The organism is Pedobacter caeni, from assembly GCF_900129215.1.
Taxonomy (GTDB): domain Bacteria; phylum Bacteroidota; class Bacteroidia; order Sphingobacteriales; family Sphingobacteriaceae; genus Pedobacter; species Pedobacter caeni.
The window spans coordinates 57,672-115,342 of the sequence record NZ_FQUQ01000004.1; the positions used below are offsets into that span (position 1 = coordinate 57,672).

Annotated in this window: 50 protein-coding genes (1 of these 50 only partly in view); 18 read left to right on the forward strand and 32 right to left on the reverse strand. The window is 41.4% G+C overall.

Annotation, left to right across the window (positions count from 1 at the left end; all coding sequences use genetic code 11):
* Positions 1-437, reverse strand: partial view of a dicarboxylate/amino acid:cation symporter gene (locus BUC20_RS19615; protein WP_073232797.1) — the start only. The gene continues 949 nt to the left of window position 1, outside the view; 437 of the gene's 1,386 nt are visible here — the first part of the coding sequence; the start codon lies at positions 435-437; its stop codon lies beyond the left edge, outside the window.
* Between the two features lie 150 nt (positions 438-587).
* Here BUC20_RS19615 and BUC20_RS19620 point away from each other — a divergent pair, with 150 nt between their 5' ends.
* Both BUC20_RS19620 and BUC20_RS19625 read left to right on the forward strand, forming a co-directional pair.
* Complete coding sequence (locus tag BUC20_RS19620) at positions 588-1,085, forward strand: RNA polymerase sigma factor (RefSeq protein ID WP_073232798.1); 498 nt, start codon at positions 588-590, stop codon at positions 1,083-1,085.
* Complete coding sequence (locus BUC20_RS19625) at positions 1,072-1,671, forward strand: hypothetical protein (RefSeq protein WP_073232799.1); 600 nt, start codon at positions 1,072-1,074, stop codon at positions 1,669-1,671. Before BUC20_RS19620 ends, BUC20_RS19625 begins: the two co-directional genes overlap by 14 nt.
* A gap of 159 nt (positions 1,672-1,830) precedes the next feature.
* On the opposite strand, the gene BUC20_RS19630 is transcribed toward BUC20_RS19625, so the two are convergent.
* From BUC20_RS19630 to BUC20_RS19640, 3 genes are all read right to left on the reverse strand, one after another.
* Positions 1,831-2,280, reverse strand: a complete 450-nt coding sequence (locus tag BUC20_RS19630) for a nuclear transport factor 2 family protein (RefSeq protein ID WP_073232800.1) — start codon at positions 2,278-2,280, stop codon at positions 1,831-1,833.
* Between the two features lie 87 nt (positions 2,281-2,367).
* Positions 2,368-3,225: a helix-turn-helix domain-containing protein gene (locus BUC20_RS19635; RefSeq protein WP_073232801.1), complete on the reverse strand. Its 858-nt coding sequence runs from the start codon at positions 3,223-3,225 to the stop codon at positions 2,368-2,370.
* Positions 3,226-3,235: 10 nt separating this feature from the next.
* The gene (locus BUC20_RS19640) at positions 3,236-3,601 is read right to left on the reverse strand and encodes a VOC family protein (protein WP_073232802.1); all 366 of its coding nucleotides are present in this window, start codon (positions 3,599-3,601) and stop codon (positions 3,236-3,238) included.
* 178 nt (positions 3,602-3,779) lie between these two features.
* Here BUC20_RS19640 and BUC20_RS19645 point away from each other — a divergent pair, with 178 nt between their 5' ends.
* Positions 3,780-6,695, forward strand: a complete 2,916-nt coding sequence (locus BUC20_RS19645) for a sensor histidine kinase (RefSeq protein ID WP_234994560.1) — start codon at positions 3,780-3,782, stop codon at positions 6,693-6,695.
* A complete protein-coding gene (locus tag BUC20_RS19650; protein WP_073232804.1) occupies positions 6,688-7,320 on the forward strand; it encodes a response regulator in 633 nt (210 codons plus the stop codon). The genes BUC20_RS19645 and BUC20_RS19650 overlap by 8 nt, the downstream gene beginning before the upstream one ends.
* A gap of 34 nt (positions 7,321-7,354) precedes the next feature.
* On the opposite strand, the gene BUC20_RS19655 is transcribed toward BUC20_RS19650, so the two are convergent.
* From BUC20_RS19655 to BUC20_RS19675, 5 genes are all read right to left on the reverse strand, one after another.
* Positions 7,355-7,978 (reverse strand): hypothetical protein, encoded by a 624-nt coding sequence (locus BUC20_RS19655; RefSeq protein WP_234994561.1) that lies wholly within the window; start codon positions 7,976-7,978, stop codon positions 7,355-7,357.
* Positions 7,979-7,998: 20 nt separating this feature from the next.
* Positions 7,999-9,903, reverse strand: coding sequence for a beta-N-acetylhexosaminidase (locus BUC20_RS19660; protein ID WP_073232805.1), 1,905 nt, complete (start codon positions 9,901-9,903; stop codon positions 7,999-8,001).
* Positions 9,904-10,053: 150 nt separating this feature from the next.
* On the reverse strand, positions 10,054-10,578 hold the full coding sequence (locus BUC20_RS19665; protein WP_073232806.1) for an ORF6N domain-containing protein: 525 nt from the start codon (positions 10,576-10,578) through the stop codon (positions 10,054-10,056).
* 124 nt (positions 10,579-10,702) lie between these two features.
* Entirely contained in the window at positions 10,703-11,665 is a 963-nt protein-coding gene (gene trxB / locus BUC20_RS19670) for a thioredoxin-disulfide reductase (RefSeq protein ID WP_073232807.1), read from the reverse strand.
* 129 nt (positions 11,666-11,794) lie between these two features.
* A complete protein-coding gene (locus tag BUC20_RS19675; protein ID WP_073232808.1) occupies positions 11,795-13,423 on the reverse strand; it encodes an acyl-CoA carboxylase subunit beta in 1,629 nt (542 codons plus the stop codon).
* 132 nt (positions 13,424-13,555) lie between these two features.
* Between BUC20_RS19675 and BUC20_RS19680 the strand changes: the two genes are divergently transcribed.
* Together BUC20_RS19680 and BUC20_RS19685 are read left to right on the forward strand one after the other, a co-directional pair.
* On the forward strand, positions 13,556-14,467 hold the full coding sequence (locus BUC20_RS19680; RefSeq protein ID WP_073232809.1) for a helix-turn-helix domain-containing protein: 912 nt from the start codon (positions 13,556-13,558) through the stop codon (positions 14,465-14,467).
* Positions 14,468-14,546: 79 nt separating this feature from the next.
* Positions 14,547-15,452 (forward strand): DMT family transporter, encoded by a 906-nt coding sequence (locus BUC20_RS19685; RefSeq protein WP_073232810.1) that lies wholly within the window; start codon positions 14,547-14,549, stop codon positions 15,450-15,452.
* Here BUC20_RS19685 and BUC20_RS19690 read toward each other — a convergent pair.
* Positions 15,449-15,712: a hypothetical protein gene (locus BUC20_RS19690; RefSeq protein ID WP_073232811.1), complete on the reverse strand. Its 264-nt coding sequence runs from the start codon at positions 15,710-15,712 to the stop codon at positions 15,449-15,451. The two genes, BUC20_RS19685 and BUC20_RS19690, sit on opposite strands and share 4 nt — an antisense overlap.
* 380 nt (positions 15,713-16,092) lie before the next feature.
* Here BUC20_RS19690 and BUC20_RS19700 point away from each other — a divergent pair, with 380 nt between their 5' ends.
* Positions 16,093-17,415 carry a TIGR00341 family protein gene (locus BUC20_RS19700; protein WP_073232813.1) on the forward strand — a complete coding sequence of 441 codons (1,323 nt, stop codon included), beginning with the start codon at positions 16,093-16,095 and terminating at the stop codon, positions 17,413-17,415.
* On the opposite strand, the gene pdxR is transcribed toward BUC20_RS19700, so the two are convergent.
* Positions 17,395-18,888 (reverse strand): MocR-like pyridoxine biosynthesis transcription factor PdxR, encoded by a 1,494-nt coding sequence (pdxR, locus tag BUC20_RS19705; RefSeq protein ID WP_073232814.1) that lies wholly within the window; start codon positions 18,886-18,888, stop codon positions 17,395-17,397. The two genes, BUC20_RS19700 and pdxR, sit on opposite strands and share 21 nt — an antisense overlap.
* An 86-nt stretch (positions 18,889-18,974) precedes the next feature.
* Between pdxR and BUC20_RS19710 the strand changes: the two genes are divergently transcribed.
* The gene (locus BUC20_RS19710) at positions 18,975-20,153 is read left to right on the forward strand and encodes a multidrug effflux MFS transporter (RefSeq protein WP_073232815.1); all 1,179 of its coding nucleotides are present in this window, start codon (positions 18,975-18,977) and stop codon (positions 20,151-20,153) included.
* Here BUC20_RS19710 and BUC20_RS19715 read toward each other — a convergent pair.
* Positions 20,150-20,848 (reverse strand): Dph6-related ATP pyrophosphatase, encoded by a 699-nt coding sequence (locus BUC20_RS19715; protein ID WP_200800979.1) that lies wholly within the window; start codon positions 20,846-20,848, stop codon positions 20,150-20,152. The genes BUC20_RS19710 and BUC20_RS19715 overlap by 4 nt on opposite strands.
* An 86-nt stretch (positions 20,849-20,934) precedes the next feature.
* Between BUC20_RS19715 and BUC20_RS19720 the strand changes: the two genes are divergently transcribed.
* Positions 20,935-21,642: a hypothetical protein gene (locus BUC20_RS19720; RefSeq protein ID WP_234994562.1), complete on the forward strand. Its 708-nt coding sequence runs from the start codon at positions 20,935-20,937 to the stop codon at positions 21,640-21,642.
* 1 nt (position 21,643) lies between these two features.
* Here the strand turns inward: BUC20_RS19720 and BUC20_RS19725 are convergent, their stop codons facing one another.
* The 10 genes from BUC20_RS19725 to BUC20_RS19770 form a co-directional block, all read right to left on the reverse strand.
* The gene (locus tag BUC20_RS19725; protein ID WP_073232817.1) at positions 21,644-22,228 is read right to left on the reverse strand and encodes an LOG family protein; all 585 of its coding nucleotides are present in this window, start codon (positions 22,226-22,228) and stop codon (positions 21,644-21,646) included.
* A gap of 64 nt (positions 22,229-22,292) precedes the next feature.
* Positions 22,293-23,768, reverse strand: coding sequence for an IMP dehydrogenase (gene guaB / locus BUC20_RS19730; protein ID WP_073232818.1), 1,476 nt, complete (start codon positions 23,766-23,768; stop codon positions 22,293-22,295).
* 109 nt (positions 23,769-23,877) lie between these two features.
* Positions 23,878-24,354, reverse strand: a complete 477-nt coding sequence (locus tag BUC20_RS19735; RefSeq protein ID WP_073232819.1) for a DinB family protein — start codon at positions 24,352-24,354, stop codon at positions 23,878-23,880.
* 98 nt (positions 24,355-24,452) lie between these two features.
* Complete coding sequence (locus BUC20_RS19740; protein WP_084529094.1) at positions 24,453-25,739, reverse strand: hypothetical protein; 1,287 nt, start codon at positions 25,737-25,739, stop codon at positions 24,453-24,455.
* 17 nt (positions 25,740-25,756) lie between these two features.
* Complete coding sequence (locus BUC20_RS19745; RefSeq protein WP_073232820.1) at positions 25,757-26,833, reverse strand: hypothetical protein; 1,077 nt, start codon at positions 26,831-26,833, stop codon at positions 25,757-25,759.
* A gap of 69 nt (positions 26,834-26,902) precedes the next feature.
* Positions 26,903-28,201 carry a hypothetical protein gene (locus BUC20_RS19750; RefSeq protein ID WP_073232821.1) on the reverse strand — a complete coding sequence of 433 codons (1,299 nt, stop codon included), beginning with the start codon at positions 28,199-28,201 and terminating at the stop codon, positions 26,903-26,905.
* 336 nt (positions 28,202-28,537) lie between these two features.
* Entirely contained in the window at positions 28,538-31,777 is a 3,240-nt protein-coding gene (locus BUC20_RS19755) for a TonB-dependent receptor (protein WP_084529096.1), read from the reverse strand.
* Between the two features lie 146 nt (positions 31,778-31,923).
* Positions 31,924-32,958: a FecR family protein gene (locus BUC20_RS19760; RefSeq protein WP_159441133.1), complete on the reverse strand. Its 1,035-nt coding sequence runs from the start codon at positions 32,956-32,958 to the stop codon at positions 31,924-31,926.
* Positions 32,959-33,136: 178 nt separating this feature from the next.
* Positions 33,137-33,730, reverse strand: coding sequence for an RNA polymerase sigma-70 factor (locus tag BUC20_RS19765; RefSeq protein WP_073232824.1), 594 nt, complete (start codon positions 33,728-33,730; stop codon positions 33,137-33,139).
* Positions 33,731-33,841: 111 nt separating this feature from the next.
* Positions 33,842-35,248, reverse strand: a complete 1,407-nt coding sequence (locus tag BUC20_RS19770; protein WP_084529100.1) for a S41 family peptidase — start codon at positions 35,246-35,248, stop codon at positions 33,842-33,844.
* Between the two features lie 239 nt (positions 35,249-35,487).
* Between BUC20_RS19770 and BUC20_RS19775 the strand changes: the two genes are divergently transcribed.
* Positions 35,488-35,901 (forward strand): GNAT family N-acetyltransferase, encoded by a 414-nt coding sequence (locus BUC20_RS19775; protein ID WP_073232825.1) that lies wholly within the window; start codon positions 35,488-35,490, stop codon positions 35,899-35,901.
* A gap of 5 nt (positions 35,902-35,906) precedes the next feature.
* Here BUC20_RS19775 and BUC20_RS19780 read toward each other — a convergent pair whose 3' ends face one another.
* Positions 35,907-36,803: a GNAT family N-acetyltransferase gene (locus tag BUC20_RS19780; RefSeq protein ID WP_084529102.1), complete on the reverse strand. Its 897-nt coding sequence runs from the start codon at positions 36,801-36,803 to the stop codon at positions 35,907-35,909.
* A 366-nt stretch (positions 36,804-37,169) separates the two neighbouring features.
* Between BUC20_RS19780 and BUC20_RS19785 the strand changes: the two genes are divergently transcribed.
* Complete coding sequence (locus BUC20_RS19785) at positions 37,170-38,114, forward strand: ketopantoate reductase family protein (RefSeq protein ID WP_073232827.1); 945 nt, start codon at positions 37,170-37,172, stop codon at positions 38,112-38,114.
* Between the two features lie 75 nt (positions 38,115-38,189).
* Here BUC20_RS19785 and BUC20_RS19790 read toward each other — a convergent pair whose 3' ends face one another.
* Genes BUC20_RS19790 through BUC20_RS19800 form a run of 3 tightly spaced genes read right to left on the reverse strand, consistent with a single transcriptional unit; the run spans position 38,190 to position 42,191 of the window.
* Positions 38,190-39,785 (reverse strand): efflux MFS transporter permease, encoded by a 1,596-nt coding sequence (locus tag BUC20_RS19790; RefSeq protein ID WP_073232828.1) that lies wholly within the window; start codon positions 39,783-39,785, stop codon positions 38,190-38,192.
* Positions 39,778-40,845, reverse strand: a complete 1,068-nt coding sequence (locus BUC20_RS19795; protein WP_073232829.1) for an HlyD family secretion protein — start codon at positions 40,843-40,845, stop codon at positions 39,778-39,780. The genes BUC20_RS19790 and BUC20_RS19795 overlap by 8 nt, the downstream gene beginning before the upstream one ends.
* A gap of 2 nt (positions 40,846-40,847) precedes the next feature.
* Positions 40,848-42,191: a TolC family protein gene (locus tag BUC20_RS19800; protein ID WP_073232830.1), complete on the reverse strand. Its 1,344-nt coding sequence runs from the start codon at positions 42,189-42,191 to the stop codon at positions 40,848-40,850.
* An 85-nt stretch (positions 42,192-42,276) separates the two neighbouring features.
* On the opposite strand from BUC20_RS19800, the gene BUC20_RS19805 reads away from it, so the two are divergent.
* Positions 42,277-43,092, forward strand: a complete 816-nt coding sequence (locus BUC20_RS19805; protein ID WP_073232831.1) for an AraC family transcriptional regulator — start codon at positions 42,277-42,279, stop codon at positions 43,090-43,092.
* On the opposite strand, the gene BUC20_RS19810 is transcribed toward BUC20_RS19805, so the two are convergent.
* Entirely contained in the window at positions 43,089-43,562 is a 474-nt protein-coding gene (locus BUC20_RS19810) for a GNAT family N-acetyltransferase (RefSeq protein WP_084529104.1), read from the reverse strand. The two genes, BUC20_RS19805 and BUC20_RS19810, sit on opposite strands and share 4 nt — an antisense overlap.
* A 232-nt stretch (positions 43,563-43,794) precedes the next feature.
* On the opposite strand from BUC20_RS19810, the gene BUC20_RS19815 reads away from it, so the two are divergent.
* Positions 43,795-45,798 (forward strand): DUF3857 domain-containing protein, encoded by a 2,004-nt coding sequence (locus BUC20_RS19815; protein WP_073232832.1) that lies wholly within the window; start codon positions 43,795-43,797, stop codon positions 45,796-45,798.
* A complete protein-coding gene (locus BUC20_RS19820; protein WP_073232833.1) occupies positions 45,798-47,696 on the forward strand; it encodes a DUF3857 domain-containing protein in 1,899 nt (632 codons plus the stop codon). The genes BUC20_RS19815 and BUC20_RS19820 overlap by 1 nt, the downstream gene beginning before the upstream one ends.
* 15 nt (positions 47,697-47,711) lie before the next feature.
* On the opposite strand, the gene BUC20_RS19825 is transcribed toward BUC20_RS19820, so the two are convergent.
* Together BUC20_RS19825 and BUC20_RS19830 are read right to left on the reverse strand one after the other, a co-directional pair.
* Complete coding sequence (locus tag BUC20_RS19825; protein WP_073232834.1) at positions 47,712-48,986, reverse strand: M16 family metallopeptidase; 1,275 nt, start codon at positions 48,984-48,986, stop codon at positions 47,712-47,714.
* Positions 48,979-50,223: a M16 family metallopeptidase gene (locus BUC20_RS19830; RefSeq protein WP_073232835.1), complete on the reverse strand. Its 1,245-nt coding sequence runs from the start codon at positions 50,221-50,223 to the stop codon at positions 48,979-48,981. Before BUC20_RS19830 ends, BUC20_RS19825 begins: the two co-directional genes overlap by 8 nt.
* Positions 50,224-50,321: 98 nt before the next feature.
* Here BUC20_RS19830 and BUC20_RS19835 point away from each other — a divergent pair, with 98 nt between their 5' ends.
* Entirely contained in the window at positions 50,322-51,446 is a 1,125-nt protein-coding gene (locus BUC20_RS19835) for a CofH family radical SAM protein (RefSeq protein WP_073232836.1), read from the forward strand.
* Positions 51,447-51,495: 49 nt separating this feature from the next.
* Here BUC20_RS19835 and BUC20_RS19840 read toward each other — a convergent pair whose 3' ends face one another.
* Genes BUC20_RS19840 through BUC20_RS34310 form a run of 3 tightly spaced genes read right to left on the reverse strand, consistent with a single transcriptional unit; the run spans position 51,496 to position 53,214 of the window.
* Positions 51,496-52,341, reverse strand: coding sequence for a ferritin-like domain-containing protein (locus tag BUC20_RS19840; protein WP_073232837.1), 846 nt, complete (start codon positions 52,339-52,341; stop codon positions 51,496-51,498).
* 11 nt (positions 52,342-52,352) lie between these two features.
* Positions 52,353-53,069, reverse strand: coding sequence for a ferritin-like domain-containing protein (locus BUC20_RS19845; protein WP_073232838.1), 717 nt, complete (start codon positions 53,067-53,069; stop codon positions 52,353-52,355).
* 22 nt (positions 53,070-53,091) lie between these two features.
* The gene (locus tag BUC20_RS34310) at positions 53,092-53,214 is read right to left on the reverse strand and encodes a hypothetical protein (protein WP_262497430.1); all 123 of its coding nucleotides are present in this window, start codon (positions 53,212-53,214) and stop codon (positions 53,092-53,094) included.
* Between the two features lie 123 nt (positions 53,215-53,337).
* Here BUC20_RS34310 and BUC20_RS19855 point away from each other — a divergent pair, with 123 nt between their 5' ends.
* From BUC20_RS19855 to BUC20_RS34315, 3 genes are all read left to right on the forward strand, one after another.
* Positions 53,338-54,117, forward strand: coding sequence for a LytR/AlgR family response regulator transcription factor (locus BUC20_RS19855; protein WP_073232840.1), 780 nt, complete (start codon positions 53,338-53,340; stop codon positions 54,115-54,117).
* Positions 54,107-57,067, forward strand: a complete 2,961-nt coding sequence (locus tag BUC20_RS19860) for a ligand-binding sensor domain-containing protein (RefSeq protein WP_084529214.1) — start codon at positions 54,107-54,109, stop codon at positions 57,065-57,067. Before BUC20_RS19855 ends, BUC20_RS19860 begins: the two co-directional genes overlap by 11 nt.
* A gap of 467 nt (positions 57,068-57,534) precedes the next feature.
* Positions 57,535-57,663 (forward strand): hypothetical protein, encoded by a 129-nt coding sequence (locus tag BUC20_RS34315; protein ID WP_262497431.1) that lies wholly within the window; start codon positions 57,535-57,537, stop codon positions 57,661-57,663.
* The last annotated feature ends 8 nt before the right edge of the window (positions 57,664-57,671 follow it).

Below are 57,671 nucleotides of genomic sequence, written 5' to 3' on the forward strand. Positions count from 1 at the left end.
ACCAGTGACAACAGGGAGGCACTCATGAACCATAACATGGTTTTTCCGCCAATCCTTCCCACCGCTTTGATGTCGCCCACTTTCGCTACACCAACGACCAGGGTAGAAAATACAAGGGGTGCAACAATCATTTTAATCAACCGCAGAAAGATGTCACTTAATAAGGTAAGCGGTTCTAATTTCTTCTCTCTCACTTTTTCTGCCTCTGCACGCGCTTTCTGAGCAGCAACTTTCTGAATGTTTAACTCCGCATACTGAACAACAGTGGTGTCTTTCAGATTGAGTAATTTGACTTCTATGCCTTTTACCCTGGCCTCTGCTTTGGTGATCTCGCCATTGTAATCTTTAAATGAGTTTACGTTTAAATAATACCCGAGAGCGACTCCCAATATTAAGGCAAGAAAGATGAAGAATGTTAACCTGTTGTTCTTTGACATTGTAAGCTTTTAAAGTAATTGTACAGCCTGTAAAACTACAACAATTAAATTATTCTCTAAATATTATTGAGAAAGCAACTAACTTTATACATTGCATTTTGTAACAAACAGCCCTTACCTATATCTAAACCAATAATAAAAAGACGCATATTGAAAGAGAAAGACCTGTTATTTAAACAAATCTTTGATACTAACTCCAAGAAAATATTCCACTTATGCTACGGTTATACGGGAGATGAAGACGCTGCGAATGACTTGCTTCAGGAAACCTTTTTAAAGGTTTGGCAAAACCTGGACAAGTTCAGGAACAAGTCTTTGATTTCTACCTGGATTTACCGTATAGCTGTAAACACCTGTCTGACTTACTTAAGATCAGAGAAGAGACAGGCTAAGGACGAACTGACCGACAACATTATAGAGACCCGACCTGAAGAGTTTTCAGAAAAGAACGAACAGGTGGCCCTATTATATAAGTCGATCTCTCAATTGGAAGAAAACGACCGTTTGATCATCACCATGGTTCTGGACGAACTCCCCTACCATGAGATCGCGGAAATATCAGGGATAAGCGAAGGAAACCTAAGGGTAAAAATCCACCGCATTAAATTAAAACTTACAGAATTATACAATCAGCATGCAAGAATTTGATCATATACAATCGCTTTGGCAATCACATTCTGTGGAGGTAAAGATCTCTTCGGATGAAATGTTGGCACAGGCAAAAAAAGAAGTAAATTCCATCAGGAACAGATCGATACTTAATATTGCGGGTATGGCGGTCTCCTTTCTTGCCGTTGGTAGCCTCTGGTTTTTCATTGACTTCCATTCCTGGACTACTTATGCCGGAATTCTGATTGTTCTGCTGGCTATTGCCGCACTAACCATCATCTTAATTCATGGACACCGGTTGATCTCGAAAAATGATTTCACTACCCATCCCAACGAATTTCTGGTGAGGCTGAAACAATACCAGCTGGCCAGGTTTAGCCTTTACAATAAGATGTACTGGATCTATGCCATTACCCTGACACTGGGCGCCGGGCTATACCTGATAGAAGTGGTTACCTATATGGCCTTATGGGCGCAGGTCCTCATGGTAGCTTTTACCTTATTATGGATGATCTTTTGCTCTACCCTTGTCCGCAAAGCGGTCATCAAGAAAGACAGGGAAAGGATCGCTTTGCTCATCGAAAAGTTCGAAAGACTTGGCAGTCAGTTCAAAACACAATCTTAACCCCCAAAATATCAGGCCATAAAAAAAGTCATCTTCCCTAAAGGAGATGACTTTTTACTATTAACTAACCCAAATTATAATTCATCCGAACTTATATGTGGATCATCCTGCTACAAATATACCTTCAAAAAGGGGGCTGCAATAGGCGAAAATCACCAATTACAGGTTTTCATTAAACTTATTTACTTTTGTGACTTCCCAAATTCCCTGCTCATTCTTTTCGATCGTCAGGAAATTACGTTGTAAAAAAGTAGGAAATTTAAAATCAACACGAACCATCACCACATTGCCGCTGGATGACAATATTTCGTAGTCCGATTCGCAGTTAAGGTCCGTTTCGCCCTGCTGTTTATAAAAGCTCAATAAGGCAGATTTGGTTTGTTTCTCTACTTTTCTTCCATTACAAAAACTAACAACTGCATCCTCACTCATCACCTGATCAAACAGTTTTACATCAGTATGTACATAGGAATCAATAAAAGCAGAAACAACATCCTTTGGTTTACTATTTACCGTCTTCTTTGGAGAGCGGTCGTCGGGAGATTTACCGAAGGAAAAAGTGCAGCCGATACATAGTATCGTCAGGCACATTATCAGCTTTTTTTTCATGGTATTTTTTTTATTAAAATTCGGTTAAACAACTGAATATCAATATGCTAAAACCACTTTTAAGCCATGACTAATGTAAAGAAAAGGCTACCTGTACCGACCCGGGGTAACCTGAAAAGAATTCCTGAACAAGCGGATAAATGAACTTGGACATTCGAAGCCCACGATGTCTACGATTTCGTTGATCGGGTAATCGGTATTGCGCAGGAAATATTTTGCCTGCTGCAACCTGATGCTCGTTAGAAACTGATGTGGTGATTGCTGATAAGCCTGTTTAAAGGTACGAAGGAAATGATTGACCGACAGACATGCAATCCTGGCGATATCGTCCAGACAGATGTTCTTATTGTAATTGCTGATGATGTAATCTCTGGCAATGGACAATCTCCTCAGGATTTCTGATTTGGTGGTATGACTAAGAAACTTCAGGGAAGCTTCTCTGCTGGTGACTTCTGAATGGTAAATCTCATAATAATTGATCAGACAATGCTCCAGGTAACTGCTCAGCATCAGGGAGTCAGTATTGCCATGATCAATATGTTTTTTAAGGTGTAACAGGTTAAACTTTAAGTTTCCCTGAAGTGGGTAAATCGCCTCTACAAATACCGGGGCTTCTTTTTTATGGTTTTCCGGATCGTCCAGCAGCAGGCTGTCTTTCGCTCTTCTTGAATAGTCAAAATCGCTGACAAATTCAGGATCGAACAAGATAGACATAGAGCGGACTTTTACCGGAGAATTGATCCTTTTGGTATAAGTGGTCTGCTGATTAAAGAAAATGAAATTCTCAGAGAATAAGGTCAGGTCCCGGTTGGCAGCAGTGTAATCTGCAGATCCGCTAAAGATCATATCAATGGCGTATCTACCGGAAATTTCCGGATGAAAAGAATCATAGGCAGATTCAATTATGACTTCATTTTTATTGACCGGTGTTCTCTGATAATTCATCTCTCGTTAACTAGGTATCGGTATAATCTCTTTTTTCCAATAATATAAATTTATTGCCGCAGGGATCGGGAAAGGCAATTGTCACCCCCTCCGGGCTATACATAGGCGCTGTTAAACCCATTACGTTTTCTACACTTAAACGATGATGGTCCCTTAGGCAATCGTCAGTATACAAAAGCACAGGTACCTTTTCCAGCTCTTCGTTTTGCAGCAACATCAAAAAATCACCATCAAACATTTGCAATACTGCAGCACGGTCTCTCCCAGGAATATCCAGATGCTCATGTAACTTCAAACCCAGCTTAGTCAGGAAGAAATCCAGCGACTCCTGCAGGTCAGTTACATAGACTACTTTATATTTTTGTTCCAGATCCATGATAAAAAAGGAGTTCTTTTGTAAATTATTAAACAAATTTACCACTGCTTAATCACTGTCTGTTCCCCCCTCAGGGGGTATATTTCGAATTTGACAAAAGATCACCCCTAAAGGGGTATTTTTTAATTGTCGTGGTATAAATATATTTACATGGTTTAACCCCAGAACTCCCACCAAATTGCATTACAAAAAGGTTATTTTCATTGGATTGTCCCTGCTGTTTCACAGTTTGTACAGTTTTTCGCAGCGCTATAACTTCCGTCAGTATGACATTGAAGATGGCCTCACACAATCACAGGTTACCGGGATTACCCAGGATAGCAAGCGCAGGTTATGGGTCACGACGCTTGGTGGACTGAGCTGTTTTAATGGTAAGCAGTTTTGCAGCTATACCAAGACCAATGGTTTAAACAACAATTACACCCTAGCACTCAGTCTGAATAAAAACGATGAAATATGGGTAGGAACCGCCTGGGGGATTTCCAAATTCAACGGAAAAAAGTTCAACAACTATAAAAAAACCAAAGAATGGGTTGGGAAATTAGTGACCGGCCACGATGGAACAGTATACGGACTTTCGGCTACTAAACTTTTCAAGACCAGTGAAAAAGGAACTACTTTTCTAAAAATCACTGATGATGAAAACGAGCATGTCACTGCACTGAAAGTCGATGAAGCCGGAATAGTCTCTGCCGCAATACTTAAAAAGGGGGTATTTTACCTCGAAAATGAAAAATGGAGGCCACATCCCCTCAATGAGCAGTTAAAGAACTTTTTCATCACTGATTTTTTCAATGACCGCTTCCATCAGAACAAGTTATGGTTTTTAAGCCCGGACGGTCTTTTTGCTGCGAAAAACAGCAAGATAGATCAATATATTTCCGGAATGTTCAAAGTAATAGAACAAGATGCAAAGAGCAACATCTGGATCGGTTCTGCAAACGGAGCTTACTACCTGACCGATAATGCACTAATTCATTTTGACGGGAAAAATGGTTTTACCAATAATATGGTAAGTGCGATTTTCAGGGATGCAGAAAACAACATCTGGCTGGCTACCGATGGAACGGGATTGTTCAGGTTTATTGACCGCAGCTATGTGATATTTGATGAGTCGCAGGGGCTGAGGAGCAAAATTGTGATGAGCCTGGCAAAAGGCCCGGCACCGGAAGAAATCTGGATGGGCACTTATGGTGGCCTTTTTCAGTATAAGGACAACAAGATCAAAGAGATCAGTATTGCATCGGATGTAGAAGGCAGCAGGAACATTAACTTTCTGTACAATGACAAGGAGCAGAACATCTGGATAGGAACGGTATATGGCGGCCTCTGGCGATACAACGGCAAACGCATGGAGCAAATGGTCAAAGATCAGCATGCGATCGCTTACAACACCATGCTTGAAGACAAACTTGGCCGGATCTGGCTGTCTACCAATGCGGGTTGTTTTCAACTGGATAAAAAGAACCGCCAATTGAAATGGATCGGCAAACAATTTGGCAGTACCCTGTTAGAAACGGATCAGGGAGAAATCCTGGTCGGCACACAGGATGGCGCTTATGTGATCAGTTCTTCTGAAGAAATCACTCAGCTGAAACTACCCCAGCTTGCAGGTTCCAGCATTCTTTGTATGTCTAAATCAGCAGGCTCCATACTTTTCGGAACCTCGGATAACGGCATTCTGGTCTGGAACAAAAAGAAAGGGATCACCAGGACCATCAGTACCCGGGACGGCCTCGCTTCAGATCACATCTACAGCATGCTGACAGACGATCAGGGCATCATTTGGGTGGGTACAGGGAAAGGAGTCAATAAAATCAATACCAGCAATTTTAATGTCATCAAAAACAGCAATGAACAAGCCTTGCTGGTAGAGTGTAACCAAAATGCCATTCTTCAGGACAAAAACAAAGTATGGATCGGAACCACCAAAGGGGCCGTGGTTTACAACAGTGCGTCCTACATCCCCAAGTCCGGCAAACCTTATATCTATATTAACGCTGTGACTGCCTTTGCACAAAACAAAGGGCGTCAGCAAAAACAACAAACGACCTTTACAGCGAACGACCTGGGCAGCGTCGCCACCCTTCCTTATCAGCAAAACAACATTAACATCAATTTTACCGGTATTTTTCTCACCAATCCCGATGCCTTACTCTATCAATACCGTTTAATTGGCCTGGACACAAAGTTCAGTGAGACCATCAGCAATACTTCGATGAACTTCAGTTCTGTACCCCCGGGCAGGTATACCTTTCAGGTAAAGGCAATTACAAAGAATGGGACTTCCTCAGTAAATACCGCATCTTTTACTTTTGAAATTACTCCCCCCTATTATCAGACTGGTTTATTCAGATTGCTTATCTTTGTGCTCATTGTCCTGCTCATTCTTTTGGCGGTTTATATCATCATTAACCTGAAAGAACGCAAGAGAAAACTCAGGTTAAAGATCAAGCTGGAAGAGCAATTTAAGGTTAGAAAACAGACCGCTGAAGATTTTCATGACGATCTTGGTAACAAACTGACCCGGATCTCCGTCTTATCAGAAGTATTGAGCAGTATGATTGATGAGAAAGATACCGAAAAGAGAGGTATCATCTCAAAAATCAATGACAATGTAAATGAATTATATAGGGGTACAAAGGATATATTATGGTCGTTAAATCCTAAAAACGACAAGTTAAGTGAATTGCTGGAGCATATCCGGGAATTTGGGAAGGAGATGTTTAACAGCACTCCTGTGCGGTTTGAAGACCGTATTCATCTGAACCACTATGACGGGAAGCTATCTTTAGACATGAGCAGAAACCTGCTGATGGTCTTTAAGGAAGCAATCCACAACGCGCTGAAACATTCCAAAGCAGGAGTGGTTATTTTTTCAGCAACAGTAAAGGATGGGGTACTCGAAATCGCTGTAAAAGACGATGGACAAGGACTTGATGCCACAACATCCATGGATGGGCATGGAATAAACAATATGAACGTGAGAGCACAAAGAATCAACGCAAAATTAAATATCACTTCGGATCATTCCGGAACGGAGATCATGTTAAGGGTTCATCTTTCCATGCTAATGCGCGCTAAAAATGTATAATCAACCGGAACCAAGGATTGTGATTATTGAAGACGACCAGACCATCCGGGAGGGTTATGCTTATTTAATCAACCATACCTCTCCTTATACGGTAGTGGCAACTTATCCTTCCTTTGATGCGGCAAGGAATAAGATTGCCAGGGATAACCCGGATGTGATTATACTGGACATCCAGCTTCCGGGGACCAATGGGATTGATGCTTTACCCATATTGAAGAAGCTACTTCCTGAGGTTTACATCATTATGCTGACGGTTTACGAAACAGAAAAGACCATTCTGGATGCCCTGGCAAATGGGGCCTCCGGTTATTTCACAAAGAACACCCCTACTGCCAAGCTCATTGAAGCCATCAGGGATGTGGTTCATGGTGGTGGCCCGATGAGTCCTGATGTAGCAAAGACGGTGATTCTCTCTCTACAACGGAATCCGGATTCCCCTCTTACCAGAAGGGAAACACAAATTCTGGAGCTGATGACCACAGGTAAAGACCGCGGACAGATTGCAAAAGAGTTGTTTATCGAAGTAGAAACGGTAAGGACACATACTAAAAATATCTATAGCAAGCTGAACGTAAACTCCAAGGCGGAAGCCATACAGGTTGCAAAAAACAAAAGGCTGGTATAATACCAGCCTTTTGTTTTTTTACAGGAAATTTCTGTTATTCTTTGATCTCATTTGTAGAGAAGCTATTTCCGTTTAAGCGGTATTGCAGCATTTTTACTGCTCCGGCTTTAATGGTCGTATCCTTAGGATTGACCGCAGGAAAAGAGCGGAACAAATCCCCGTTCTTAATGATGAATTTATCTCCTCCCTGATACGCCTTTTTCATCGTGCTGCTTAAAGGAGGAAAACTGATCTTTCTGAACTCTCCGCCTGCATACTCATATACATTCAGGTCAAGCACGTTTTTCTTGCTCAGCAGTTCAATGTAAAGCTCCGGATTACCATCATTATCGAGGTCCATATTCCAGGCATCAGTAATGATCCCTTTGCGTTCATTAGAAAAGGATTTATAGTTATTCCTCAGCGTATCTGATAAGAGAATCAGGTATCCGCCTACACTGTCAACCCCTTTTCCCCAGCTCACTACTTCAAAGTTAATTCCCGGCCGGATGGCAATGTCTTTATAAAAAGGAAACTGCCCGGCAGGCTTTTTAGTTTCAGGTTGGGCAGATTTGCCTGCAGCCATTTTTTCGGCTGCATTGTCTCCGCAGGAAGCCAGTAAAAGCAGCCCTGCAAATAACAGGGGCAGCTTCATGAAATATTTACCTAGGTTCATCATTTGTCTTTTTTAGCGAACAATTATTTAGCTTTTACATCAACAGCAGCACCATTGTTTAAAATGGTCTCTGTAACTACACTTTGTTTACCAGATGGCGTAATTACCACTGTTTTCAACGTACGTTTTTCTCCCTTAGGAACGATTACTTTTACTCCGTTAGTATACAGGTTGCCATTAATCGAAGGACGGGTAAGATCTAAGGTATAATAAATTTTAGATCCTGCTACCGGGGCTTTCAGTTCCAGGTTAAAGCTTTCCCCGTTTAATACTTTCTCATTTAAGCCAAGTGGTGTAGGTACCCAATAATTAGTCTCTGTTTTATCCAGTCTTGCCAAATGAAGTGGAAGACGGTCTTCAGAGAAATTTTTAAGGTCTTTACGTGCTGGCTGGCTCCATGCGATTTCCGCTAAAGAGAAAACCCTTGGGATGATCATGTATTCTACTTTTGTGGGCGTCTGAATGTATTCTGTCCACAGGTTTGCCTGAACACCAATTACATATTTCTGCTGATCAGCATTCAGCTCTTTAGGCATCGGATCATAAGCATATGAGCTGGTATATGGCGCAAAACCACCAATGTTTGTAGGCTCATCAGGAGAATTGCTTTGCTTATGGTCAAAATATAAACCACCACCATTAGGGGTCATGATCACATCATGGCTTTGTTTAGCTGCAGCAATACCACCTTCAGTACCTCTCCAGGACATTACAGTAGCATTAGGTGCAAGCCCACCTTCCAGAATTTCATCCCATCCGATTACCGAACGCCCTCTTTTGTTGACATGTTTTTCTATTCTCTGGATGAAATAGCTCTGCAAACCATGCTCGTCTTTAAGGTTTAATTTTTTGATCAGCTTCTGACAGAATTCACTTTGTTTCCAATATTCTTTAGGACACTCATCACCACCAATGTGGATGTATTTGGAAGGGAATAAAGCAATCACCTCATCCAATACATTTTCAAGGAATTTGAAGGTATTGTCGTTAGGTACAAATACATCATCAAATACGCCGAATTGTTGTTGCACCTGTTTGCCTTTTCTGCTTCCTGACCATGGTGTTTTCGCATCTACGAAAGTATCTCTTTCCGGAAAGCAGCTCAATTCAGGATAAGCGGCAATTGCAGCTGAAGCATGTCCGGGAAGTTCAATTTCAGGAACCACATTGATGAACCTTGCTGCTGCATAAGCCAGGACCTCTTTTACCTCATTCTGGGTATAAAAACCTTTATACTCTTTATTGTCAGTACCAACACCAGGATGGTGTCCGATAATGGTTCCGTTTCTGCTGCCCCCTACCGAGGTAAGCTTCGGGTATTTTTTAATTTCTATTCTCCAGCCCTGATCGTCTGTTAAGTGCCAGTGGAAGTTGTTCAGTTTATACTGAGACATCACATCGATGTATTTTTTAACCAAAGCTACCGGAAAGAAATGACGGGATACATCCAGGTGCATTCCTCTGTATTTGAAACGTGGATAGTCATTGATTTCAGCCGCAGGAATCTGGATCTCATTGTCTTGTTTTTCCGGCATCAGCTGCATCATAGATTGTACCGCGTAAAACAACCCTGCTTCCTTACCTATGATGGTGATCTTTTTGTCTGTAATGTTGATTTTGTATCCTTCGGCAGGTAATTGATCTGCACCTTCTGAGCTCAGGATGATCGCTTTTTCATTTGCAGTTTCCGCTTTTACTTCTCTCAGGGCAAAACCGCCTTTAGTAGTGACAAAAGCATTTAGCAAATCTGCCATCCTTGAATTTTTAGGATCATTAGAGATTAAAACCACCGTTTTATCCAGTTTGAAGGTTCCGCTGTTCTTCTTAACGGATACCGGTGCAGGAATGATCCCCATATTCGGATCATTTTGTGCAGAAGCTTCTACTGCAAGAAATGCCAGCAGAACAATTGTAAATAGTTTTCTCATTTGTGTATTTTGTGTTTAATTCTTCTTTTATCACCCGGAATTTCATCAGCCTGCTGAACAGTTGATATTTCCCGGATTCAGGTTAAATAATCTGGTTTGAATTAATGCACAAGATAAAAAAAATCCTTTAAAATAACGGGTTAAAAGCCGTTATAACTTAAAACCTATTGGCTTCCTTGGTTCATCCTCCTTTTCCATAAACTGACTCAGGTAACCAAACAAAAGTTCTATTTTTTTATCTTGTTTGCCCATTCGCTTCTCGACCTGCTCCACGAGAAGGGCAACATCTTTATGCAGCAATAAGGTCTCTCTTAATTTTACAAAGATTTCTATGATACGGATACTCATCTGGATCGCCCGGTCGCTCTTCAGTACATTGGACAGCATCAATACCCCATGTTCCGTAAACACATATGGAAATGTGCCTCCAAGGGCTTGTTTCGAAGGTATCGCAAATTGCGATACCATGTCATCAGCTTCCTCCTCTGTCAGCTGAAACATGAAATTTTCGGGAAAACGCGCTTTGTTACGTTTAACCTGCTCACGCAGACGTGTAGGTTTAATCTCATACAATTCTGCCAGATCCCTATCCAGCATCACCTTCTGATTTCTGATCAGGTAGATCTTACTCAGTAATACTTCATCTGCTATTGCAACATTCTTTGATGAACTCATGTATCAAATATATCCGGATATTGCTACCGCTGGTTATTTTATCAGGATATTTTATCATAAAAAAAGCGGGTCCCAATGGAACCCGCTTTTTTGACATCACGATATCTTGGTATCTTGATATCTCTTAAGATAAAGCTTTCACTTCGTGTTCTTTAGCAGCCAGGTAACGCTCTGCATCCAATGCAGCCATACATCCTGATCCTGCAGCTGTTACTGCCTGACGGTAATAATGGTCCTGAACATCACCAGCAGCAAAAACGCCTTCTACATTGGTTTTTGTAGAACCCGGGATGGTTTGCAGGTAACCAGTATCATCCATATCCAACCATCCTTTAAAGATGTCTGTATTTGGTTTATGACCAATCGCTACGAAGAAACCTTCCACAGGAATTTCTGATTCCACATTAGTCTGGTTGTTCAGTACTTTCACTGCGGTTACATTTTTACCGTTACCCATGATTTCCAGCGTTTCGGTATGGTATATCACTTCGATATTCGGCGTATTCAATACACGGTGAACCATTGCTTTTGAAGCTCTGAATTCATCTCTTCTCACCAACATATATACTTTTCTGCAAAGTTTAGCCAGGTAAGTTGCTTCTTCAGCAGCGGTATCACCTGCACCAACAATAGCAACATCCTGTCCTTTAAAGAAGAAGCCATCACATACTGCACATGCAGAAACACCAAAACCATTATATTTTTGCTCAGAAGGCAGACCTAACCATTTTGCAGTAGCACCCGTAGAAATGATCACAGTATCTGCAGTAACGGTTTTAATCTCATCTACCACTACTTTATGAGGCATAGATGAAAAGTCTACAGAACTCACATAACCAAAGCGGATATCCGTTCCAAAGCGCTCAGCCTGCTTACGGAAGTCTTCCATCATTTCCGGTCCCATAACCCCACCCGGATAACCAGGAAAATTATCAACATCGGTGGTTTGTGTCAATTGTCCACCTGGCTCCATACCGGTATACATTACGGGTTTCAGGTCTGCACGGGCCGCATAAATTGCTGCAGTATATCCTGCCGGGCCTGAGCCTATAATTAAACATTGAACGTGTTCTATTTCTTCTGACATATTATTTATTCTTTCTATTATGATACAAAATTACACTTTTATCCTGCTTTGAACAAGAGACAAAATGCAACATAGCCGCATTATGATTAACGGATTATAAATCAGGGCTTTTATCTTTCAATCCACAGATCAGGTTTGGATGATCCCTACGTTGAACGCCTTTTTAATTGGCGACTGGTTAGCGGCCTCTATCCCCATAGAAATCACTTTACGCGTCTCTTTGGGGTCAATGATGCCATCTACCCATAACCTCGAAGCTGCATAATATGGGGTAGTCTGACTATTGTACCGATCGGTAATTTCCTTTAACAATTCTGCTTCTTTTTCCGGAGTGATCGTTTCCCCTTTGGATTTGAGGGAAGACTCCTGAATTTGTAACAATACTTTTGCAGCCTGAGCACCACCCATTACTGCAATCTTTGCACTTGGCCAGGCATAGATGAGCCTTGGATCATAGGCTTTACCGCACATGGCATAATTTCCCGCGCCATAAGAATTCCCCATAACGATGGTAAACTTAGGTACAACTGAATTGGCCACCGCATTGACCATTTTGGCACCATCTTTAATGATCCCGCCCTGTTCAGATCTGCTGCCCACCATAAAGCCCGTAACATCCTGTAAAAACACCAGTGGGATTTTCTTCTGGTTACAGTTCATAATGAAGCGGGCGGCTTTATCTGCACTATCCGAGTAGATCACGCCACCGAACTGCATTTCCCCTTTTTTCGACTTCACTACTTTTCGTTGGTTGGCCACAATACCAACCGCCCAGCCATCTACTCTTCCCAATCCGCAGATGATGCTTTGGCCATATAGTTTTTTATATTCTTCAAATTCTGAATTGTCCACCAGACGGTGAATGATGTCCAGCATATCATAAGGCTTCTCCCTGTTTTCAGGTAAGATGCCATAAATTTCTTCGGGATCCAGCTTCGGTAAAGCAGGTTTAATCCTGTCAAAGCCTGCCGATTCCGGAGCACCCAACATGCTCATGATATTACGGATGCTGTCCAGACAAGCCTCATCATTCGGATGTTTGTAGTCAGTTACCCCGGAGATCTCACAATGTGTGGTCGCCCCGCCAAGGGTTTCGTTATCTATATCTTCACCGATGGCAGATTTCACCAGGTAAGAACCGGCAAGAAATACCGAACCGGTACCATCTACAATCATGGCTTCATCGCTCATAATCGGAAGATAGGCCCCACCCGCCACACAAGAACCCATAATTGCGGAGATCTGTACAATTCCGTCTGCAGACATCATCGCATTGTTTCTGAACATCCGGCCAAAGTGTTCCTTATCAGGAAAGATCTCATCCTGCATCGGTAAATAAACCCCGGCACTATCTACCAGATAAATTACCGGCAGACGGTTTTCCATGGCAATTTCCTGTGCCCTCAGGTTCTTTTTGGCCGTCATAGGAAACCAGGCGCCCGCTTTAACCGTCGCATCGTTTGCAACGATCATACACTGACGGCCCGAGACATAGCCAATTCCACAAACTACACCTGCAGAAGGGCAACCTCCCTGCTCGGCATACATGCCTTCAGCAGCCAAAGCACCCACTTCCAGAAATTCACTTTCTTTGTCAATCAGATAGGCAATACGCTCCCGCGCCAATAACTTTCCTTTTTCCTTTTGCTTTGCAGCACTCTTCTCTCCCCCACCCTGGTATATCTTCTTAAGTCTTGTCTTTAATTCGTAAACGGATTGTTTGTTCAAGTCTTCGTTTTTGTTGAACTCTATATTCATTTGGGCAAGTTAAATCTATTTTCCAATGAAACAAAAGTCCGTTTCGGGCTTTGGTACAAAGCTTTCATTTGTTTTGTATTTCGTTATAAATTTGTTGCAAATATTTATCTTGGGTGACAAAAAAAGACGGCCATGCCCAAGGATCAGTTCATCCCCACTTATAAGGATTTCAATCATTCCTTAAAACACCTGCACCTGAAACCGGTATCCCCTGACCGGCCATTTTATATTTTTTCCTGGCAGTATACCGAGAACCGCAAGATCAGCTATCCCTTGTCCAGACAGGATTATTACGACATTACTTTTTTTCTGGAAGCCGATTTTTCTCATCAGATGAATGCATCGGTAAATCCCATCCGCAACCATACCCTGCACCTGCTGACCCCCGGACAAGCCGAGCATTTTGAAACTAAGACTGTTTGCAGGCCCTCCGGATTTGCCATTTATTTTAAGCCGGAGTTCATCTTTGCTACTGCCCAGCGCAGGCTGGTACTTTCAGAATTGCCATTTTTAAAAGCCAGCAGAAACAATATTTTTTACCTCACTCCGGAAGAATCGGCAAACATCCAGGTACTTTTCAGCAAAATGATAGAAGAACAGGATCAGGGCCCCGGAGCAGGAGATATCATCCGGCATTATATTTTCATTTTGCTGTATAAGCTCAAGCACATTACCCCAAAACAGCTTGTTCCGGCCATCCCGGAGGAAAGCCTGAGCCTTGCCGACCGTTTTGAGGAACTGATAGAAAAGAATTTCCTTCAGATCAGTGCCATAGATCAATATGCAGCATTGCTACATGTAAGCCCTAACCATCTTTCGGAAACCATTAAAAAGAAAACCGGAAAAAGTCCCAAGCAATTTCTTCAGGAGGCCATTCTGCTGGAAGCAAAACTGTTGCTAAAACAAGATAACCTGAGCATTTCTGAGATTGCATTTCAACTCAACTTTCATGATGCGCCACATTTCAGCAGGTTTTTCAGGAAACATCAGCAACAATCTCCTCTGGAGTTCCGAAAACAATATAAATCGAAGACCAAACCATAAAAAAATACAAGTAAAGCGGAGTATCGTACAAGAAAGCAGGAGAGATAAGGCTTAGTTTTGTCGCTCTTAAGGAAAAATCATGCCTACTCAAAATCAATCCATCAAAGGAACCTTACTTGCCGTTACCGCAGCTATATTATGGGGTGTTTCGGGAACCTGCGCCCAATACCTGTTTCAACACCGTGGAATTAATCCCGAATGGCTGGTGACGATGAGATTGCTGATTTCCGGAATGCTCTTACTCAGCTTCGCAGCAACAAAGAAAAACAATAATATCCTGGCCATTTTCAAAGAGCGCAAAGATGCCATTCAGCTTATTCTTTTCAGTATACTGGGAATGCTTGCAGTTCAGTATACTTATTTCGCGGCGATCCTTCATTCCAATGCGGCAACAGCCACCATACTTCAATATCTTGGCCCTGTGATCATTGCCTGTTATCTTGCTTTTCAAAAAAGGAAATTCCCCGGTTTACAGGAAAGTTTCGCCATTTTACTTGCTGTTGCAGGGACCTTCTTTCTGGTCAGCCATGGAAGCATCAGCAGCCTTTCCATTTCCGGATGGGCTTTATTCTGGGGCATCAGTTCTGCAGTTGCCCTTGCTTACTACAGCTTGCAACCCATCAGACTGCTTCACAAATGGGATGCAGCAATCGTCATTGGCTGGGGCATGTTCATCGGGGGAATTGCACTGAGCTTTGTACACCAACCCTGGGATATAGAAGGGACATGGGATTTCAATACTTATGGTCTTTTTGCCTTTATCATTCTCTTTGGAAGTTTGTTTGCTTTTTATGCTTACCTGGTCAGCGTAAAACTGGTTGGCGCAACGGTGGCCAGCTTGCTGGCTTGTACAGAGCCATTATCTGCCGCCTTCCTTGCCGTATTATGGCTGAATGTCAGATTTGGATACTACGATTGGCTGGGAACCCTGCTGATTTTAATCACCATTGTTCTGCTTAGCATAAATAAAAAAGAAAACAGCTAAAATGGGTCTTCAGGAGGAGATTCTACAACCGTAACTTCGGGAACATACAGCTCCCTGAATTCCTCCAGAAATTCTTTAAGGTCACTATAACACATCAATATCCTTAACCGCTCATCCCGGTCAACTTTAATGGATACCTGGAGTGCCCAGCCCCTGTAGACCGTATAGAGCATGTCAATAAGTTCATCACAAGAATGCTCTTGGAAAAAGGAATGAATCAGCAACCGGAGTCTTTCCTGTTTATTATCTTCGATATACATTTTATTGCTCCTTTCCTTTTAAGAGATTGAAATGGGACTTTTTTTTGTTTTAAATTCCGGGAAACACTTTTCGTATTTCGTCCTGATTACCCTTATATTTTGGTGTTTCCGGGCATCCTTTGTTTTCAGAACAGGTCTGTTCTGGAAGGAGAAAACATGCATTGGCTTTGCAGAAAAATCTAAAAACAACAATGCCACACCAAATAACAACATCTTTTTCATATTGAAATTCAATTAAATCATAAATAAAAACGGGGGGCTATGTTATCGAATCTATATATTTTAAGCCATAAGGTGGTAATCATATGCTGATTAATTTGACACCCGGATATTGACAAAAAAAGGGACCGATAATTGCATTATCAGGACAAATTCAGCCAATGAAAGACATCTACACCTCCGTTAAAAATTTCATTTCCTACAGGTTCAATCTACATGAAGACAGTGAAGAGCAGGCAGAAACGATAGAATCCATTAAGAAAAACGTAGAATTCAGGGGGGCAAACCTATGGACACTGATCTTTGCCATCTTTGTAGCCTGTATAGGACTAAACGTAAATTCTACTGCAGTTATCATTGGGGCAATGCTGATTTCTCCATTGATGGGACCAATTATGGGCATTGGTTTAGGGATAGGCACGAATGATTTTGAGCTCGTGAAGAAAGGCTTAAGAAACCTGACCATCGCCACCATCATCAGTATCATCGCTTCTTCTTTATATTTTACCATCACCCCACTTCATGAAGCACAGTCGGAATTACTGGCCAGAACCTCCCCTTCTTTATGGGATGTATTTATTGCCGCTTTGGGTGGGCTTGCTGGGATCGTAGCTGCCACAAGAAAAGAAAAAAGCAATGTCATTCCGGGGGTAGCAATCGCGACGGCCCTCATGCCTCCTTTATGTACTGCAGGTTTTGGAATCGCCACCGGAAACCTCTATTTTTTCCTCGGTGCCATTTACCTCTATTTTATCAATAGTGTTTTCATTTGTGTAGCGACATTTCTGATTGTGCGTTACCTGAAATTTCATAAAAAAGACTTCGGAGATAAAGCTTATGAGAAAAAGGTGAGCCGCTACATCCTGATGATTGTACTCCTAACCGCAGCACCCAGTGTATTCCTTGCCTACCGTATTGTAGACAAAAGTATTTTTGAAAACAATGCTGCCAAATTTGTACATCAGGAACTCAACTATAAAGATACGCAGGTGATCTCCAAAGTTTTCAAATACAATAGAAAAGGAAGTGAAATTGATTTATTGCTGCTTGGCAATGAACTTTCGCCTCCACAACTGGACTCTTTAAACAACAGGCTCAAAAGTTATCAGCTAAAGGGGACAAAACTGATCATCAGACAGGGCCTGAATGCTAAAAATGAAATCAACCTTTCCCAAATCAAGGCCAGTATTCTGGAAGATGTTTTCAAGAGTAATGCGGAGGCAAGCAAACCCAATACTGGTTTTGCGGCATTGGATCTTCCATTACCTGATCTTAAACCGGAACTAAAAGTTCTTTATCCTGATCTGAAAGCCTACAGCATCTCCAATACCATTTTTAACCGCACAGATACAAACCGTGCAGATACGATGACCATGGTGGTGGCTTCTTTTGCAAAACCAATTCCCGATGCCGATCAGAACAGGTTGAGGTTATGGCTAAAAAACAGGGTAAAAGCAGATTCCTTAAAGCTGATTATTCAATGAGAGTACCTCCTTTAAGATGAGCACCGCCTTCTCCATTGTTTCGGGTTTAAAGCCTGTAAATCCAAGGAAAAAGGCCCCCTCATGTCTGAACTCCACCGAAAGTTCATCAATTGCATACAGCATGACCCCACGTTCCCTCGCCATCTGAAGAATGGTTGCCGTATCCTGTTTTTTTAACAACCAGATGATGAGGTGCATCCCTGCATCTGCTACGGAAATACGGATCTGGCCACCAAGATGTTTCTGCAGCAAACCCACCAGATCTTCCTGAGCCTTTTTATAGATCAGCCTCATTCTGCGCAGGTGACGGGAAAAGTGTCCTTCTACCATAAATCTGGTCAGGATGGCCTGATCGATCACCGGACTCTGACGGTCGATCACTGCCTTTGCAATCGTAAATTCGTTTGCCATCGCCGCCGATGGCAAAACCATATATCCAATCCTCAATGCAGGAAAGAGCGTTTTATTAAAAGTCCCTACATAGATCACACGCCCAAAAGTATCCAAGCCTTTTAAAGCAGGAATCGGCCTTTTCACATAACGGAACTCGCTTTCATAATCATCTTCCATGATCCACATCTGGTGATCAGCAGCCCACTTCAATAATTTTATGCGTTCTATCAGGGGCATAGTTTCCCCCAAAGGATATTGATGTGAAGGACTTACATAAGCCAGTTTTGCCGTAGGAAAATTCCCCATTGCATATTCCAGATCCATTCCATTTTTAGTAATCGGAACCGGACAAATTTTAGCACCAAACCTCACTATGGCGGATTTAGCCCTCAGGTATCCGGGATCTTCCATCCAGCATAAATCGTTCTTTTTCAATAACAGTTCAGCTGCCAGGTGTAAAGCCTGACTGGAGCCGTTTACAATGATGATCTGATCGGCGCTGCAATGAATAGAGCGGTTGATGCGGAGATAGTCTGTTAGTGCTTCCCTCAAAGGAAGGTAGCCCTGGGCACTGTCGTAACCCAAATGAAGTTGATGAATATCTTTATACACCGATGCGGCCAGCCTTGCCCAGATCTGGAAAGGAAAATCAGTAAAAGAGGGAATAGAAGGCTGGAAAGGTAGGGTTGCTTCCTGGCCAATATAATCCAGTACGAATTTGGTATGCAAGGGGAAATCATTTCGATTGACCGCTTTCTGTCTGGCCGGTTCCTGCTGAACCACTTTTTCAGGAACATGTTTCAATTCATTCAGTTGCTCAGAAACATAGGTTCCGGCACCTGCTTCTGCAGTTAAAAAGCCTTCCAGCCGAAGTTGCTCAAAAGCCAGCAACACACTATTTCTGGAAACACTGAATTCAAGGGCCAGGCTTCTGGTAGAGGGCATGCGATCACCATGTTTCAGCATCCCCTCAAAAACCCCTCTTTTGATTTCGTCGTACAGCTGAATATATAAAGGAGTTTTAAGTGAACGGTCCAGCTGGATAAAAGTAAGCAGGATTTCAGGGGATAATTTACTCATAGATTGGTACCATAAATATTCGTCAAAGTGGCTCTTTTACAAGAGCCAATGTAACATTAGTTTTGTGATGTCACAAATAACATTGCATGAAGGAGAATAGAAAAACCCTGTTGATTACGCTTACCCTTGGTATTTTAACCGCAATAGGATCCATCTCTATCGACATCTACCTTCCTGCATTTGAAGTCATGTCGCTCTATTTTAAGGTACCACTTGTACGGATTGAAACTACCGTTACTTTCTTTCTTTTTGGAATGGCTTTCGGGCAGTTGTTTATCGGGCCACTGTCTGATATCTGGGGGAGAAAACTTCCATTACGAATAGGACTGATCATCTATATTCTCTGCAGCATCTGCTGCGTACTGACCAACTCCTTCACTCTTTTTCTGATTTTAAGATTTGTTCAGGGACTTGCAGGAAGCGCCTGTCAGGTCATTTCCCGGGCATTGGTCAACGACCTTTATGGCGACCGGAAGGCTGCGCATGTATTTACACTTTTACAAATCCTGATGGGGATCTCCCCTATTCTGGCTCCTATGGTTGGGGGGATGTTAGCGGAACCGGCAACCTGGAAATTCCTATTTCTGATCATGGCCCTGATTTCTGCCTTAGGACTGCTGGGCTGCTTAACGATCCTGCCCGCGGGAAGGCTGGCATTGGAAAGTAAAAAGCTGAACCTTTCAGGGATTAGAAATGCCTATATCCATTGCTTAAAAAGCCCTGCTTTTATAAATTATGCGCTCTTAAGAGCCATCAGTAATAGTGCTGCATTTGCCTTTGTAACAGGCTCTCCCTTTGTACTCATCCAGATTTATGGCCTGAGTAAAAAAGAGTTCGGCTTCGTTTTTTCCTTTTTAGCAATAGGTATTATCTGCACTGGCCTCCTCAATGCCAGGTTACTTTCCTATTATGGAGCTGCCCGGCTGACAAAGCTGGCGATACTTATTCAGGTCCTCAGTGGATTGATCATCATCCTCTTTTTATACCTCAATGGTTCGTTTATTGTCCTGCTGCTCCTGACCTTTGTTTTTATGTCCATGCTGGGCTTCATCCTTCCCAATGCTACCGCGCTATATCTCGTTGCCGTTTCAACATATAGTGGAGCAGGATCAGCACTTATAGGTTCCATGAGTTATTTATCTGCTTTCCTCATCACCTCCCTGCTGAGCCTCCTTCATAACCATACAGCCTACCCTATGTTTATCATGATGTGGGCATGCGTCGTCCTGGCCTTTTTATGTCTGAGATATAAAAAATCAGGTTAAGGCAGCAGGTCGATATACCAATAACCAGCAGGTTTTTCTGAGGTATCTACCGGAGAGGGAAAGGTTTTATACACCTTTTCTCCTAAGGTAAAGGGTACCGGAGTTTTAAATATGGGTCCGTCGAAAACGAAAGTGTGAAACTCCCCATTCTCTCCGCAGGGATCAATCCCCGGAGGAAGGTCGTTTATAAAGTGTTCATCGATCACCCTTCCACAAAACTCTTCCAGGCCCTCCTGTGTACAGACAATCACCGTTTTATAACCTAAGCTGATAAACTCGCGGATGATGGCTTTGGTGTCCTGTTTCCATATCGGAAAAACCGCTTTCAGACCGATCTCTTCCAGTTTAGTTTCCCTATAGTTTTTCAGGTCTTCCAGAAAAATATCCCCGAAAACAGAATGTGTAATTCCCTCTTTCTTTAGCCGGGTTAAATGACCATGCATGCTGTTTTCATAATCTTCCATCTTAGGCGATTCCGGCAAACGGATCTGATATAAGGGGATTCCAATACTTTCTGTCTGCTTAAGAAGCAGCTCTTCTCTGACTCCGTGCATGCTGACCCGGTTAAAAGCTTCATTTACGGTGGTCAGCAGGTAGCGGACTTCAAAACCATCGTCTGCCAGAATATGGTGCAGGGCAAGGCAGCTGTCTTTACCTCCACTCCAGTTAAAAAGGCTGATCTTTTTACTCATCATGGTACAATATTACAAGATCTTTTCTTAGTTCTGATCAGGGTGTAACACTATTTCGGCATGATTATCGTTCTTTTAAACGTATGAGGATGAAACTGGTCTTATTTTTTTTAGCTTTTCAGACGGCTGTTTACGCGCAAAACTTTAAATACCCAACGCTCCCTAATCAGGGGAAATCGCTAGCCACCATAGTTCCTGGGAACTGGAAAGTTTTGGATTCCATCTCCGGCGATCTGAATCATGATCAGCTGACAGACTTTGCCTTTATTATGGAATACCATAAGGAAATCCGGGAAAGCCGCGCTTATGGAGACAATACGACAGAGATCATCACGGAAATTCAAAAGCCAAGAATCCTGGCCGTCTATTTTAAGCGCGCCGATGGAGATGGGTATCAGATTGGTGTACAAAACAATAATTTCATTCTCCGCTCTGCAGAAGGTGGAACCATGGGAGATCCCTTACGCCCCTTAAAGATCGACTCCAATAAGCTGGTCCTCTCTTTTGAAGGAGGTGGCGACTGGCGCTGGAAGCTGAATTATGCGTTTAAATACCAGGATAAGAACTGGTTTCTGGAAAAGGCCAATAACCGCTATTACAATGAGACTTCCGGCGAAATGACCGATAAGAAGTATGATTTCATTCTTAAAAAACGATTGGTGACCACCGGAAAGACCCATAACAGGGATGCGGCCAACGAGACCGTTTCCCAGGATTTCCCCTTAAAGAACCTGCGTACTTTTCACAGCTTTAAGAAGCCCTGGACCTGGGAAATAGGTCCGGACGAGTTCTTATAAGCTAGCTCAGGTTTCTGTCTTTAAACCATTTGTCGTCTGGCAGGACATCGAATGTCATCATCTTTTCTACCAACACTTTTGGATCAGATTCATTGAATACCAGATCTCTGTTGCTTTGCTTCAGGAACTGGTGTTGTACCATCGCATCCATCTGGGCAAAAAGAGGATCATAAAAACCACTCACATTTAATACACCAATAGGTTTGGTATGCAAACCAAGTTGTAACCAGGTCAGTACTTCAAAAAATTCTTCCAAAGTCCCAAATCCTCCAGGCAGGATGATGAACCCATCTGCCAGGTCTGCCATTTTCTGTTTACGCTGGTGCATATTTTCGGTAATGATCATTTCGGTAAGTCCTTTATGCCCTACTTCTTTGTCCATCAGAAACTGAGGAATGACACCCGTTGCCAATCCATTACGTTTTAAGATTTCATCGGCAATCACACCCATCACACCTACGCTTCCACCACCATATACCAGACGGATCTGATGGTCTGTAAAGGTTTGTGCAAGATTTTCAATAGCAGCTAATAAAACCGGATCGCCATTAAAGTTGGCACCGCAATAAACACATATAGATTTCATAAAAAGTTAAAATAAGAAAGGGTTTCCATGGAAACCCTTTCGGTAATATTGATCTGAAATTAAATTATCTCGTACTCGAATAGTTTGGTGCTTCCTTAGTGATGGAGATGTCATGTGGATGACTTTCTCTCATACCGGCAGCTGTGATGCGTACAAACTTCGCTTTCTGCAAGTCTTCGATCGTTGCTGCACCGCAGTAGTGCATTCCTGCTCTCAGTCCACCTACGTACTGATAGATCACTTCTGCTAAAGTTCCTTTGTAAGGAACACGGCCTACAATTCCTTCCGGAACCAGTTTGGTCACTACATCTTCTTCATCCTGGAAGTAACGGTCTTTAGATCCTTGTTGCATGGCTTCTACAGATCCCATACCACGGTAAGATTTAAATTTACGTCCTTCATAGATGATGGTTTCACCTGGTGATTCCTCTACTCCTGCGAACAATGAACCTGCCATGATACAGCTTGCTCCTGCAGCGATTGCTTTAACGATATCACCTGTTTGTTTGATACCACCATCTGCGATTACAGGAATCCCTGTACCGATCAGTGCCTGAGCACATTCGAATACTGCATATAACTGAGGTACTCCTACTCCGGCGATGATTCTTGTGGTACAGATAGAACCTGGTCCGATACCTACTTTAACAGCATCAGCACCTGCTTCAGCCAATGCTCTTGCCGCATCAGCAGTAGCGATATTTCCTGCGATTACCTGTAGATCAGGAAACCTTACTTTAATGGCTTTCACCATATCGATCACTCCTTTGGAATGACCGTGTGCAGTATCTACAGTAACGACATCTACTCCTGCTGCAACTAATGCTGCAACGCGGTCGATATTGTCTGCTGCCACACCTACCGCAGCACCTACGCGTAATCTTCCACGCTCATCTTTACAGGCCTTAGGGTAGTTTTTATATTTTTGGATATCCTTGAACGTGATTAAACCGGCAAGATGACCTTCTTTATTGATGACAGGAAGTTTTTCAATTTTATAATCCTGCAGGATTTCTTCTGCCTGTAAAAGGGTGGTACCTTCAGGAGCAGTAATCAGATTTTCTCTGGTCATCACTTCTGAGACTTTACGTTGCATGTCTTTTTGGAAACGAAGATCCCTGTTGGTGATGATACCTACCAGTTTGTTGTCGGCATCAATAACAGGAATTCCACCTATTTTAAAATCCTTCATGATCTGGAATGCGTCTGCCACTTTAGCATCTGCATTTAAAGTAACCGGATCCTGGATCATTCCACTTTCTGAACGTTTTACTTTTCTGACTTCTTCTGCCTGGCGCTCAATGCTCATGTTCTTATGAAGCATTCCGATACCACCTGCCTGGGCGATGGCAATTGCCAGACCAGCTTCAGTTACAGTATCCATTGCTGCAGAAACTACAGGGACATTTAAACGTATTTTTTTGGTAAGAAAACTTCCGGTATCCACGTCGCGTGGCAGAACTTCAGAATAAGCAGGGACTAATAATACGTCGTCGTATGTTAAGCCTTCAGAGATAAATTTATTGGGATCGAGTTGCATAGCAAATAATTTAGGAGTTACTATTTGCCGGGCAAACATACGATTATTTTGGCTTTCCCGCAACAGTTTTCTGAATATGGCTGCTTTGAGTTAAAAGATTACACTAAGATTAAGATTCCTTAACCCTGGTTGGGAGCGCTGAATAAGTTAACATTTGTTTCAGATGGTGTTCCATATGAGCTACATAATCGATGAACAGCCATTCGATACTCTGTGAGGCTTCTCCCCCATTGGAGCATGTTTTACTTAGGTTTTCAGGAGCGATATTTTGGATCAGCGCCAGGAGATGACGGTTGTATGTTTCCCAGAACAAGATCAGTTGTTTGCTGTCGAGCTGATTGTAATGGCTATAAGTATTCCAGTTGTTCTGATCGTAGACGATGGTTGGGCTTTCTTCAAACTGCGCTCTTACAAATCGTTGATGGTTGTTTGTTGCGCTATCAATCAGGTGTCCAAGCATTTCCTTATTACTCCATTTTACAGGGGCAGGTTTACGGGAAAAATCTGCTTCAGGGATATTTGTTAATAAGGCAGGAATGGTATCACACAGATACTGAAGGCGGGTTGTGCTTTGCTCGATTGACATGTTGCAAAGATAAAAAAAATAAAAACGCCATGCGGCCTTTGCAATTGGGGGATGGGGAACAAAGACCGACATGACGTCACGAGAGAGAATTTTATGGATTATAGTGTTGACCAGCTGTATGCCCAGTTTGTAGAAGGGAAAGCACCTTTAGATCCATACAATAAATTTATAGTACCATCATTCAAGAATGGTTGTAAAATTCCGAATGGAGAAGCCGAGCTACTAGTTACCTGATTGTTTCCAACATAAGTTCCAGCAGGAGTAATTGCTGCATTAAATCCATGAAAATCGTTACCATCTAATACAGAAGTACCTTGAGTTGTTCCATCAAATACAAAACCAGAAGGATAACCAGTGATGATTGAATCGTACAATTCAATTTCAGCACCACGACGGTTACGAACTGCGAATTTATAAAGGTCTTTGCCGTTAGCATCTTTAGCTAAGGTAGATGTTCCGATAATACTAAAATTGAGTAATATTGGACGTGTTTTTGGTACTAAACTAAATGCAGCATCTTCTGCAGGAGCATTATTATCTGACTCAATACCATTTGAATCAGAGTTTCCACCACTTAAGCTATGTGTAGAATTTTTATCAGCAATTCCTACCGCGAAAGTAATGGTTCCATTATATCCGTTATCAAAATCAAAGTCGTCATCATCAGCACCTTTCGAGATTAAATAAGATGCATTTACGGACCCGCCTAAGAAAGAAAATGAATCCGCATTTGAATGAGAAACTTCTATATGATCTAAAGTAGTACCACTTCCGATCCCGGCACAGGTAAGACCATTCAAAGCATTATTAGTGCCTAAAAATCTACCTGGATACTCAATACGAACATATTGGATACTTCCCGAGCTTTCCATAGCATTATTACCGCCAAAATAATAATCTCCCATTGGAAGACCAGGAAGTGCTTTAGTGCCTGTGTTAACAAGCCCCCTTCCCAATATGGCTATCCCGCCAAAATCACCGGGTGCAGGAACTCTTGAAACATCCCCCAGTAAATAACGGCTGGTGAAAACAATAGGATTTTCTATTGTACCAATAGCCGAAATTTTAGCCCCCCTCTGAATTACCAAGGCTCCAGAACCGTTCACCGTAGATTTTATGTACGTACCTGGTTCAATAGTTAAGGTCGCACCATTTTCAACAGTTAAAACGTCACTGATTTCCCAAACTTTGGAATTATCCCATGTTGTATTAGTTGTTATACTTCCACTTACAGTCTGCACTGGCAATAAAGCAGCTGTAGCATAGCTTGCTTTTAAATTTCTCTTTCCGAACCCATTAAGCGTTTGAGGAGCAGTGTCTTTTTTACAGGAGAAACAAAAAGCCAAACACGAGAAAAGCAAAATTCTAACCATCTGATTTTTCATAATTTAAGCGTTAGTTATTATTTAAAATATTGACCGATATCTGTTTTATTTAATGAGATCTGTGTTCCGCGTCTGGTAGGAGGTCCCGTAGTCGTTTGTGTTACCTCATCTGTAATCACCAGCATTGATGAAGATCCTGCAGTATAATCGACTCTAAATCTTCCAGCACCAGGTTTTAGGGGTGTGGCCGTATTTGTCAGATCATAAGGCAATTCGTCCGCAGTTCCTCTTTTTACTATTTTAACCGAATAAGTGTACCTTGGTTCAGCGGCTAAACTTGGAAGCTCTATCGCCTTGCTGAAAGAACCATCGGAGCTCAATTCAATGACTCCTATTTGTGTATAAACATCATCACCATCCTTCCCTTTCAGAATCATCAAGTCGGCCGGTGCCCTAAACAACGCATCGTATTTGCTGGTGAATTTAACACTAAGCAACATATTAGCTGGGTTAACCGGAACCCCGACATCAATTTTATCAAATATTTTAGTCCCATCATAGTAAAAAACTAAGGATTGGGCAGGCTCATTCGCTACAATTTCTTTATTCAATAAAGGAGTATTTTCATCCTTTTTACGGATTTGTACTTGTCGGTTTTTACCGTCATCAATCCCCAAATCCAGGGTTTTCGTCAGTTCAGATCCAGTGCCTGATCCAATTACTTTACCATCAAGCAACAGCTCAAGTGTTCCGGTGATGGCATAACCTTTAACTTTTAATTTTACGGTATTCCCGTATACTTTTTCACCATCGTAATAACAACTGATCGTCTGCTTCAATAAGTCTGCAGAGATGGTTCTGGTGGCTAATATTTCGGCATGTCCCTTTCGCCTGACGATTATATCTGCATTTTCATCTGCAGAAACTTTGATTCCTTCGATCAAAAAACTCTGATTTTCATTGCCTATCTGGGCAATCACTATATTATTTTTCACAAATTCCAGGGTATCCTTAACGCCTTTTGTTCCCTGAATATTTAACACCACAACTTTAGGCGTTTTCGTCTCGGCTAACTCCTGTTTTTTACAACCTGAAGAGCCAATAAGAATAATGCTTAAAGCAATAAGAAGAACACCTTGTATATATTTTTTCATGTATAATTTCGAAAAAAGGTGATTGCAGCAGTATTGCCGCAATCACCACATTTATATTAGATAAATGGATTATAGAGTTGACCAGCTAGCTGCCCAGTTTGATGAATTAGGGAAAGCACCTTTTGTTGCACCAAATAAGTTTACAGTACCATCATTGTAGAATGGTTGTGTCATTCCGAATGGAGAAGCCGGGCTACCAGTTACCTGATTGTTTCCAGCATAAGCTCCAGCAGGAGTAATTGCTGCATTGAATCCGTGGAAATCGTTACCATCTAATACAGAAGCACCTGGAGTTGTTCCATCAAATACAAAACCAGAAGGATAACCAGTGATGATTGAATCGTACAATTCAATTTCAGCACCACGACGGTTACGAACTGCAAATTTATAAAGATCTTTACCGTTAGCATCTTTAACTAATGTAGATGTTCCGATGATGCTGATGTTACTCAACACAGGACGGGTTCTAGGCAACAAGCTAAAAGTAGGACTTTCAGCTACAGAGTTGTTATCTGATTCGATACCATTTGAATCGGAGTTTCCACCGCTTAAGCTATGTGTAGAATTTTTATCAGCAATTGCCACAGCAAAAGTAATGCTTCCGTTATATCCGTTATCAAAATCAAAGTTATCATCATCAGCAGCTTTAGAAACTAAGTGAGATGCATTAACAGATCCTCCGAAAAATTCGAAAGAGTCATCTCTTCCGTAATTTACTTCGATATAATCTAAAGTAGTCTGGTTTCCAACACCACCGCAAGTAAGACCATTAACCTCATTATCAGTTGTTAAGTTAAAACCTGCATATTCAATACGGGCATATTTGATCGTTCCTGAATTATCATTTTCGATGTCACCACCAAAAGAATATTCAGTTCCTGTTAAACCTTCGATATACTTGGTTCCAGTATTTACGTGTGCTTTACCTAAAAGGATGATACCACCGAAATCACCAGGAGCCGGAGCTTTAGTAGCATCTCCTAATTTGTAACGGCTGGTGAATACGATCGGGTTTTCAGCTGTTCCTATGGCTGAAATTTTACCACCTTTTTGAACAACAATGATTCCGTTTGGAACATCTACTGTGTTTACTGTTGATTTGATATAAGTTCCGGCCTCAATAGTTAAAGTAGCGCCATCTTTAACCGTTAGCACACCACTTACTTCCCATACTTTAGAGTTATCCCAGGTAGTGTTGGTCGTAATACTTCCACTTACAGTCTGAACAGGCAATGCTGATGCAGAAGCATAACTTGCTTTTGTGCTGCGTTGTCCAAAGCTGGTATCGTTAGAATTTTGATCTTTTTTACAAGAAGAGGCAAATGTTAAGGCCGCTAAAGCTAAACCAGTAAATAATATATTTTTCATAATATTAATTATAGTATTGGGTTTTTTGGATGATTTGATTTCTTTATATTGATTCTAAACACAAATGATGTTAACATTTCATGTTTTTTTTATTAAATTGCAGTCGTAATGAAGCTGACTAATGCTTTAAGTGATCTGGCCCTTGGCCGCAAACTTTTTTGAGAGATATTATTTAATATTAAAAGCAGTTTTCGGACTGTTTATACTGTAGCGCCGATTGGGGTAGCACAGGTTTTTATCAGGCAGGGCTCTCAACAGCCCTGCTTTTTTCCTTACAGTAGTTCAAAAACTTTCGTCTTTTCTCCTTTCCATTTTAAGCGTTGAACTTTATGTTAATTAAAAATTATAATTCAGTTGCAAACCAAAACTCCGTCCGATACGCTGAGTAAATGTTCTGGTATCCCCGTTCTCATAGTTGTCTGTAAATCCTGCTTTTTTAACCAACTGATCTGTATTCTCAAGAGGAATACCATCTTCAGGCATTGCCTGTCGGTAGCTACCAGTATTGTCATAATATTGAATTTTCTGATCCAGAAGGTTAGCCAGATTCAATTTGAGTTCCAGCTTTGGTTTCAGGAACTTATAGCTAAGCTGTGCGTCTAATTGGTTAAAAGGCATTTGATACTCATTATCCCTCATTTTTGATGCTACCACATACATTTTTCTACCAGTCCGGTTGTATACGAAGTTCATTCCGAATTGTTTGGCTTCGTATTGTACACCAACATTTATCAGATATGGAGTTTGCCCATATAATGGTCTTTTATTCTTACTGGGAACAGAAGCTTCACCTGTAGATTGTATTACGGTAGCCTGAGTAACTTCTGAGCGGATATAAGTCGCATTCCCAAATAGCGTTAAATTTCTTAACCAGGCCTGATCTCCGATAAATGTCAGATTCTTACGAAGTTCCAATTCCAATCCGAAATTTTTGGCACTGATTGAATTACGGGTAACATATTCATTCCTTCCATCCAGTGCAGGTTGCTTCGATATTTCAACTGGCTTGTCGAAATATCTGTAAAAAGCTCCTACAGATATGGTTTCGCCCAGATCCGGAAATAATTCTGCTCTAAAATCTAATCCATCTACTCTTGTACTGGTTAATCCCGATAAGCTGTATACATTGGCATTAAGGTCAGGGTTATACATCTGGAATCTTGCTCTTTCCACAAATTCCGGACGAATTACTGTACGGGAAAAAGCCAGTCGAAGGTTCAGTTTTTGAGTAGGGCTGTATGTAAAATTCGCTGAGGGTAGCCACCTCCATACAGGGTCTTTCACCTCATTCGGGTTATTTTCGCCTCCGGCAAATTCCTTAGAATTTGAAGGATTTCTTATTTCATCATACTTGTAGTACTCCATTCGTAAGCCCCATACCAATCTGAATTGCTCGTTAAAACGGTTGTCGAACATGAAGTACCCGGTATGTTGCTTGCTCTTTCCTTCATATGCATCCAATAAAAAGGGTTGAACCTCCCAAACATAACCGTTGGGGTTCAGGTTTTCTGTTTTAATTCTTTCAGAAAGCGGCAGGTTAAAAAGCTCTGGTGAAGTTTGCAAGCTATGGTTAAGTTGTGCACCTGCCCAATTCAAGGTTAAATGCTTCTTAATTCCTCCATAACCAGTTTTAAGTGTATGACGGGTATTCGCCAGGTTAAATGGGATCATTCCTGAAATATTCCAGCTATAATCCGTCTCCTTGTTCAGGTAATGATGGCGTGAGATAGGGAAATCTCCTGTCTGTGTAGAATTCGTTTCCGTCCTAAGGACATATACTCCATCGATTAATACTGGGGTAAGGTCTCGTCTCACCACGTCCTTTTGATTACGTACAATTCCTGTACGGGCAATATCCCATTCTAATTTCAGCTTACCGAGCTGATGCTGAAGTCCTAATTTATTTTGCAATAAATCCAGAAAGGTAGGGTTGACTTCAACACGCTGTCTTTGAGGAACACCATTCTTAAGTTCTTCTTCACTGATATCATTCGGGTGGTTATTAATGATTGAGGTATTGTTCTCAAATTTCCGTGTGTACGTATTTCTTAAACTGACTCTATGATTTTTTAATTTAAGTCCGGCATTTAAAATCGCTCCCCAGGTGGTATTAAAATTATAACTGTTCCCATAGTTGTCTGATGGAATCAGGAAATTGCCACGTCTTGCATCACTGATATCAGTGATGTTCTGCGTATTCCGATAACTTAAAGATCCGACTATGCCCAACACATTTGAAGTGTCCAGCTTCATTGCCCGACCAATCGTAAACTGATAATTTTGACCAATAAAAGCAGGTGTTTTATAGAGAGAAAGGTTATCTCTGGTGAAAAGCCTGCTCTGTGCGTATTTATCTTCTGCCCGTGGCGCATCAGGACGATTGGCGACAAGATCTGTTGTATACCTTAAATTCTTTGGAAAATCTCTTCTTCCATCATCAAAACCTAAATAATCATATTTACCGCGTTGCGGAGAGTAGAAATCTTTACCAATGCTATTGTCATTTACTGAGGAACCGATAGAAACACTTGTAAAATCCTCATCCGGAATATCCTTTGTATTGATCTGTACCAGACCACCTGCAAAAGTCGCATTCATATCCGGCGTGATGGTTTTACTCACGGTTACATTATCAATCAGGTTTGAGGGAATCAAATCAAATGCAAATGCCCTCTTACCAATCTCAGTACTAGGCAATATCGCACCATCCAATGTGGCGGCATTATACCGCTCCCCCATTCCCCTTACGATTACATATTTATTGTCTACTGTGGAGATTCCTGTGATTCTTTTCAGTGCTTCACCCAAATTTGCATCAGGTGTTTTACTAATCTGTTCTGCGCTGATTCCATTGCTTAGTTCTGCAGCGTTTTTTTGTTTTGCTAAAAGTCCCTCGGTCGATGTTTTTTTATACCCGCCCGTAATCACCACACCAGCCAATGTTTCCGAAGCCGGCTTCATACTGATACTCAATGGCGTATTTTCTCCTGATTTAACCGTTACATCGGTTACTCTCCTTGGCTGATAGCTCACATAACGGATCTCTACCGTATAATTACCAGGATCAACACTAATGCTAAACGATCCATCTACTCCTGTACTAACAGTACGGTTTAATTCCACAATCTTAATCCCTGCACCAGGCAATGGCTCCCCTTTTTCGTCCAAGATTTTACCACTGATTTTACCTTGTTTTACCGGATCCGGAAGTTTATATAAAAGAATGGTTTTAGGATCATTGATCTTATACATCACACCTGTTCCTTCCAGCATTTTCTTAACCACTTCGGCAACGCGCATATCTTTCACATCAATACTGATATGGCGATCAGTTTTAAAAATTGCAGGGTTATAATTGATGACACAGCCGGCTTTATCCTCTACAGCAGTAAGTCCTTTGATCAGGTTTACATTTGACAGCTTTAAGCTGATTTTGCTTTCTGTTGCGTTCTGTGCTTTTGTGCTTCCAGAAACACTGCAGATACAGCAGGCAGAAAGCAAAGCCGTAAACACAAGTGACTGGTGTTTTATTTTGTTAAAGTATTTTAGTATTAAAAAGTATAGCGTTATCTTCATTGATTCAAAAAGTTTTTTAATTATCGAGAGTTAAAAACATTTTTAGGAACCGTCCTGTTACAGCAGGGCGGTTTGTTTTTATAATTATTGAGTTGTATTTTTCATAGCATAGCCAATAGGGATGTGGCGGTTTTATAAAAACTTAGCTAATCATTGGCTTCCTCCCCCCATAAAGTAATTATTGTTTTAGGTGCATTAAATTCATAGTGGATCTTACCGCTGCTCATGATATGTAATTCTTCTATAATCTGTTTGATGTTTTTATTTTGGAAGGTGGCATTGAAACGGGACTTCAGCATCTTATTATTTTTCACCTTAAAGCTCACATTGTAGCTTCTTTCCAGGCGGGTAAGGATTATGCTCAACAGTTCATTTTTAAAGATGAACCTGTTTTCCGTCCAGCTGTTAAAGTCATCAGCTCTTGTTTCATTCACTGCATAACTGGAATCTCTTAATTTATACACCAGGTTTTTCCCGGGAGTAAGGAAGGATAGATGTGTCAGTTTACCTTCATTCGAAGCAGACACCCCAACTTTACCTGTACGCACCGAAACACTGAAATGTTGACTTCCGGGATAAGCATCGATATTGAACGAGGTTCCCAACACCCTGGTTTGTAAATTCCCGCTGTGGACAATGAACGGGCGGCTGGCATCAGATTTCACTTCAAAAAAAGCCTCCCCTTCCAGGTGGATTTCTCTTGTTTTACCCTTCTCAAAGTGTTGAGGGAAGCTCAGCTTACTCACTGCGTTTAAATAAACCACGGAACTATCAGGAAGCAAAAGTTTAACCCTTTCCCCTCTTTTGGTAATTTTGGTCATTAAAGCAATCGGCTGATGTCCTTCTTTTGTTTCTGTTTTCACAGCATACCAGCCCAAAGCGGCAGCACAAACCAGGATGAAGGAAGCTGCGTATTTTAACCAGGATGAATTTGCTTTTTTACGAAGGTCTTCTTCTTCAGCTATTTTTGACCAGACCGATTGAAGCTCTGCCTTTGCAGATAGAGAATCATCTCTCCAGCTGTTATCTTCATTCCATATCTCTGCAGTCGACTCCTCAAAAGATTTGTCCATCTCTTCCTGTCTGCCGATATGGAAAAACAATTCTTCTTCTTGTTCGGGAGTGGTATTCCCTTCAAGATAAAGTTTAAATAATTTGTTTATTTCTTCGTTTGTATTCACTGTCATCAATTAAAACGGCCAAACTTCTGCCTGTCTATAAGTATATACTCCGCGAATGGAGGAGATGTCTAGCCGACAATGAAATAAATTTTAAATAATCCACAAACAACTGATTATCAGCACAAAAAAAAGCCTCCGCGGATTAGACGGAGGCTGATAACAATAGGGATAGATTAATTTAAAGCGCTGAAAACAGGGTACACAATACAAGTACTGTTTCCGGGGTATGGATTTTGAAATACTGTCGGATATGGCTTAAAGATTTGGCCATATGACTATGAACGGTATTTTTGGAAATGTTCAACTGATTTGAGATGTGTTCGTAAGTAGCGCCCTCTTCCCGGCTCAGCTTAAAAACCTTTTTGCTCTGTGGCGGCAGGCTATTGATTGCCCTTTCGGCAAGATTGCGGTAATCTTTTAAATCCATAAAACTGGCTACCGGATCATATACCTGCTCCGTGTTTAACTGTTCATTCTGATAAGCATTCGCTTTGGCTTTGCGCTGAAATTCTTTGAACACCAGGTTTTTGGTGATCGTTAATAAAAAGGCATCAAAATCCCGGGATTCATCGATGGTATGTTTGTATTTCCAAAGGCGCACGAAGACAAGTTGCGTTAGCTCGGTAGCCGATTCGGAACACCTCACAAAGCGATAGGCAAACTGATGAACTTTTCCCTTATAGCGGTAATACAATTCATTAAAGGCAGCTGTATCACCTTCACGAAGCAAAACAACTAATTTCTCAAGCAAGGATTTGTCTAACTGTTTCAAGATAAATAGGGATAAGATTCTTCAGTTTTTATATCACCGAAATTAGCTTCCCTATTTTAACTTAGTATTAAGCCTAAATCAAATGTGTTAACGTCTTTTCTATTCGTAAGATTAACGATGGGTAAGTACTATACTTTCCCTGGCTTTGCTAAGGTGACTATCGGAGAGGACTACCCTGTTTTGTGGGATAGATTTAGGTTCATTAAGGGAAGAAAGTTTTTGATTAACTGTTTTTTGTGAGGAAATCTGATTTAACGCTTTACTTAGTAAAGCGTCATTTACATTTCCAAATGGAACCAATGGCAACACAGAAAGCTCACTGAGCTCCAGGTCCGGAAGAATCCCGTTATGGTATCCACCTTGCCCTTGTGCGTTGAACAGTTTATAGATAATAGGATACATCTCCCAATCTACCTGTTTGGGAATCCGCTCATCCCGGATTAAAAAGCTGGCTTCATCCTTACCCATCGTTTTTTCTCCGATGACTTTTACCTGCATATAAGGTTTAAGGTTATTGATCAGCACCTCCGATGCCGAAGCTGTGGCTCCTGTTGCCAATACAAAAACCCGGTTCATGCTGAGGTTATTTTGGAGAAGGGAGTTGAAATCCACCCTTTTGTCAAAGGTTGCAGCTGCTCCTATAGATTCCTTCCGCTGTCCGCCATTTCGGTTTCCTTTGTAAGTAATAAAATCTGTATGGTAGTTTATTCCGGGAGCGATCATTGCACATAGCCCCGCAGCTTCGGATACATCACCACCGGAATTATACCGGAGGTCTATGATCAGGTCTGAAACCCCTGAACTTTTAAAGCCGGCGAAAACGCTAAGAAGGATTCTGCTTAAACCGGCCGAGAAACCATCGATATAAATATATCCGATCTTCTTTCCATCCCGTTCTATCACCTCATGGATTGCAGGCTGATCAAAGGTTAAACCAGCCAACATGTTCAGTTCAGGCTGATCAGTATAGGTTCCATCCTTTAATTCTGCAAGCGTAAGTTTCGTATTTCTGCCCGTCAGTAGTTCCTGATCCAACGCAGCAACATTGCTGCTGCTGAAACTTTTTCCGTTAATCTTACTGATATACATACCTCTCTTCAGACCATACCTTTCTGCCGGCGATCCTTTCAGTACACATTTGATCAGACCAAAGGTCCTCTGAACGGATGCTTCGGGAATCACTGCATAATCAAAGCCATACAGTGAACGGGAACTTGGCGCTCCGGCCTGATTGGGCAGGTAAAGCTGAGAAAAGCGGTCATTGGTATTTCTGACTGCATTAAAAAAGGTCGTGGGTTGCTGCGCTAAATCTGGTTTCTTCGGCAATTCATCAGCCCAGTAATAATACCTGCTGAGGCTATCCAGGATCCAGGTATTGATTTGCTCATTACTTCCCTGAGGATATTCTTTTTTTACATTGTCCTTCTTACAGGCCCCTGAGATCATGATTAATCCTATACAGAATCCCGAAATCAGGAGTTTGATGAGCTGATGACCCCTGCAGTGTTGAATTTCCATTTTTATAGCGTTAAGCTTTGATTACTGAAAGACAAATTTAACCGCACACTATAAACAAATTGTTAAGCCCTCTTCAATTCCAGCTCATTTACAAGGGGTTAAAAACCATTTCATTTGTAACCTTTTTTCTACAAAAAACAATATTTTAAACCGCGCTGCTTTTCGAATCTCCTTATCTTTACAGGATCGAAACCAATAGTTTCCTGATACAAATAAAAGTTAAATTTTAACACCAAATCATGAGTTATAGTATTGAATTCAAAGACATTCCACTCGAAATATATTTAAGGCTAAGAAAGGAATCAGGCTTAAGTGCCAAGACAGAAGAAGCAGGAAGAATTGGCTTAAAGAATTCCGTATGCTCCGTATTGGTCACCGATCCGGAATCCGGAAATGCAGCCATCGGAATGGGAAGACTCATTGGCGATGGAGGCTGCCATTGCCAGGTGACAGACATTTGTGTTTCACCTGAATATCAAGGCAAAGGCCTTGGAAAAGCAATTATGGAAAAGTTAATGGAATTCATCACCAATGAACTTCCGGCCTCCTGTTACATCAGTTTAATCGCAGATGGAGATGCGTCCTTTTTATATGAAAAATTCGGATTTAAGGATACGATGCCTCAATCTAAGGGCATGTATTATAAAAAATAGACAGATCAGTCTGGGGTATCATCCTCCCAGACTACTGCATTTATTCTCCAACCTTCCCTGGTTTTAATAAACTGAAAGATTTTATTGCCGGATGCTTTAAATTCCAGTCCGTTTAAAGCTCCGCTTTTCTCATATTTTGAAAACCGTTGTGCGATGTTACCGGAGATCCTGGTTTCTCCCTTCAGTTCCCACTCTTCAAAGCCGGTTAAAGTTCCGTCAGAAAGGATTTTCCTTCGGGGTGCAATAAAGGTTTCCAGATTATAAATCTCTTCTTCCAATCCTGTTTTTTTAATAATAATGCTTTCCGGAATACAAACCTCCTTAATGCGGTCCCAATCCGGATGCTGCCCTTTATTGTTGTTAAAAACACTAAAAAAACGCTGGGTAAGTTGATTTAACAAAAGCTGATCAACCTCAACAGCATATAAGAACAAGGCCTTGCCCTCCAGTAGCATTTCTTTCTCCATGACCAATCCCAGACGTTCCAGCAGCCGCACAGAATTGTTATTTGTTCTTAAAGCAGTTGCCAGGATCCTGGTATGTGCAGCAAGTGTGGAAGGATGATTCAGCACAGCCGATGCAGCCTCAAAGGCATAACCTTTGCCATTGTATGCAGGAAGAAAAGCAAAACCAATATCATGGTGATCGAGATAATCACGCTTGATCATGCTCACCATTCCAATAGGAGTTCCCTCTTCTTTTATCCTGACTACTGCATAACTGAAAGATGGATTATCTAAAATTTTCTGAATATAAGCGGTCGCCTCCTCTGTATTATTAACATTTCTATCTCCGATAAACTGTTTCCAGCCTTCTGTATTTAAAAGTTCAAGGATAAATCCGGCATCTGCCAAATTCACTTCAGTGATAAAAAGCCGGTCGGTTTGGATACCTGTTTCCATAATTAATTTAGTTTCTGTTCATATGGATGTCATAAGTATTTAATACCCTTGCCCCATCCCGATCTCTCGCGCAGTACTCAATATTCTTAAAGATTTGATTTGTACTGAGTTCAAAATTATAAATCATTTCAGACAAACAAATGTTAAACAATAAATTATTTGAAACAAATTAAAAAAACAGCATCTCTACTCAAATCAGACACAGAAACACCATATTCTTTGTACTTTGCCCCGCTGGTTAAGCATAAATATTAAAACTAAATTTCATCAGGAGAAAATGAAACCATCATGATCTTACAGATCACATAATGATTAAACACCAAGATCATGATAGCTTCATAACCATTAAAAAACAATGATATACTAATGAAAACAAAAGAACTGACTATAATAGGACTTGGTGGTGTTGGAGGTTATTTCGGGTTTAAACTCGCACAGAAATATGCTTCATCTGAGGCAGTAAACATTTCATTTGTGGCCAGAGCACAAACCTATGAGATCGTAAAAGAAAAGGGACTGACCTTACTTTCTCCGGAACATGAAAACCCTGTTGCTCATCCCTCTCAGATTTACAAAAACATAGAAGAATTACCGGAGACTGATATCTTTCTGATTTGCGTGAAGGAATATGATCTTGAAAATATCTGTCAGCAGTTAAAAACAAGAATTAAAGAAGATACTGTGATTTTACCTTTGATGAACGGGGTAGATATTTACGAAAGAATCCGTAAAATCATTCCGAATGGGATTGTACTCCCTTCCTGTGTTTATGTGGCTTCTCATATTAAAGAAAAGGGAACGGTGGAACATAAAGGTAATCCGGGAAAGATTGTCATGGGTAAAGATCCCAAAAACCCGCAATATGATGCTCAGGAAATTGCTGACCTGTTAAAAGAAGCAGGTATTGACCTCAGCTACAAAGAAGATTCTTTCCCTGACATCTGGACAAAATATTTCTTTATTGCCAGTTTTGGATTGGTTACTGCAAGGTATAACAAATCAATCGGACAGGTGGTTGAAGAAACTGCACTCCATGAAAGGGCGGCATCGATTATGAAAGAAATTGAAGCAATTGCGAAAAAGAAAGAAATTTCAATCCCTGAGGAGATCATAGAAAAGACCTTTCAAAAAGCAGCTTCATTTCCTTACCAAACCCCTACTTCTTTGCAACTGGATGTACAATCCGGAAAAGAAAATACAGAACTGGAACTCTTTGCAGGAGCCATTATTGATTATGGAAAAGAACTGGGAATTCCTGTTCCGGAAACTAAAAAAATATACGACGAAATCAAGAAGGGATTGCTCCGATAAAACCGATAATCTACGGATAAAAAAAGAAGAGACAGGGATAGAACAGAGGCAAATACCTTGTTTTATCCCTGTTACTTAAAACCCTGCCGGTGCCGGATGTTTTCCCTTTACATTTATGATCGTTCGGCTGATGACCGGCTGCAGGGCAATCAAGACAATTGTAATCCCGCAAAGTATGGCAATCAACTCATAATAATCGACACAAAACTGAAGGAAGGCCTGCTTCTGTACAGACTTGTTCAATAGTCCTGTTGCTACTTTAGCCGCCTGATCTTTCAACATACCATGGCCAGACAAGGTCGATTGGTAAATTCTCAGCCTTTCTGCTAATCCAAAGTCAATTAAAGACAAACCTTTTCCCATATCATTGCTATGACTTCCTTTAAAATACAACTGGCAATAATTAATCAATGCCAGACTGAGACTGAAAGTCGAAAACCGGACAAATACCCCTACCGAAGCAGCAGATTGCCCCATTTGCAATGGAACAGAAGAAACGATAAACATCACGATGGGCGACATGACCATTCCCGCTCCCAATCCCTGAAGAAACAGCGGTAGAATAAAGGTTTCAGCATCTGCTTCCGAAGCAAAAAGAAAACACATCATTCCGAAAAACACCATTAACAAGGCGAAACCGGCAATCCATAACACCCGCAGCATTTTCTGACGGATTAAGAAGCGGATGGCAATAAAAGAGCCGGTAATGATGCCAAGGATATTGTAGATCATCAATTCATTGGCATGCAGGGAATCCATCCCCAGCACATTTATAAAATAGGCAGAGGTTAATCCAAAAGCTCCTCTGATCAGGTATAAAATCACCAGGAAAACAATCCCAATGCTAAAGTTCCGGTACTTAAACACAGAAAGGTCTACAGTTGGACGCTTTAAAGACAACTGTCTGAACACTGAAGTCAGAAACAACGCCAGAATGGCAACAATGCTGTAAACAATTCCGTTATCTTCCAGCCAATCCTTTTGCTGCCCGTAGATCAATACATAAGCAATCAGGATCAGCATCACTACAAACAACAGAAAACTGGCCCAATCCAATTGATACAAAGGTTTTTTCCGAAAAATATGTACCCGGTTTAAAATCATGAACAACAAAGCGGCGCTAGGCAAAAAGCAAAAGATTATCGCCTTATACAACACATTATATTCAAAATTCTCTACCAAAGGTGCAGCAAATAGTGCTGTAACCGGAGATACGCATAGAATCATCGCATAAAATATGGTATAGCCCACTTCTCTGGAATGTTCGGATTTTAAACGTCCGAACAATAGGTTCAGACAAATACTGGTAATACCGCAATTCACCAGTCCCTGTAAAAACCGGAACGTAAAGACCAGCCAGATTTCCCGGGTATGGTAACAGCAATAAGCGATTAAAATCTCCAGGACAATACAGATCAACAGGTATTCTTTGGTCACTATTCTTTCAAAGAACCGACGCTCAACTCCTGCAAAACTAGCTACCGCAGCATAGAATAACAGCAGAGAAAACTGTACATCTGCAGGCTCCATCCCATAATATCCTGCAGCAGCACTTCCGTCGGCAGTAGAAAGGGCAAAGAGCAATACCGAAGAGAGCAACAGCAGCATAATGCTCAATCGGATCAGCCATTCCGGCGCCCATACTTTAAATATGGGTATTGATTTACTCATGGCTATGCTCTTTTCTGATGTGCACAGTAGCACTCATCCCTGCATTCAGGTTAGATAATGAAGCTAGTGCTCCTTCCAGACGGATTCTTACCGGAATCCGCTGGGCAATCTTCACAAAATTTCCCGTTGCATTATCCGGAGGTAAAAGCGAAAATCTGGAGCCGGTAGCTGCAGAAAGCGATTCTATTTTTCCTGAAAACTCTTTTCCCGGGAAAGCATCTACTTCGATCGAAACAGGCTCCCCGATATACATCTTTCCAATCTGTGTTTCCTTAAAATTGGCGATTACCCATTTGCCGGCATCCCGGTCTACAATATAAGCGATGGTTTGTCCGCTTTGCAGCAATTGTCCGGGCTGGATCGTCCTTCTTCCCATTTTACCATTGTAAGGAGCTACAATCACAGTGTAAGAAGTATTGAGGTCATTCCTTTTGACTACCGCAGCCCTTCTTTGGATCTCAGAGATCAGCACTTCAGATTGCGCTTTAATGTCGTTCGTTTTAGAAAGTGCGGCCGCATAATCTTCCTGGGCAGCATTATACTCCGCCTGTGCAACTTCCAGCATACTTTGCATGCTTTCCAATTGCTGACGTGTGGCAGATTCTGCATCAAAAAGTTTTTTATAGCGGTCGTACTCCGCTTGCTGCTTCCATAATTTAGCTTTGGCAGCACCTATTTTTGCTTTACTTGCTCCTGCTGTAGTACCAGCAGTTTGTATATTACTTTGCAATACGGAAACCTGTGCTTTTGCATTGGCGAGTGAGGCCATTGCCTCGTCCTGTTGAACCGTATAATCACTGGCATCAATTACCACCAGGGTATCTCCCTTTTTCACCTCCTGGTTCTCTACATAATGTACAGATTTAATATAACCGTTTACCCTGGCCGTTACCGGGTTGATGTACTCTTCAATTTGTGCATCATTGGTATCCTCGTACCGTAAATAAGTAAATACTGTTCTGGTTCCCCAAAACAACAGGACGACCAATACAATAGCTGCAATGACCGTCGTGACGCGTGAAATTATTTTATCTGTTTTATTTTGTGGTTGAGTGCTCATTTTTATAGGGTGCCTACTGCTTTTTGTAATTGATAATATTGAATTCTGGCATTTACTTTTGCGGTTGTCAGTTCAAACCGCGACTGTAATAACTGTGTCTCTGCATCCAGCAAATCCGTTAGTAAAGCCAATTGGTTGAAATAAGTATTCTGTACAATCCGGTAACTTTCTGAGGCCTGTGTAATGTTCTCTGAAGCTACATCGATCCGTTTCAGCGATTCCTGATAGCGGATATAATATTCCTGAACTTCCTGTCTGAGGTTTTCCTTAACCTCCTCATCTTCCACTTCCTGTCTGTGTAACTGGATTTCCGCCACTTTCACCTTGTGTTTATTGGTGTAGAAAGAAGAAATAGGGACTTTTAACTTCAGCCCTGCCATCCCATTACTATACAGGGAAAGTGCATAAGGATAAAACTGGATTTGCGGATAAGCATACATATACTCTCCAAACAAACCAATGGAAGGAAGTACATTCGATTTCACCTGTTTCAGTTTCAATGTACCCAAGGCCTGTTCTTTTTCAGAAATCCGGACTTTAAAAGAATGGGTCTCCGCTTCGGACAGGTAATTTCCCAGACCTTTTAGCATCACAGGCTCGGCTTCCAGTTCTGAAACTACGGGCATCCACAGCACTTCATCCTTCTTACCGATTAACAGGTTGAGTTTTTGTGAAGCAATGTGGATGCTGTTTTCTATCTCTGTGAGCAGCATCCTTTGTTTTGATAGACGGAGTTCAGCCCGCAAAACGTCACTTTTAAGGACCGTGCCATTTTTATAAAGCGCATTGATCTCACGGAGCTGTTTTTCCCGGTCTTTGATGTCTTGCTTTAACAAAGTCTGATAAGAACGGTTACGGTATACATCATAAAAGTAAACCGCAGCGATGTAATGGACCTCTTGTTTTGTGAGATTCTTTTTCGCAATCGCCAGTTCATTTTCTGTCTTCGATGCAGCGATTTCCCTGTTGGTTTTACCGCCGTTATAAATGTTCAGGTAAGCATCCGCAGATACTTTATAATATTTAGGCTCTACCGGATATTGTGAAGGGGTATGAAACAAACCATTTTCATAGATCGGCATCTGAAAAATATGCGCCAGTACACCATTGGCGGCAATTTCCGGCAGGCGTTCTGAGCGGGCCACCTGAATACCAGCTTCTGCAGCCAATACTTCCAGTTGTTTCATCTGAAGTTTCCGGCTGTTGCTGTCTGTCAGCTGCCAGACTTCTTTAATGGTAATCGGGATTTCGGGATCAGGGGTTGTTTGTTGTGCATGGACAAAAAGAGAGGATAAAAGAACGGACATGCACATCCCAAACTTTCTTTTATACGGGCTAAGATTCATATAGATAAATTAATGGCACAAATTTCGGCTAAGAATTGTTTCTTTATTTTATCTAAACTGACATATATTTGTTCAAACCAGCCATATGAATACTTTAAGCAATGAAGCCTTATTATCTGCCATCGATGCCCATAAGAAAAGCACTTATGTATGGCATAGTAAGTTTGAAGATCGTTTCAGGCATCATAAACACAGAAAAGGGCAACTCACCTATGTAGAAGGTGGTGTCATTTTTCTATATGCAAACGACAAATCTTATTTCATTCCGGCCCGGCATTACCTTTGGATTCCTGCAGGTGTAGCACATCATTTACAACACCGCTACCGTGCAGCTATTGTCCGCAATATTTATTTTGATACCACTGCCGAAGAGAACAATCCTTTTTTTGACCATATCGGGATTTACCCTGTGAATAGCCTGTTGCTGGAAATGCTAAAATTTTCTGAGCATTGGAATGGGGATATTTATCCGGGAACGCATGAATATGGCTTTCTGAATACCATACAAAACATTCTCCCTACCATCAGCATACATCCCCTCCCGATCGTTGTTCCAACTACGGAGAATGAAAGACTCCGACCTGTGTTATGGTATATTCATCAGCATTTAGCAGATGAACTTACCCTGGAAGTGATTGCTGCTGCGACAGGTTTCAGTGAACGTACATTATCAAGGGTATTTCAGGCCTCACTCGACATCTCTTTTTTCCAATACCTGAAACTGGTCAGGATCACAAAAGCCATGGAGAAACTCCTGGAAAGCGACCTGACCATTAGCGAAATTGCTTATGAAGTAGGCTACGACAGCATATCCTCCTTTAGCAATACCTTTTTTAAGATGACAGGCCGCAGGCCTTCTACCTTTAAAGAATTGAAAATAGCGAGTTTGGGTACCGATTAATTACCTTGAGCTTCTTCAGGCTCCGTATGTTGTCGGAGTTGTTTTGGCCCCTGTGGCCAGATGAAGCAGGTAGACTGTTTTTTCCAGCCCAGGCTTTTATAAAAATCTCCTTTTCCCGGAGCTGCAGTCAGGTTTACGAAATGATAGTTATCACCCAGTTTCTCATTCAGGGCATTGACCAGGTATTTACCCAAACCATTTCCCTGAAAATCAGGATCCACAATTATATCGGCCAGAACCGCATAATATCTTCCGTCATCTACAGTTCTTCCGAAGGCGATCAGCTGGTCTTCCTTATAAATGAATAGCGTCCAGCTACTTCTTCTAAATGCTGCTTCTATTTCTATCTCTTCCCTTTTCCTCCAGTCTACCTTGGCAAAAAGCTCACATACATAAGCCCAGTCTACAGTCGACAAATCAGGGTTGATTTTATAAGTCAGGTCATTCACATTTATTTTGCTCGGAGACATATTTAGCTTAAAGATTTTAATTGGGATACAAATATCAGTAATTAATTCTTCTCTATTTAATCCTTTAGAGGATTGTGGAAAAATGTAGGAGGTAGCCCTGGCAATTGTTTTAAACAAAAGTCACATCATAATCGCTACAATAGATGGTTGAATTGCGCTTCTTGAAAATAAAAAAATAATATTTATCTTATGAGGAAAAATAAGTATAATTGCTACGACTAATTAACCTCTTATGAACAAGATAAAATTGCTGTTATCAGGCTTTTTTTTATTGGTTTCTCTGTGTTCTTATGCTCAGAAAACTGAAGTTATTCTCAAAACTTTTAAATATGGCAAGGTTGATCCGGCCGAATTCGACACCAAAGGAACAGGAGTAGATTCTGCCGCTTCCGCTGTAGCATTGTTCGACACGGGCAGAGGGTGGTTCGAAATCAGCCCCAGGACAAAAAATTTCGTTTATATATATGAACGCCATACCCGCTACAAAATCATCAATAAAAACAGCTATGATCTGGCGAATTTAGAGGTTTCACTTTATCGGGACACTGATGCTGAAACAATCCTGGATAATATGGATGCGGCAACCTACAACATGGAGAATGGAAAAATGGTGGTGAGCAAAATCAGTAAGGATGCTAAATTTTCCGAAAAACAGGATAAAAACTTTACCGTAAAAAAGTTCACGCTCCCAAATGTAAAGGAAGGCTCCATTATTGAATATAAATACAGAATCAAATCCGATTTTATCTTCACGCTCAAACCCTGGTATTTTCAGAAGGAAATTCCGGTGTTGTACTCCAGTTACCAGATCAGGGTTCCTGAGTATTTTTCCTATAAGGCGACCGCTGCCGGCTTCATTCTTTTAAAAACAAGCAATGAGCTCCAAAACGAAACCTATTCTTCAGGTGGAAGCCAAATCCAGGCAACTGTGAAACAGTCGACCTATCTCGCAGAGCATGTTCCGGCATTAAAGGCTGAACGTTTCATTACCACCTTACAGGATTATATCAGTAAGGTTGAATTTGAGTTGAGCTCGACCCAATTTCCGGGCTCCATGTACAAGGAATACACCTCTACATGGCCCAAAATCGTATCCACCTTAAAGGACGAAGAGAAATTCGGCTCATTTACAGACAAAAGAAGCTATAACAAAACCCTTGTACAACAACTGGTTAAAGGGGAAACCAATCCCGACAGCATTGTCCGAATCTTATTCAATCATGTTAAAAACAATGTAAAATGGAATGATGAACATAGCAAGTATGCGACGTTCACAACTCCAAAAGCGGTCTTTGAGAAGAAATCAGGAAATTCAGCAGACATTAACCTTAGTTTATATAGTTTGCTGAACGAAACCAGTGTCAAAGCATTTCCGGTATTACTGAGCACGAGAGAAAATGGAATGCATCCCGGATTCCCAATGCTCACTCAATTTGACAATGTAATTGTAGCCGTGCTCATTGGGGAGAAATACCTTCTTCTGGATGCCACGGATAAAGATCATGTTCCCGGTTTAATTTCTTATCAAAACCTTAATCATGAAGGCTTCAGAATTGATTTAGAACAAAAAAACGGAGAATGGATGTCTCTGGAAGAAGAAAAAATAAGTAAGAAAACCATCACTTATAGCCTGACTCTGGATACGGACAACAAATTGAAGGGCAGACTTTTTCTTAGTGCCAATCATTACGAAGCACTGGGTCGGCGGGAACATTACAGAAGTTCTGCAAATGAGGAGGAATATCTAAAAAAATACAAAGGAGACAAACCTGGCCTGAGTATCAGCAATTACCAGCTGACCAATTTAAACCTGGTTGAAGAACCGCTCTCTGAAGCAATGGATGTATTAATTGAAGATAATGTGGAAGAAGCGGGAAATCTGGTCTATTTAAATCCTTTGCTTTTTGATCAAACCAAAGAAAATCCCTTCAAACTGGAAGAACGCAAATTTCCGGTAGATTTTGGTTACCCTACTGAGGAAAACTACCGCATTACCATTGAGTTTCCAAAGGGATATCAATTGGATAAAACCCCAAAAAATGAAAAGATGATTTTACCTGACGAGAGTGCTGTTTTTGTATTTATGACAGCAGCAGAAGAAAACAAGCTGCTCCTGAACAGTAAAATCACCATTAAGAAGGCCCTTTATACCTCAGAAGAATATAAAGATCTGAAAGAGCTCTTCAAAAATATTGTGAGAAAACAGGCAGAACAAATTGTATTTAAAAAGATTTAATGAAAAAGAAATTATTGTTGTCGGTCCTGCTGAGCATTACCGGTGTTTGTGGCTATGCCCAGGGGGAGTATGATGTCAGCAAAATTCCTGCAAACCTGATTGAAAATGCAGCTGTAGTCATCAGAAATGAAGAGATGACTTATGAAGTTAAGGGTTTGGGGAGTGCCAGGCAGGATTATAAAACTGCTGTAACGATCTTAAATAAAAAGGGAGAAGGAGCTTCTAATATGTATGAGCATTATGACAAATTCTCTAATGTATACAACCTGAAAGCAACACTCTATGATGCAAAAGGCATCAGGATAAAGGAGTATCGTTCTTCGGATTTCAAAGACAGGAGTGCAGTATCAGGCGGCACCTTATATTCCGATAGCAGGATTAAATTCCTGGAGTTTTTGTACGCCTCATTTCCTTATACTATTGAATATAGCTATAGTGTGGATTATAGTGGAATTTTAAACTACCCTTCCTGGAACCCTGCAAGTTCATGGGCCATGGCGGTAGAACAATCTTCTTACACTTTTAAAATCCCCAGATCATTCAGCTTTAAACAACTGAATAGCAAGGGACTAAAACCCGACTCTACCAGCATTAAAGATGTGATGCAATACCGATGGTCCTGTGCAGCCGTTCCTGCCCTGGTTCATGAACCCCTGAGCACGGGTTTAAAAGAAGTGAATCCATGGGTGATGCTGGCACCAGATCAATTCGAATATGACAACTCTAAGGCCAATATTGAAAACTGGAAAAATCTGGGTAGCTGGCTCTATCAGTTGAGCAGCGGATCACAGACATTGCCACCCCCGGCCAAATTAAAAGTACAGGAACTTATAAAGGGAGCAAAATCACCAAAAGAGAAGATCAAAGTGCTTTACCGGCATTTACAGGAGAACACCAGGTACGTTGGTGTTCAACTTGGTATTGGTGGATATACCCCTATTGTGGCGGAGAAAGTATCTGCAGTTAACTATGGAGATTGCAAAGGCCTTTCCAATTATATGAAAGCCATGCTTCAGGAAGCCGGAATTAAATCTGACCTGGTAGTGATCGGAAATGGATTACCTTCCCTTAACCGCAAATACGCCAGCATGAACCAGGCAAACCACATGATTCTTTGTGTACCTATGGAGAAAGACACCACCTGGCTGGAATGTACCAGTAACTATGACCCTACAGGATTCATTGGCAATGACAATTCGGGAAGAACGGTTTTACTCGTTACTGAAGATGGAGGTAAATTGGTGGAAACCCCTGTTTTAAGTGCCAATAGCAATTATTTAAAAAGGAGTACCAAAGTCAACCTGAATGAGGAAGGTAATGCAGACATACAGATCGATACAAAGTATGCAAATGCACAATATGAAGACCGTATCGGCTTGATGCTGATAGAGCCCGTAACTCAGCATAAAAGCATCATGAACTCACTTGGAGTCCCTAATATGGAGATCAGTTCCCTGAAATATACGCAACCGGATAAAGATATCCCTTTACTGAACGAAAGTATTACCTTAAAAAGCAGCGGTTTGTTAACCGGAGGAGGGGGCAAGTTATTTATCATGCTGAACCTGCTGAACAGACAGGAAAACAACCTGATACCAATTGAAAAGCGCAAGACTTCCTTTGCAGTTAAATATGGTTATCTTGATGAAGATGAGATCATTTATACGATACCCAAAGGTTTTAAAGTAGAATTTGTCCCTAAAGACATTGTCATAGATTCTGAATTTGGAAAGTATACCGCAAAGGTTGTTGCCAAAGACAATACACTCATTTATACCAGGAGCAAAACCATCATTAACAAACAATATCCTGCTGAGAAATACAATGATTATGTCGCTTTTCAGAAAAAGCTGCATCAGGCAGATAAACAAAAAAGTATCCTGGCTAAAATAGAATAGCCAGGATATTCTTATTTATTTCTTTCCTACTACTACTTTGGTAAAATCAGCAGTATTCAAATATTGATTGGCCAGTTGTTTCAAATCTTCAGCCGTGATCGTTTTTACCGTTTCGATATAGTTATCATAATAGGTATAATCCAAACCTGAGAAATAAGCGTTCTTAAATTTATCAGCATGAGAGAACGCATTCTCCAAACTGCCAAGCATAGAGCCAAGCATATAGTTGCGGACAAGATTTAACTCTTCTGAACTCACTGTTTCTGTTTTCAGCAATTCAATTTCTTTCTCAATTTCTATCAGCGCATCCTTGCAAACGGCAGCACCAACTTCTGTAGCAATAAAGAAATAACCTGCGTCTTTTAAGGAGACGATGGCAGAACCGATTCCGTAAGTATAGCCTTTATCTTCGCGGATATTTGCCATTAACCTGGACCCGAAATAACCGCCCAGCAGGCAATTCATCACCTGAAATCCGGCAAAATCTTTATGTTTTCTGGTGATGGCCAGTGAGCCCATCCGGATGGCAGACTGAATGGCATCAGAGCGCTCCACCAGCAACTCCCCTTTTGTTCCGCCATTGAATTCAAATTTATTGACCTCAGAAATTTCATGGTTGTCCCATTCTTTTCCAAGAAAACTGTTCAGCAGGTCAAATTCTTTTTGTTCGAATTTACCGGCCACAATGACCGTACAGTTTTCAGGTTTATAGGCTGCTTTAAAATAGCTCAGTAAATCTGCCTGTTGTATCGCCTCATAATCCGATGCTTCGATATTGGAACCATAACTGGAATCACCAAAAATGGCATGTGCAAAGTGTTTCCTGGCCAGGAAATCATTCTTTTGCAAGCTTACCTGCAGAGATTGTTTTTGGTTCTGGATAAAAATATCCAGCTCCTGCTGAGGAAAAATACTCTCATTCAGGATCGATCTCAGGATAGGTAATACAGATGCCAGGTGCTTATTTAAGGTATATACCTTTACGCTGGACTGATCCGCGCCATATTCTGTTTGCAGAAAAGCGCCATAATAATCCACTTTCTCCGCAATATCTTTAGCAGTTAATTTTCCTGTTCCGTTATTGATCAGGTGACTTACCGACACCGACTGAAGTGGTTTTAACTGGTCCCAGTTTACATTTTCAAATATAAACTCAATACGTACCAGTTCCTGTTTACCTGCATTGATGGTAAATACAGGAATCCCATTATCCAGTTGTTGCTTTAATGGTTCAATAAAATTTATTTCATCCACCTGTCTTGATTCAGGCGCTAACGTACGATTAAGCATCTTGGGCAGTTAAATAGTATAAAATTGAAGATTGTTCTTTTACAAAGGTCTGTTTGGCAACGTCCAGAATACGTGCTGAAGTCACTTCCTGATATTTGTGAATTTCTGTATTCAGCAAATTGGCATCTCCTAACAATTCATAATAGGCCAGGTTCATCGCTTTATCCAAAAGGCTCATTTCGGCAAATACAATAATCGATTCCGATTTGTTTTTCACCTTGGTCAGCTCATCGGCAGCCACTTCTTCAGTAGCGATGGCATTCAGCTCTTTCCAGATGGCGGCTTCTGCGGCTTCCATCGTTACCCCTTCTACCAGTTTTCCTTCTACAATAAACAAACCTTTATCTATACTTCCGGTAAGGTAAGCATTGATCTCACTAAACAATTGCTGTTCTTTTAACAGGCTGTTGTAAAGTCTGGACGACTGTCCCTGTGAAAGAATATCCGACAGCAGGTCATACACCTGGTAATCTTTACTTCCTCTCTCCGGCATCTGAAAAGCCATATAAATGGCATTCAGAGGAACTTCAGCAGTAACGGTTTCCTGACGCGCTACAGTCTGCTGAGGCTCAACAGGCAAATCTCTGAGGTAACGTTCTCCCGCAGGGATTGGTGCAAACCATTTCTCGGCAAGTGCTTTAACTTCTTCGGTTTTCACATTCCCGCCAACCACCATGATCGCATTCTGAGGATTGTAATGCTTTTGGAAAAATGCTTTTACATCTTCCATTTTAGCATCTTCAATCTGCTTCAGGTCCTGTCCGATGGTTGCCCATCTGTAAGGGTGTTCTTTATAGGCAAGGGGCCTTAGTTTCAACCATACATCGCCATAAGGCTGGTTCAGGTACCTTTGTTTAAACTCTTCACAAACCACATTACGCTGGGTTTCCAGACTTTTCTCAGAAAAGGCAAGGCTCAGCATACGGTCGCTCTCTAACCAGAAAGCGGTTTCGAGATTCGTCGCAGGAAGGGTAATGTAATAATTGGTGATGTCATTGCTCGTAAAAGCATTGTTTTCTCCTCCTACCCTTTGCAGGGGTTCATCGTAACTTGGAATATTTACAGAGCCCCCAAACATGAGGTGCTCAAATAAATGAGCAAAGCCGGTTTTATCTTGTTCTTCGTCTCTTGCACCAACGTCATATAGAATATTCAACACCGCCATAGGTGTTGTATCATCCTCGTGTACCAGGACACGTAATCCATTGGCCAATGTAAAACGGTTAAAATCTACCATATATATAAAATAATTGTTCCAAATATAGGAATAAAGCAAAAGGGAAATGTGATAATAATGTGAAATAAAAAGAAAGGAACTTATGGTATATTTGCAGTATGAATACTGCCGAATTATTGCATAGGGCCTTACATTTCGACTTTCTTACACAGGAAGAAGGCGTTTTTCTGTACCACCATGCATCAACTGCCGAACTGGCTTATGTAGCCAATGAACTGAGGAAAAAACAAGTACCCAGCGGGAAAGTAACCTGGCAGATAGACCGTAATGTAAATACCACTAACGTATGTATTGCCAACTGTAAGTTCTGTAATTTCTTCAGAAGGCCTGGTCATGACGAGAGTTACATTACAGATATCGAGACTTATAAAGTTAAAATAGAAGAGACATTCAGACTGGGCGGCGATCAGTTGCTGCTGCAAGGCGGGCACCATCCTGACCTTGGCTTAAAATTTTATGCCGATCTGTTTAAACAATTAAAAGAATTATATCCTGACCTTAAGCTTCATGCTTTAGGCCCACCGGAAATCGCACACGTAGCGAAGCTGGAAGGCATCTCTCATACGGAAGTACTTAGCGCGTTAAAAGCTGCAGGAATGGATTCCCTTCCGGGGGCAGGTGCAGAAATCCTGAACGACCGGGTAAGGAGATTGATCTCCAAAGGTAAATGCGGTGGAAAAGAATGGCTCGATGTCATGCGTGCAGCGCATCAGCTGGACATCACCACTTCCGCAACAATGATGTTCGGGCATGTAGAAACCATTGAGGAACGTTTTGAACACCTGGTCTGGATCAGGGAAGTTCAAAGTGAAAAACCGGCAGATGCTAAAGGGTTCCTGGCCTTTATTCCATGGCCTTTCCAGGATGATGGTACCCTGTTAAAAAGACTAAGAGGCATCAGCAATAATGTGTCAGGAGACGAGTACATCAGAATGCTTGCACTGAGCAGAATCATGCTGCCTAACGTTAAAAATATTCAGGCCTCCTGGCTTACAGTAGGTAAAAATGTAGCCGAATTGTGTTTACATGCAGGGGCAAACGATTTCGGATCGATCATGATTGAAGAAAACGTAGTTTCTGCTGCTGGTGCTCCACACCGTTTTACGGCTAAAGGAATTCAGGATGCGATCAGGGAAGCAGGTTTTGAGCCTCAGCTTCGTGGTCAGCAATACAATTACCGCGACCTTCCGGAACACCTGGAAGAGCAGGTGATCAATTATTAAAAAAAATAGGGGACAATTGTCCCCTATTCATCTCAAACCATCTCCCTCACTAAGAAATTCCAAATAATTTCACAATATCCAATACCTGCTGGGTAGTTAATGGTTCATCAAATGATTCAGAAGCCGCAGCAGCATTTACGGCCGTTCCATTGATTCCGACAATAGATATCGTAGCCTGAGTGGTGATCTCTTCTCCGGCATATACCGCAGCAGCATTAGGTACTCCACTATCATTGCCACCAGTAATCCATGGCTTAATCGCAAAACCATTCTGGGCACGCATGTAACGGATTTTCGCCGCATGGCGCGCTTCAACAGAATGGATGTTCAGCGCAGCAGTCAATACTCCACCCTGACCAACCAATGCAGGTGCCTGTCCTTTATACGCACGGACACCAGTATCTTCAAGTGCCTGAGCTACGGCCAGAAAAATACCGTAATTACCGGTTGCAAAAGGGTTAGGGAATGCGCCACTTGCCGTCCAGTCGTAACTCGCTCTTGCAGTAACTGCATCCGCTCCGATCACTCCTTTCAGGAAATTCACATGCGAAGTTTCATGTCCGCTGATGATGCCAATCGCTGTTTTATCTGATATTCCCTGTGCTGTTGATGGAAAATCGGCTCCTCCTGAAGCTTTCAGTGCCTGGGTATAAAAAGCCGCTTCAAAATGCTCCAGGGTTAAGGCGAACTGAAGTACGGCCTTTACTGATGCAGGTAACGTACTTTGACCATAAGCTTTGTTAAACATAGAACCCAGGGCCAAAGGAACAGCGGCAAGACTTACTTTTTTACCGATATTAAAGAACTGCTTCATGGCTGTTCTCCGCGGACTAAAGCGTTCATACACTTCTCCATCCACTTTTTCAATTTCTTCTAATATATCTACGATATTCATGTTTTCCAGGTTTAGGCGTTTAAATTGATCACGTTGATTTTTGTTTTCACGAAGCCGGCAGCAATGTTTAATACTTCCATTGGGTTCCGGGATTTATCCAGTCCATTGACCATATCCACCACTTCTACATTAGAGAAAGAGTTTGGAGAAATCAACTCCCTGATATAGGCCGCGTGACGGGCCTCCACGGAAACAATTTTACCGGCAAGGGTTAAATAAACGGTACTTTTCAATAAACTTCCTGCACCATTATAAGCCGAGACGCCTAAATCTTCAAAGGCTTTCGCCGTTCCAAGAACACTGGTCCTGTCCGCAAAATTGATCTTTGAAAAATCTACTTCCAGACCGCCTATAGCTGCTGCCCCAAGGGCATTTTTAAAAAATTCCCTATGGGCAATTTCATGAAACTGAATGTCTTTGAAATAGGCCAGCTCTGCAGCACTGATATTGGCATAAGGTGTGGCTGCTACCTGAATATAAAAGGCCGCTTCCAGCTGTTCCAATGCATAGGCATAATTTAACACGCCAAAATCGTCTTTAAAATCTAAGGTTACGCCGCCTGTAACAGGGGGATCCATGTTGCGGTCTTTTTTACAGCCTGCTGCGATCAACGCAATACCTGCTGCTCCTGCACCTGCATATTGCAGAAAAGAACGGCGCTGTAATCTGGCATTAAAAATACTGCTTTCCTCCTGCAGCATTTCTTTTTCTTCTTGTAAGTTTTTCATAAGTTCATAGTTTTTTTAACGGCTATGAAGCGATCATGATCTTGATCATCAATCGTTGTGCAATCTGTAAGATCATGATGGTTTCATAGTTTTTCGTTTTGGGTTCAAAGCTTATGAAGCTTACCTGCGCAGGATTCAGGTTCATAAAATTTACTGGTTTTATAAAGGCACCTACGAAAGAAAAAGCAGGACGGTTTTCAGGCCCGGGAAGAAATATTCTTAGTTCCCTCAATTTTTTAATAAATTCACCCTATAAAACTGATAAACTGTGCTGAATACAATTATTGTTGATGATGAAGAATTTGCCCGTTCCTCTCTTTATTTCTTATTGCAGGAAAACTGCGCAAACATCCATATTTCCGGGATTGCCAAATCTGTAAATGAAGCAAGGCAACTACTGAGTAACAACCAGATAGACCTGATCTTTCTGGACATTGCCATGCCCGGAGAAAATGGTTTTGAACTCATTCCACATGCTCAGCTCAATAAATCACATGTGATCTTTACCACCGCTTACGATCAGTATGCACTGAGAGCAATTAAAGCAAATGCACTGGATTACCTGCTAAAGCCTATTGATATCGACGAATTGAAACTGGCCGTAGAAAAAGCGGGTAAATATATTGCACTGAATAAAAAGGAACACAACAGGAATGAAAGTCTTCAAAACCTGGCCGTCCACCTGTCTGAAAGAAATGAAATCCGCAAGATCAGCCTGCCCAATGGTCAGGGCTATTCCCTGATCAGTATCGACGATATCATTCACATTGAAGCCGATAGTAATTATTCCATTTTTCACCTGGCCAATAAAGAAACAATCACCGTTTCAAAGGTTTTAAAAGAGTATGAGGAGATCCTTCCTGACCATCAGTTTGTCAGAATTCACAAGTCCAGCATCGTCAACCTGAATTACTTAAAAGAGTACAATTCAAAAAACGGTGTGGAAGTGATCCTGAAGAACGGAGAAAAAATTGCAGTTTCCAGAAGAAGGGCCAGCGATTTTGCAGAAAAGGTTAAATCATATACCCGCTTTGAAAGTGATAAATAAAAACAACATAGGGACCCTAAGGCTTTTCATAATTGGCATTTTAAGCTTCTTTAGCAGCTCAGCTGTTTATTCACAAAGCACCTATCTGCAACATTTCAGCACCAAAAACGGCCTTCCAAGTAATGCCTGTTTTTATACCTTACAGGATAGCAAGGGATACATCTGGGTCGCTACCGATGCAGGGGTAAGCCGCTTTGACGGGAAGATCTTTGAAACATTTTCAATCAATGACGGCCTTCCTGATAACCAGATTCTTCAGGTAAAAGAAGACAAAAGCGGAAAGATCTGGTTTCTGGCACTGAATGGTCAGCTCAGCTATTTTTACAATGGAAAAATCTACAATGAAACCAATAACCATTTGCTGAAACTACTCAAGTTCAATGCCGTGATTGTTTCTTTCTTTCAGGACAGCAAAGGCAGGATCTGGCTGGGAACCAATAAGAATGTGCTCGTGATGTATAGCGGTAAACACATTACAAAATACATTTCAGCAGACCACGACAGACAGTTTATCAATACTTTTATCCATGAGGATGAGACGGGAAAAATCTGGGCGGTCAGCAATACCTCGGTACGGCAACTGGATGGAGACAAGTTCAAAGTTGTTCCGCACAGCAGTCTGCCCATTTCTTATAAAACGGCAGTCAACCTTCCCGACAAAACCCTCGCCTATCTTGATCCTTCTGGTCTGAAGATCAGAAAAGGCAACGAGGAAAAACTACAGGTTAAGCTCAATACGGGCTTGCTGAACAATGACCCTGGTTACTTTCATGTAGACCAGAATAAGGACCTCTGGCTGAGCAATGCTTCCGGGATCTACCATATTGAATCTGATGGAAGTACCAGGCGTTACCTGGACAACATTTCTTCCAGTCAGGTGATCAGGGATGCCAAAGGAAATATGTGGTTTACCACCAGTAACGGGATCTATATGCTGCCTCAGAAGAATGAGCGTTTATATGTCATCAACAAAGCGAACGGACTCAGCAGTGATCTGGTAAAAAGCGTCACAAAGGACCATAAAAACAGGTTATGGCTTGGCCTTGATGAAGCCAATATCAACATCGTTGATCAGCAGGATTACAAGATCAGCAAAATCGCACTGGGAGATAAGAAAAAGTATAACATCATTAAACAGCTTGCCTTCGACACGAGCCATCAGGCCATTTACTTCGCTTCGGATTATGGCCTGGGCAGGATAAATGACATTTACAAAGGGAACAGCAACATTGATTTCCTGCAGGAAACCAGCAGCTCGATGTTTGTCATAAAAAGCTTCAGCATCTCTTCAGGTGGAAGAAAAACCATGGCCCTTGCCCTTTCTTCAGGTGTGGTCATCATCCCCGACAGGATCAGGAAATTTGACTTCAGCTCCCTTACTTTTAAGGAAGGGGAAGACTTTTTTCACAACAGGTCCTACCGCGTCTTCTACGACCAGCAACAGCGCTTATGGTTTTCAAACATCAATGGCCTTTCAGAACTCTATGATGGGAAGTTGTATAATTTCTTCGAAAAACAACCGCTTTTAACAAAGCGGATCAACGACATTCAGGAACTTCCGGACCATACGATTGTTCTGGCAACTGATGGAAACGGATTGCTCTTCATGAAAGAGGGAAGAATCATCAAGGTCATCACACAGGAAGACGGCCTGGCAGACAACATCTGTAAACGCCTGTTTGTAAAAAACAACCAGACCTGGGTGGTTACCAATAATGGAATCAACAGGATTTACTTCGATGGGGAAAATGCAACGGTAGAATCATTTGAATACACCAATGCCTTGCTGACGGATGATGTGAATTGTCTTTATATTGACGATAAGAACGCCTATTTCGCCACAAACAATGGCCTTGTCTATTTTGCCTATAACCAGAGTGAACACAATAAAGAAGCGCCAAAGGTATACATTACCTCGGTTGTAAATAATAAAAATAAGCTGGGTATGAACCACCCGGACCATGTGCTGGACCCTTCGAATAACAGCATTACCTTTTATTATAGTGCCATTGATTTCCAGAACAAGAACATTCTGTACCGCTACCGCTTAAAAGCAGACGCCCCATGGACAGAAACCAAAAGCCGGCGCCTGGAGTTCTCTTCACTGGAGCCTGGAGAATATGTGTTTGAACTGAGCGCCAAATCAAACAACAGCAACTGGAGTGCACCTGCAAAAGTTTCGTTTATACTTGAAGCGCACTTCTGGCAAACCACCTGGTTCCTGATCCTGGTTTTTCTTCTGGCAGGTTTTGCTTTTTATAAGGTGGCGGTGATCGTTACCCGGCGACAAAAAAACAAGGAACAGGAGCAGCTGCTGCTCAAGAACAAAATCCTGATGCTGGAACAACGTGCCTTACAGGCGATGATGAACCCTCACTTTGTCTTCAATGTGATGAATTCCATTCAGCATTATATCAATACCAAGGATACCAACTCTGCCAATAAGATTCTTACTGGTTTTGCCAAGCTCATCAGGAAAAACCTGGAAATCTGTACCCGGAGTTTCATCAGTCTGGAGGAAGAGCTGGATTACCTGGAGTTGTACCTGAGCCTGGAGAAGAAAAGATTTGGTGATAAACTGGTTTATCAGATCCGGGTGAGTTCTGCCATTGATAAGGAAGAAACGATGGTTCCCTCCATGATTTTGCAGCCTTACATCGAAAATGCCATCTGGCATGGCATCATGCCCAAGGAAGAAGGTGGTAAGATTGACATTCTGATTGATCTGCAGGGACCGGATCACCTGATCATTAAAATCATTGATGATGGAGTCGGCATAGACAATTCCCTGAGAGATAAGAAAGGGGAACACCAGAGTAAAGGCATGGACTTAACAAAGGAACGCATCAACTTATTGAATCAGGTTGAAGCGAATCCTATACAGATAAATGTACAACAGACCGGGATTTCAGGCACTTTTGTATCCATTTCTATCCCATTAATGCCCTAAATTACCGTTTACTCAATTATACCTACCACTTACTAATTTTAGATTATTCCTGCTGAAATTTGCATTAAACTTGTTATAGATATTAAAACAAACATAGTTTGTAAAAAGCGTTCTTATAGAATTGATCAAAGATATTTTACCTAACCTAAAACTATATCTCAATTCAGGTTTCATTTGTGTGTTAAAAAATGGTAAAGCCTCAAACTTTACCATTTTTTTTACCTTTTTTTCTGATCTCCTGACCAGTAAAATAAATCTGTTATTTATTTTCAAATAACTCTTCTCTTAAAACTTTTTTATACTAATTTTGATGCACCAAAAATCAAATAAACAGCGTTGTTTATATATTAAAAGATTTTTTGTAATTTTAACGTACCAATAAAAACCTTACCGAATTTATTTTTTTTGTAATGAAAACTCCAAAAAAACCGATTAGCAAAAGCCCAGAAGTTGACCCTGAAATTGACATGGATGATTCGAGTGAAGAAACCAGTAAAAAGAAGTCATATGAAGATGATGATGACGACTTTGACATGCCATTAGATGACCTGGATAATTTCGAAAATTTCAGTGATGACGATGACGACGACTATTAACAAATAGA

Excerpts from the sequence above, each read along its gene's own strand:
- BUC20_RS19625 (WP_073232799.1), top strand. The coding sequence starts at position 1,072 with ATGCAAGAATTTGATCATATACAATCGCTTTGGCAATCACATTCTGTG.
- BUC20_RS19630 (WP_073232800.1), bottom strand. The coding sequence starts at position 2,280 with ATGAAAAAAAAGCTGATAATGTGCCTGACGATACTATGTATCGGCTGC.
- BUC20_RS19635 (WP_073232801.1), bottom strand. The coding sequence starts at position 3,225 with ATGAATTATCAGAGAACACCGGTCAATAAAAATGAAGTCATAATTGAA.
- BUC20_RS19640 (WP_073232802.1), bottom strand. The coding sequence starts at position 3,601 with ATGGATCTGGAACAAAAATATAAAGTAGTCTATGTAACTGACCTGCAG.
- BUC20_RS19650 (WP_073232804.1), top strand. The coding sequence starts at position 6,688 with ATGTATAATCAACCGGAACCAAGGATTGTGATTATTGAAGACGACCAG.
- BUC20_RS19655 (WP_234994561.1), bottom strand. The coding sequence starts at position 7,978 with ATGATGAACCTAGGTAAATATTTCATGAAGCTGCCCCTGTTATTTGCA.
- BUC20_RS19660 (WP_073232805.1), bottom strand. The coding sequence starts at position 9,903 with ATGAGAAAACTATTTACAATTGTTCTGCTGGCATTTCTTGCAGTAGAA.
- BUC20_RS19665 (WP_073232806.1), bottom strand. The coding sequence starts at position 10,578 with ATGAGTTCATCAAAGAATGTTGCAATAGCAGATGAAGTATTACTGAGT.
- trxB (WP_073232807.1), bottom strand. The coding sequence starts at position 11,665 with ATGTCAGAAGAAATAGAACACGTTCAATGTTTAATTATAGGCTCAGGC.
- BUC20_RS19675 (WP_073232808.1), bottom strand. The coding sequence starts at position 13,423 with ATGAATATAGAGTTCAACAAAAACGAAGACTTGAACAAACAATCCGTT.
- BUC20_RS19680 (WP_073232809.1), top strand. The coding sequence starts at position 13,556 with ATGCCCAAGGATCAGTTCATCCCCACTTATAAGGATTTCAATCATTCC.
- BUC20_RS19685 (WP_073232810.1), top strand. The coding sequence starts at position 14,547 with ATGCCTACTCAAAATCAATCCATCAAAGGAACCTTACTTGCCGTTACC.
- BUC20_RS19690 (WP_073232811.1), bottom strand. The coding sequence starts at position 15,712 with ATGTATATCGAAGATAATAAACAGGAAAGACTCCGGTTGCTGATTCAT.
- BUC20_RS19700 (WP_073232813.1), top strand. The coding sequence starts at position 16,093 with ATGAAAGACATCTACACCTCCGTTAAAAATTTCATTTCCTACAGGTTC.
- pdxR (WP_073232814.1), bottom strand. The coding sequence starts at position 18,888 with ATGAGTAAATTATCCCCTGAAATCCTGCTTACTTTTATCCAGCTGGAC.
- BUC20_RS19710 (WP_073232815.1), top strand. The coding sequence starts at position 18,975 with ATGAAGGAGAATAGAAAAACCCTGTTGATTACGCTTACCCTTGGTATT.
- BUC20_RS19715 (WP_200800979.1), bottom strand. The coding sequence starts at position 20,848 with ATGATGAGTAAAAAGATCAGCCTTTTTAACTGGAGTGGAGGTAAAGAC.
- BUC20_RS19720 (WP_234994562.1), top strand. The coding sequence starts at position 20,935 with ATGAAACTGGTCTTATTTTTTTTAGCTTTTCAGACGGCTGTTTACGCG.
- BUC20_RS19725 (WP_073232817.1), bottom strand. The coding sequence starts at position 22,228 with ATGAAATCTATATGTGTTTATTGCGGTGCCAACTTTAATGGCGATCCG.
- guaB (WP_073232818.1), bottom strand. The coding sequence starts at position 23,768 with ATGCAACTCGATCCCAATAAATTTATCTCTGAAGGCTTAACATACGAC.
- BUC20_RS19735 (WP_073232819.1), bottom strand. The coding sequence starts at position 24,354 with ATGTCAATCGAGCAAAGCACAACCCGCCTTCAGTATCTGTGTGATACC.
- BUC20_RS19740 (WP_084529094.1), bottom strand. The coding sequence starts at position 25,739 with ATGAAAAATCAGATGGTTAGAATTTTGCTTTTCTCGTGTTTGGCTTTT.
- BUC20_RS19745 (WP_073232820.1), bottom strand. The coding sequence starts at position 26,833 with ATGAAAAAATATATACAAGGTGTTCTTCTTATTGCTTTAAGCATTATT.
- BUC20_RS19750 (WP_073232821.1), bottom strand. The coding sequence starts at position 28,201 with ATGAAAAATATATTATTTACTGGTTTAGCTTTAGCGGCCTTAACATTT.
- BUC20_RS19755 (WP_084529096.1), bottom strand. The coding sequence starts at position 31,777 with ATGAAGATAACGCTATACTTTTTAATACTAAAATACTTTAACAAAATA.
- BUC20_RS19770 (WP_084529100.1), bottom strand. The coding sequence starts at position 35,248 with ATGGAAATTCAACACTGCAGGGGTCATCAGCTCATCAAACTCCTGATT.
- BUC20_RS19775 (WP_073232825.1), top strand. The coding sequence starts at position 35,488 with ATGAGTTATAGTATTGAATTCAAAGACATTCCACTCGAAATATATTTA.
- BUC20_RS19780 (WP_084529102.1), bottom strand. The coding sequence starts at position 36,803 with ATGGAAACAGGTATCCAAACCGACCGGCTTTTTATCACTGAAGTGAAT.
- BUC20_RS19785 (WP_073232827.1), top strand. The coding sequence starts at position 37,170 with ATGAAAACAAAAGAACTGACTATAATAGGACTTGGTGGTGTTGGAGGT.
- BUC20_RS19790 (WP_073232828.1), bottom strand. The coding sequence starts at position 39,785 with ATGAGTAAATCAATACCCATATTTAAAGTATGGGCGCCGGAATGGCTG.
- BUC20_RS19795 (WP_073232829.1), bottom strand. The coding sequence starts at position 40,845 with ATGAGCACTCAACCACAAAATAAAACAGATAAAATAATTTCACGCGTC.
- BUC20_RS19800 (WP_073232830.1), bottom strand. The coding sequence starts at position 42,191 with ATGAATCTTAGCCCGTATAAAAGAAAGTTTGGGATGTGCATGTCCGTT.
- BUC20_RS19805 (WP_073232831.1), top strand. The coding sequence starts at position 42,277 with ATGAATACTTTAAGCAATGAAGCCTTATTATCTGCCATCGATGCCCAT.
- BUC20_RS19810 (WP_084529104.1), bottom strand. The coding sequence starts at position 43,562 with ATGTCTCCGAGCAAAATAAATGTGAATGACCTGACTTATAAAATCAAC.
- BUC20_RS19815 (WP_073232832.1), top strand. The coding sequence starts at position 43,795 with ATGAACAAGATAAAATTGCTGTTATCAGGCTTTTTTTTATTGGTTTCT.
- BUC20_RS19820 (WP_073232833.1), top strand. The coding sequence starts at position 45,798 with ATGAAAAAGAAATTATTGTTGTCGGTCCTGCTGAGCATTACCGGTGTT.
- BUC20_RS19825 (WP_073232834.1), bottom strand. The coding sequence starts at position 48,986 with ATGCTTAATCGTACGTTAGCGCCTGAATCAAGACAGGTGGATGAAATA.
- BUC20_RS19830 (WP_073232835.1), bottom strand. The coding sequence starts at position 50,223 with ATGGTAGATTTTAACCGTTTTACATTGGCCAATGGATTACGTGTCCTG.
- BUC20_RS19835 (WP_073232836.1), top strand. The coding sequence starts at position 50,322 with ATGAATACTGCCGAATTATTGCATAGGGCCTTACATTTCGACTTTCTT.
- BUC20_RS19840 (WP_073232837.1), bottom strand. The coding sequence starts at position 52,341 with ATGAATATCGTAGATATATTAGAAGAAATTGAAAAAGTGGATGGAGAA.
- BUC20_RS19845 (WP_073232838.1), bottom strand. The coding sequence starts at position 53,069 with ATGAAAAACTTACAAGAAGAAAAAGAAATGCTGCAGGAGGAAAGCAGT.
- BUC20_RS34310 (WP_262497430.1), bottom strand. The coding sequence starts at position 53,214 with ATGAACCTGAATCCTGCGCAGGTAAGCTTCATAAGCTTTGAACCCAAA.
- BUC20_RS34315 (WP_262497431.1), top strand. The coding sequence starts at position 57,535 with ATGGATGATTCGAGTGAAGAAACCAGTAAAAAGAAGTCATATGAAGAT.